This window comes from Rhizobium sp. SVR5-2C (assembly GCF_056755115.1).
This window is the reverse complement of record NZ_JBNDHT010000038.1, coordinates 1-50,177: the sequence shown is the minus strand read 5'-3', so window position 1 is coordinate 50,177 and position 50,177 is coordinate 1. Positions and strand designations below refer to the sequence as shown.

Here is a 50,177-nt window from a genome sequence, read left to right as displayed (position 1 = left end):
ATGACACAGCAGCAGGCGATCCTCGGCGCCTTTCTTTTCATGGTGCCGGCGATGCTTCTTTCCGGCTTTGCCACACCGATCGAAAACATGCCGGACTGGCTGCAGCCGGTCACGTTGATCAACCCGCTGCGCTACTTTCTGGTGATCGTAAAGGGCATCTTCCTCAAGGACATCCCGTTCAGCGAGGTCTGGCGCCAAACATGGCCGCTCGGCCTGATCGCTGCCGGAACCCTCAGCACCGCGTCATGGCTGTTTCGAAGGAGACTGGAGTGACTCAGCTCGCAGCTCTTGCCCCCTCGATCGCCATATTGGCGGCAAACCATGCGCGCACCCATCATCGTGAAACTTGCGGGGTCCACGAACCAAGAAAACAATCGCAAACTTCGCATTGCTGGCTTCAAGGGCGGCGAGAGGCCATATCAACCCCGGCTTCTATCATTAGCGCTTTTGCGCTGGGAGATAGGTTGCGGTTGCAAATCGCTTCGATGCGGGAAATCTGGGCGCTGCGCCATCTGCGACGTCGCCGAGAGACACGGCGCCATCACGTATCTCGATGAAGTGCATGCCGTCGGCCTCTACGGTACCCATGGCGGCGGCGTTGCCGAGCAGCAGGGCGTCGCCGGGCGGCTGACGATCATCGAGGGAACGCTCGCCAAGGCCTTCGGCGTCATGGGCGGGTATATTACCGGGCCGGCGCTGCTGATGGACGTCGTGCGCAGTTTTGCCGACAGTTTCATCTTCACCACCTCCATGTGCCCGCATCTCGCCGCCGGGGCGCTTGCGGCTGTGCAGCACCTGAAGGCCCATCCCGAGGAGCGGGCGGAGCAGCAGGCGAATGTCCGGCAGCTCAAGGCGATGCTGGAGGCGGCGGACATGCCGGTCCTCGACAGCCCGAGCCACATCCTGCCCCTGATCATCGGCGATGCGCATCTGTGCCGCCAGACCAGCGAGCTGCTGCTCGCCCGTCACAACATCTATGTCCAGCCGATCAACTATCCGACGGTAGCACGGGGCCAGGAACGTCTGAGGATCACGCCGACGCCCTTCCACACGGAAGCGCACATGCGCGCCCTGGTCGAAGGCCTCATCGACGTGCGCGACCGGCTCGGCTGGCACGGCCGTCGGGCGGCAGCCTGATTTCTTACGTTGGTTTCTTGCAAAGGGAGGGACGGATATGCCCGCACACCTGATTACCGCCAACCGGCTCGCCGATGGCGTTGCCGTCTGGCTCGACGCCAGAGAGCGCTGGACCGAAGAGATCGAGAAGGCGATGCCCATCGATGAGGGAGGGCTTGCCGCATCTCTGGAGACCGCCCGCCTCAGCGAACGCGGCAATATCGTCGTCGACGTGCGCGAGATCGGCGCCGATGAAACAGGCGGGGAATGGAGGGCAAGCGCCAGGCGTGAACGCCTGCGGGGCAGCGGCCCGAGCGTGCGCCCCGACCTGGCGAAGAAGGCACCGGCCGCGCAATGGGCGGAGCCGCCCTTTCCGGAACCGCCCTCAGCCTCCTCGGTTTCGCCCTACGCCGGCATCTACCGCTATGACGAGTACGACCGGCAGTTCCTGCGCGACCGCGCCGAACAGTTCCGCCGCCAGGTGGACCGGCGGCTTGCCGGCGAACTCAGCGAGGAGGAGTTCAAGCCGCTCAGGCTGATGAACGGTCTCTATTTGCAGCTTCATGGTTATATGCTGCGGGTCGCCCTGCCCTATGGCGTGCTCAGCGCCGCGCAGATGCGCCAGCTTGCCTATGTCGCCCGGCACTACGACCGCGGCTACGGGCATTTCACGACACGCCAGAACATTCAGTTCAACTGGCCGCGACTCAAGGATGCGCCGGATATCCTGGCGATCCTGGCCGAAGCCGACCTGCATGCGATCCAGACCAGCGGCAATTGCGTGCGCAATGTCACGACCGACCATTTTTCCGGGGCTGCGGCCGAGGAAGTGGTCGATCCGCGCCTTTATGCCGAGATCCTCCGGCAATGGTCGACCGATCATCCGGAATTCACCTACCTGCCACGCAAGTTCAAGATCGCCATCACCGGCAGCCCTAAGGACCGGGCGGCCGTGCGGGTACACGACATCGGCATCCTGGCAAGCCGCAATGCCGCTGGCGAACCGGGCTTCACCATCTATGCCGGCGGCGGTCTCGGCCGCACGCCGGTCGTCGGCACCAAGGTGCGCGACTGGCTGCCGGTTCGCGACCTGTTGCGCTATGTCGAGGCGATCCTGCGCGTCTACAATGCGCTTGGCCGACGCGACAACATCTACAAAGCCCGCATCAAGATCCTGTTGCGCGAGATGAAGCCGGAGAATTTCATCCGGATGATAGAGGAAGAATTCGCTGGCCTGCCGGCCGATCACTGCGTGCTGGAAAACGAGATCGTCGAAGCCGTCGCCGCTCGCTTCGTTCCGCCGCCTTTCGAGAACCTGCTGCGCCATTCGGCAGAGCTTGAGCGGGCGCTTGCCGCGGATCGCGCCTTTCGCGCCTGGGTGAAAACCAATACGCATCCGCACCGGCAGGCGGGCTATATCTCAGCCGTCGTTTCGCTGAAGCCCGTCGGCGGCATCCCGGGCGACGTCAGTGCCGAAGAGATGGAGGCTGTCGCCGATCTTGCCGACCGGCATTCCTTCGGCGAGATCCGCGTCTCCCACGAACAGAACCTCGTGCTGCCGCATGTACGCAAGGACGATCTGCATACCCTCTGGAAGGGCTTGGTTGCAGCCGGGCTTGCGAGCGGCAATGTCGGGCTGATCACCGATATCATCGCCTGCCCGGGCATGGACTATTGCAGTCTTGCCACCGCACGCTCCATTCCCGTCGCGCAGCGCATCGCCGAGCGTTTTGCCGATCCCGAACGCCAGCAGGAGATAGGGGCGATTGATCTCAACATCTCCGGCTGCATCAATGCCTGCGGCCATCACCATGTCGGCCATATTGGCCTTCTCGGCGTCGACAAGAACGGCGAGGAGGTCTACCAGATCACCCTCGGCGGCTCGGCCGACGACAGGGCGTCGATCGGCAGCATCATCGGCCCGTCCGTCGCCTCCGAAAATGTCGTCGATGCCATCGAGGCTATCGTCGATGCCTATCTCGGCAACCGCATCGGGGGCGAGGCGTTCATCGACACTTACCGGCGGCTCGGCGCAACCCCCTTCAAGGAGGCCGTCTATGGCGCTGATTAATCAAGTGGGTAACGAGATTCCCGATCGCTGGATCTATCCGGAAGCAGGTGAACAAGGTTCGCTCGGGCCGTACCGGATCGCATCGTTCGATGTGTTGCAGGAACTCGGTGCGGTATCCCTTGAGGCACGACCGGCCGGCATTCTGCTGTCGCCGGAGACCTCGCCGGACCTTGTGGCGCCGTTTCTCGATCAGATTGATCTGGTGGTCATTCCATTTCCGAAGTTCCGCGACGGACGCGGCTTTACCGCGGCCCGTTCGCTGCGGCAGCGCCATGGCTTCATGGGCGATGTCCGAGCCATTGGCCACATCCTCCCGGATCAGCTTCCGTTGCTGGCGCAATGTGGTTTCACGTCTATCGTAACCCCCGCCGAGCATCCACCTGCACAATGGCAGCAGGCAAGTTCTGCCAGCGCGGCGGAAGGCGAACGTCCCCAGCCGCTGTTGCAGCGGCTCGTGAAACGCGGGAATTGAACCCATTCCGGAGGCCGCGATGAGCCGCCTCCATTCGCACCCGCGGGCATCGGGCGGCTACACAGTCAATCCGGCAAAGCCCATTATCAGCCTGAATAGCATGGCAACGACCGCAAGCGCGACGACGCTCGCGGTCCAGATCAGCACGAGCCAGCCAAACCGGCGCAACCAGTCTTTGCGGGTGGTCGCGTCCGGCATCAGTGATAGCCCTCGCCCGGCCTCACCTTGCCGCGGAAGACGTAGTAGGACCAGGCGGTATAGGCGAGGATGAAGGGGATAATGAAAAGCGCGCCGACCAGCGTGAAGCCCATGCTCTGCGGCGGCGCGGCGGCATCCCAGATCGAGATCGAAGGCGGGATGATATTCGGCCACAGGCTGATCCCCAGGCCGCTATAGCCGAGAAACAGCATGACGAGCGCCAGCAAGAAGGGTCCTGCGTGGGAGTCGCGCTGCAAGGCTCTGAGGGTCGCGAGCGTCGCAAGCAGCACGAGGACCGGCACCGGCGCAAAGAAGATCATGTTCGGCAGCGAGAACCAGCGGTCGGCAACCGGAGCATGGGCAAGCGGCGTCCAAACGCTGACGACGATGACGACGGCAAGCAGGCCGAGCGTCACCGGCCGAGCAAGGTCCTTCATGCGCTGCTGCAGTGGCCCTTCCGTCTTCATGACGAGCCAGGTTGAGCCGAGCAGCGCATAGGCGACGAGAAGGCCGAGACCGGTGAACAGGCTGAACGGCGTCAGCCAGTCGAGCAGCCCGCCGGAATAGGCGCCGTTGGTAACCTCGAAACCGTTGATGAAGGCGCCGAGCGACACGCCCTGCGAGAAGGTCGCGATATAGGAGCCCCAGGCAAAGGCCTTGTCCCAGAAGGGTTTGTGGGCCTCATCTGCCTTGAAGCGGAATTCGAAGGCGACGCCGCGCCAGATCAGCCCCGCCAGCATCAGGACGAGGGGCAGGTAGAGCGCGCTAAGGATGACCGAATAGGCGAGCGGAAAGGCGGCAAGCAGGGCCGCGCCACCAAGGACGAGCCAGGTTTCGTTGCCGTCCCAGACCGGCGCCACGGTATTGACCATCGTATCCCGGTCCTCGCGGCTCGCGACGAATGGAAACAGGATGCCGATGCCGAGATCAAAACCGTCCATGATGACGTACATCATAAGACCGAAGCCGATGATGATGGCCCAGATGAGGGGAAGATCGATGCCCATAGCCGTCAAGCCTCCTTCCGTCCGGCGTCAGCCGCCGAATCGACGTTGTCCGGTGCCGCAGAAAGCGGCCGCGCCGGCCGCTGCGATTGTACCTTGTCGTGCGGCGGATGTTCGTCGAAGGGCTGCGGTCCCTTGACGACCAGTTTCAGCATGTAGCTGACGCCGGTGCCGAAGACAGCACAGTACATGATGACGAACATGATCAGCGTCGTCGAGAGCGCCAGTGCCGAATGGTTCGAGACCGCATCCTTCGTCCGCATCACGCCGTAGACCACCCATGGCTGCCGCCCGATCTCCGTGGTGAGCCAGCCGGCAAGGATGGCGATCACGCCGGCTGGGCCCATGAGCGTCGCGAAACGCAGAAACGGTCTTGAGTAATAAAGTCCGCCCCGCCAGCGCAGATAGAGACTCCAGAGGCCAAGCAGCAGCATCAGCACGCCGAGACCAACCATCAGCCGGAAAGTCCAGAAGACGACCGCCGAGTTCGGCCGGTCCTCCGGCGCGAACTCCTTAAGGCCCGGAATGTGGCCGTTGATATCATGGGCGAGGATCAAGCTGCCGAGATAGGGGATCTCGATCGCAAAGCGCGTCGTTTCCGCCGCCATGTCGGGCAGTCCGAAGAGGATGAGCGGCACGCTCTCGCCAGGTATGTTCTCCCAGTGACCCTCGATAGCGGCGATCTTGGCCGGCTGGTGCTCCAGAGTGTTGAGGCCATGTTGGTCGCCGACCAGGATTTGGATCGGCGCCACGACGAGCACCATCCACATCGCCATCGAGAGCATGGTGCGCACCGCCGGCGTAGCGTTCGCCCGCAGCAGATGCCAGGCGCCAGAGGCGCCGACGAAAAGTGCGGTCGTGAGATAGGCGGCGATCGTCATGTGCGCCAGACGGTAGGGAAAGGAGGGATTGAAGATCACCTTCAGCCAGTCGACCGGCACGACGCGACCGTTAATGACCTCGAAGCCCTGCGGCGTCTGCATCCAGCTGTTGGAGGCCAGAATCCAGGTGGCCGAGATCAGCGTGCCGAGCGCCACCATGATCGTCGCGAAGAAATGCAGCCCGGGACCGACCTTGTTCCAGCCGAACAACATGACACCGAGAAAGCCGGCCTCGAGAAAGAAGGCCGTCAGCACCTCGTAAGTGAGAAGTGGTCCGGTGACGCTGCCGGCGAAAGACGAGAAATAGCTCCAGTTGGTGCCGAACTGGTAGGCCATGACCAGGCCGGAGACGACGCCCATCGCAAAGTTGACAGCGAAGATCTTCGACCAGAAATGATAGAGGTCGCGGTAGACCGCCTCCTGCCGCCACAGCCAGAGACCTTCGAGCACGGCTAAATAGCTGGCGAGCCCGATGGTGATGGCGGGGAAGACGATGTGGAAGGAAATCGTAAAGCCAAACTGGATGCGCGCCAGTTCCAGTGCCGTCAATCCGAACATAACGTATCCTCCTTCGGCTCGACAGGGATGGCAGGTCCCAGATCGGAGCCCTTGTTCGATTGCGGCTCGAACGCCACCGCCGACTTCGGCCGCGTGTCGACTGACAGCCGGAAGACATCGGGACGGGCGTAGTGCCCCACGACGTCGAGGTCATACTTGCCGCGCGCAATCACCCGCCGGTCGATCTCGGCAAGTTTGATGGTCTCTCCCGTGAAGTCGGGTTCGACGAGGATATTTCCGAGTGGGTCGATGATGCAGGAGCCGCCGCGAATGAGCACTGTCCGAGGATCATCTCCTTGAATGGGCGCGTAGTCCAGCGGCGCGTTGTCGCGCCTGAAATACTGGCAGGCCGAGATGACGAAGCATCGCCCTTCCAGTGCGATCGTCCGCATCGTCGGCAGCCATGTATCGCGGTCATCCACCGTCGGCGCGCAATAGAGCTCGACCCCTTGTGCGTACATCGCCATGCGCAGCTGCGGCATGTAGTTTTCCCAGCAGATGACGCTGCCGATACGGCCGAGCGGCGTATCGGCGACACCGATCGTCGAGCCGTCGCCAAAGCCCCACACGAGGCGTTCGAGCGCCGTCGGCATCAGCTTGCGATGCTTTCCGAGAAGCCGGCCCGATGGTCCGTAGGTGAGAGACGTGCAGTAAAGCGTTCCGCCGTCCCGCTCGATCACGCCGACGACCAGATGAACACAGTTGTCACGGGCGATCTCGCCAAGCCGTGCCGCCTCGGTGCCGGGCACGTCGATTGCGCTCTCGTGATAGCGCCGGAAGTCCTCGCGGCCTTCGGGGCTGCGCATGCCGAGCCGCGCCCCGAAGTCAATGCCTTTCGGATAGCCACCGACGAACGCCTCGGGAAACACGACCAGCCGAGCCCCCTTCCCTGCGGCATCGCGGGTGAGATCGGCAAGCTTCGCGATCGTCCTCGGCGTGTCGAATAGCACGGGTGCGGCCTGGATGACGGCGGCTTTGAAAATATCGGACATGACGATGATCCCCCAAAACCTAAACGACGGCCCTGGATGCCAGCGACGGCTGTGCAATCAGGCCGGAAAGCAAGGTGAGCGCGTCTTCCAGCGCGCCGCGATCCGGAGCGACGCCGAGCGATATTCTGACAGCCTCGATCGGATGCGCGCTCGTCGCGAAGGCAGAGCTTGCTACGATCGAGACCCCGGCGCGATCGGCATGTTCGGCAAAATCCGCTGCACGCCAATGATCGGGCAAACGCAGCCAGAGGTGATGCCCATGCGGATCGGCGGCAAAAGGAATGTCCCTGAAGATAGATGACGCCAGCTTCTGGCGCTCGACGTTCTCTGCCCGGATGGCATCCGCAATCCCCTCGAGGGTCCCGTCCGAGATCCAACGGCTTGCCAGCGCGGACATCAGGGGCGGAGCCATAAGGATCGTCGCACGCAGCACGCCGGCGAGCCTGAGTGCCTGGCTGGCATTCGGTGCCACCACATAGGCAACCCGCAGTGCGGGCGTTGCGCATTTCGAGAGCGTGGCGATGTGCCAGGTGATGTCGCTCGCCAGTTCCGCCACGGCGACGAGACGCTCCGGACGCAACGGCGCATAGGGATCGTCCTCGATGATCGCAACGCCATGCCTGCGCGCGAGCGCGGCAAGCGCCCGCCGCCGCTCTTCTGGCAACGTGGCCGTCGTCGGATTGTCGATCGTCGGGATTAGATAGAGGACTTTCGGCCCCTTCTCGCGGCAGACCTTTTCGAAGGCATCAGGAATGATGCCTTGATCGTCCATGGCCAGCGGCTCCAGGAGAATTCCTTTCTGCATGGCGACCGCCTTCAGGCCGGGATAGGTGACCGCGCCGGCAGCAATGACATCACCGCGGCTGAGCAGCAGATCGCAAATTGCGAACAGGGCGCTCTGCGCGCCTCCGGCAACGACGATGCGATCAGCAGTCGCGCCATCTATCCTCTGCCCGAGCCAATTGGCTCCCGCCTGCCTGTCCAGATCCGCGCCATTGCTCTCCTGATAGTGGAGGTTCAGCAAGCCTCGCGAGCCGGCCAATATATCGGAAATCCCCTGCGGAAAGATCTTCCGAAGGTTCGCGGCCTGCGGCTGAGGCGGGATATTCATGCTGAGATCGATCAAGGGCGACGAGCCCTCGGACGAACTGTTCGCCTCCAGAGTTTCGCTGATGAAGCTCCCCCTTCCGGCCTGCGCTTCGACCAACCCCCTCCTCCGGGCCTCGTTGAAAGCCCGTGTGACGGTGGTCAGATCGACATTCAGCACCTCGGCAATTGCCCGCTGCGGCGGCAGGCGCTCGCCGCGCGCGACGCGGCCTGACCGAATATCGGCCTCAAGCGCCTCGACGATCCCGAGATATTTCATGCGGGCGCCTTCAACCAACCGCGGTCGCCACATCTGGCTCACTCCATATGTATGGCTTATTGACATACATTATGTCTACCATGTATGGGGCGTAGATGAAAGCAATAAATTTAAGATCGCTTCTCGGCAACGCGCGGAGATGAGGATGCACGACCTCCATATAGATGCTCAAGGGCGATGGACCGCCAAGCGTCCTCTTTATACGCTGGAGATAACCGGCAAAGACATTGCCCAAATCAAGTCGGCCAGAGAGAGTATCCCGGCAGGAACGCCGATCAACATCGCCTTCCTCGGAAACGAAACGCATCAGCAGCGCATCGAGGCCGCCCGGATCATTCGCGACTGCGGTTTCGAGCCGGTCCCGATCATCTCATCCAGGAGGATCCGATCCCGCGAGGACCTGGATGATCTGGTCGCCGGGTTGATCGGAGCCGCACACCCACGACGGTTTATGTTCGTGGGAGGAGACCCGGCGGTGCCGGCCGGCCCATACGTGGATTCCCTCTTCCTTCTTGGAAGCCACGTGCTCGAGCGTCACGCGATCCGGCATGCGGGGATCGTTGGCTACCCGGAAGGGCATCCGAAGATCGAAAACGACAGACTGTGGGATGCGCTCCGGTGGAAGATCACCTTTCTGAAAGAGGCCGGCTGCTCGATCGAGATCACCACGCAATTCGGATTCGACGCGAGTGCCATCGTAGATTGGATCGCAAAGCTTCGCGGTTTCGGCATCGACGTTCCCGTGAGGGTCGGTGTGCCGGGACCGGCCGACGTCGGCAAGCTGACCCGCTTTGCCCGGCAATTCGGTGTCGCCACATCGGCGGCAGTTCTTCGTCAATACGGTCTCTCATTGACGAACCTGCTTCATCGAGCCGGTCCGGAGCGCTTTGCCGACCGGCTTCTTGACGGTCTTGAAGGTCGCCAATTCGGTCCAGTTCTTTTCCATCTCTATCCCTTCGGGGGTATCCTCGACAGCGTGCGGTGGATGACGGGCTTCCTGACGCAACGCCATGCCGCCATTGATGCCCTTACGGACGGCGACGTTGACGGCCCTCCCTCTATCGCAGCGCCGTCGATTGGGTAGGCCCTGGTCGATCGCGCGGCGATCGTCACCTCAGATCTTCGTCGGCCAAGCAGCCCACGGGCGAAGCACTCGATCGCAGCCATGCAGGCTTATGTATGGCTAACATAAAAAGGACCGTACAAAATGACTACCGCCTTGCAACCGCCATCAATCGTCGGCAGCGCACTACGCGAAGCGCTGCAGGCCTGCCCTCTCATCGCGGTCTTGCGCTGGATCACGCCGCAAGAGGTTGAGAGCGTGACGGAAACCCTCATCCAGGCCGGCTTTCGGCTGATCGAGGTGCCATTGAACTCGCCGGACCCCTATGTCAGCATCGAACGGCTCGCCCGCCGCTTCGGCAGCGAAGTGCTGGTCGGTGCCGGCACGGTCATGTCGCCGGACAGCGTTTCTCGTGTCGGCGATGCCGGCGGCCGGCTGATTGTGATGCCGCATGCGGATACGGCCGTCGTCCGCGCAGCGCGCAAGCATGGCTTCGCCTGCTTTCCCGGCGTCTCCACGCCAACCGAGGGTTTTGCGGCGCTCGATGCCGGCGCCGATGGTCTCAAGATTTTTCCGGCCGAGTCTATGTCGCCGTCTGTTCTCAAGGCTTGGCGCGCCGTCTTCGCCAACGACATTCCGCTCCTGCCGACAGGAGGGATCACGCCGGAGGCGATGGCTTCCTGGGTTGAGGCCGGCGCAAGCGGCTTCGGTGTTGGCGGCAATCTCTACCGCCCCGGGAAATCGCTGAAGGAAATAGCCGACAGCGCCGTCGCCTTCGTCAGCACCTGGCGTGAGATCTCCCACCACCAGACACGCGCATAAGAAAGAGTAGCGCCCGACGATACCGAATACCGGCTACAGCGATTGTAAGCGTCGGTTACGCACTCTGGATGAGGTCCAAAGAGCAGTCACAGGCGATCCAAGGCTGGCCGCGATCAGCGACCGCCTTTGTCTGGACTGCTCTGACGGAAACGAACTCCGAAAGTACTTGATACGCGAAAGCACCTGGCGGGATAACCGCGATCGTATCTCTTACACGCGATGCGGCCATTGCCCGCTGCGGTAGGCAGGATCTCGTCTGACCCGGAAAATTTGTGATCCGGCGGAATAATCCCGCTCCCGCGTTGTCTACCTCCCTGAACCCGCTCTTCAGCCCTCAGGGAGACCCGCATGATTGCACGACATACGAGACGGATCACCGCCACCGCGCTTGTGGTCTCGCTTGCGTTCCCCGCTTTTGCCCATGACCCGGCAGAGCATGCTCGGCGCACAGCATCGTCCACCACCAGCGACGAGGCCCCGTTCATCAGCGAAAACGATGCGGCGATGACCAAGATGATGAACGGCATGGTGGTCAAGCCGACCGGTGACGCCAATCGCGATTTCGTCGAGATGATGATCCCGCATCACCAGGGCGCGATCGATATGGCGCAGGCCTACCTGCGTTACGGCAGCAATGAGCAGCTGAAGCGGATCGCTCAGGAAATTATCGTCGACCAGCAGCAGGAAATCGCCGCCATGCGGCTGGCCCTCGGCGATCCGCTCCCTCCGTCGGAGCCCGCGCCGACGCAGGTCTCCCCGCAGGCCCCCGCCTCCTCCTCCATGCCCGGCATGGACCCCGACATGAAAATGGGCAATTGAAAAGGACCCCGTCATGAAGCCTACCCTTCTCGCTCTCAGCCTTCTCGCCGGCACGATGCTGGCGCCCCTGACGAGCTTCGCCGGCCAGGCGCCGGGTGCTGCCTCCGATCCGGATATTCCGGTCAGCAGCAAGGATCGTGTCTATGCGGCCGAGCAGTTCTCCAACACGGTTTCCGTCACCGATCCCGCCACCAACAAGCTTCTCGGCGTCATCAAGCTCGGCGATCCGCAGCCGGGCAATCTGAGCCCGCTTTATCGGGGGCAGGTCCTCGTCCATGGGATGGGGTTCTCGCCAGACCACAAGACCCTTGCTGTCGTTTCCATCGGCTCCAATTCGGTGACCTTCATCGATACGGCAACCAACACCGTCAAGCGCACCACCTATGTCGGCCGCTCGCCGCACGAGGCCTTCTTCACACCTGATGGCAATGAGGTCTGGGTCACGGTTCGCGGCGAGGACTATATCTCCGTCATCGATGCGCATACCTACGAGGAAAAGCTGCAGATCAAGGTTCCGGCCGGTCCCGGCATGCAGATCTTTTCGCCGAACGGCAAATACGGCTACATCTGCTCCTCGTTCAATCCGGAGACCGTCGTCATTTCCGTCGCCGACCATCAGATTGTCGGCCATATCAAGCAGGAAAGCCCCTTCTGCCCCAACATTGCGGCGACACCTGATGGCAAGCAGGTCTGGTTCACGCTGAAGGATGTCGGCAAGGCGCAGGTTTTCAATGCCGAGGCGCCTTTCGATCTCATCAAGACGATCGATACCGGACCGATCACCAACCACGTCAACATCGTTCACAACGCCAATGGCGAGTTCGCCTATATCACCGTCGGCGGCCTCAACCAGGTGAAGGTCTATCGCACCGACACTTTCGAGCAGGTTGCTACAATTCCGGTCGGTAACCTTCCGCATGGCGTCTGGCCGTCCGGCGACGGCACCCGCGTCTATGTCGGTCTCGAAAATGCCGATGCACTTGCCGCCATCGACACGCTGACGAACAAGGTGATCGCCACCATTCCGATCGGACAGGCACCGCAGGCGGTGAACTACGTCCCGAACGCAGTGCCCGAGGGCGATGGCATGCAGAATCTGCAGCCGCTCGGTGTTGCCGGACAGGCGGTTCACCTGACCTTGCGGGCTCCGAAGACGAAGGAAGCTGTCGCACCTACCAGCGTCTCCCTCTTCGATCAGGGCCTGTCGCAGGTGCTGCAGGCGTCGGTAACCGGTCTACAACCCAAGAAACCCTACATTCTTGCGCTCTCGACGCGGTCCGACGGCACCGGTGACCTTCAGCCGCTGGCTTCGTTCATCACGAATCCGGCCGGCTCGGCGATCGTCAACGCCGTCGGACCAATCCGTCAGATCGTCCAGAGCACCCGGAAGGCGGAGCGCCGCTATCTCGTCGTCGCGGCGGCTGGTGAAAAAGGGCCTGGCGACGTCGTTCAGGTCGAGGCGAAGTAGATCCCTTCCGCCCGCCGCCCGTGGTAGGGGTGGCGGGTGAAAGCTCCTGAAGGCGAAACTCTCATGAGTGACATTCTGCAGCTTGTCGAGCCGATGATACCGGCACTGCGCCGCTATGCGCGAGGCCTGCTGCGGGATACGGCTGCGGCCGACGATCTCGTCCAGGATTGCCTGGAGCGGGTCATAGCCCATTGGCATCGCCGCCGCAGCGACGATCCGCGCACCTGGGTTTTCGCCATTCTTCATAACCTCGCCGTTAACCGCCTGAGGCAGACGGTCCGTCGCGGCGAGCACGTGCCATTTGAAAAGGTGGATGAGAGCGCCTTCGCCCGGCAGCCGACGCAGGAGGACAGCCTGATGCGCCGGGATATCCTCCAGGCGCTCGATAAACTTCCGGATGAGCAGCGCAGCGTGCTTCTGCTGGTATCCGTCGAGGATCTGTCCTATTCGCAAACGGCCGCGGTGCTGGCGATCCCCGTCGGCACTGTGATGTCACGGCTGTCGCGGGCGCGAGAGCGGCTGCGGCAGATACTGGAAAATCCGGGACAGGCAGCACGAGGGCCTGCCGCACACCTTCGGAGAGTGAAATGAGCGTGAAACCGATCTCCGAGGACGATCTTCACGGCTTTGTCGACGGTGCGCTCGACGAGGTGCGTGAAGCCGAGGTTTCGGCCTATCTGGATGCGCATCCGGAAATTGCCGCGCGGATCGAAAGCTACGGCAGGCAGCGTCTCGATTTGCGGGCAGCACTCGATCCCGTTCTGGAAGAGCCGGTACCGAGCCGCCTCAACCTGAGCCGCATGATGGAGACGCGCACCCGAGGCCGGGCTCCGTTTTGGCGCGTGGCCGCCGCTGCGACCGTGCTTCTCGTGGCGGGCGGTTCCGGCGGCTGGCTATTGCACGATTTCTACCAGCCGCCGAGCGAGGGCGTTCTGGCGCTCGCACGCGAAGCATCCGACAGCTTTGCGACCTATGCCTCCGACAGGGTAAGGCCGGTCGAGCTGCGCGCCGACAACATGGCCGAACTGGTCGACTGGGCGACGCAGCGCATGGGCCGCAAGCCGGTGCTGCCGGACCTTTCGAAGTCCGGCTATCGCCTTATGGGCGGCCGTCTCATCGCCACGCCGCACGGCGCCGGGCTGATGCTGATGTACGACAACGACCGTGGCTCTCGCCTCGTCATGCTGACCCGTCCGATGGTAGTCGACCAGAACAAGACGATGACGGCACTTTCCAAGGGCGAGGTCGGCGGATGGAGCTGGGCGGCGAACGGAATGGGTTATAGCCTTGTCGGCGCATTACCACCCGATCTATTGCACCCGCTCGCAGACGACATTCGTCGCCAGGCCGAGCTGGGTGCTTGATCGGCGACTTCTTACCCGTGAGAAGGCCCACTGGGCATGATCCATTCAAGTACGCCGCATCTCCAGCGCTCTCGACGTGCGCTCCACCAATGCCGGCTCTCCACAGACAAAGGTAAACGGCCCCTGCGGCAGACCGGCAGACCAGTCGAGCGAATGAGCACAGCCGGCCTCCGCCGCTATGATCGCCGCGCCCGCCACGTCCCAGATATGTTCCCCGAAGCCGATATAGAGATCGGCCTCGCCGAGGATGACAGGGATCAGACCGGTCACCGCCGATCCCGTCCGCCGATCGGCCAGCCCCAGTTCGTCGCGCACGAAACCTGACAGCCAGCGATCGTTGTCCGTCGACATCCAGGTCGAAACGCCGGTGTAGGCGATACTGAGCTCGGCGGGTGTCCGGCGTGCCGGCAGCTTTTCCCCGTTTCGCCAGACGCCCTTTCCCGCTTCGGCCACGAGCATGGTTCGCTCGACTGGGGCATTCAGGGCTGCGGCGACCGGGCGATCCGACGCCAGGCCGATGGACACGGCCCAGGAGGAACCACCCCGAACGAAGTTATGCGTTCCGTCGATCGGGTCGATGATCCAGGTACGGCCGGATATGCCCGACAGGCTTCGTCCTTCCTCTCCCAGGATGCCATCATCAGGAAAGAGTCGACCGATCCCGGCCGCAATCATCTCCTCCACCGCACGATCCACATCGGTGACGAAATCAAGGTGGCCCTTGGCCGTTACGGATAGTTCTGACAGCGTCTTTTGACGCGACAGTGCCAAGTTTCCTGCTTGAGCAGCCAACTCGCTGATTTCGTGGACTAGCATCGGGTATCTCGCTTTAAATTGAAGCAGTGACGTAAATACAAAAGCCATGCTCATACGTATGCATGAATGTCGTAGGGGCGCGAATGGCGCCTAAAGCAGGCGGCTTGTCAAATGACAGTTTGATGAAAGTCTTACTTTTGAAGGGCTCGGCTTACCCTGCATTATTCATCAAATTGTCACCGAACCTTCAACGGTAATTCGTATTACCACCTTATTCGTTGCCGTCATCAAAACGTGCCAACAGCGCAAAAGGTGGACGCAATGAAACTTCGCACTGTACTCATGACAGCAACGCTTCTCTGTGCGGCTTATGCACAGGCGGGCGCAACCGAACCCGTGGGCGGACCCGACTTCAACATCAAGACCAATGTGGATCTGAAGGCACTGACACCCGCAAATTTCTACGACGTGCTTGTCCCGGCCGCCAAGGCGGAAGGCCAGATCAGCTTCTATGATTTCGGCGAATCGGAAAACGTCATCTTTGCCGAGATCATTCGCCGCTTCGAAGCGAAATACGGCGTCAAGGTCGAATATCATCAGGTCGACGGCGAACAGGCCGTACAGCAGCTGATCGCCGCCAAGCAGGCCGGCCAGCCTTCGCCCGTTGATGTCTTCTGGATGCCCAACGGCTCGGTCCGCGTCGCCGATCAGGCCGGCATAATCGCCAATCTGCCGCTTAACACCATGCTGCCGAGCGCCCCGGACCTTGAAGAGAATGCGGCGACCGTTTCGCGCGGCTACGTCCACGGCGGCAAGGTCGCGCCCTACCACCGCAACGTCACTGCAATCGGCTACGATACGCGAGCCTTCCCCAATGGCACCGAACCGAAGAACTTTGCCGAACTGCTCGCCTTCGCCAAGGCAAACCCGCAGAAGATGGTCGTCACCGACCCGACGCGTGGCGGTTCCGGTATCGGCTTCCTCGAAAGCGCCATCCTGGCGATGACGACCAAGGACTGTCAGGCTCGCCTCTATGACTACACCGTCACGGAAGCCGACGCGGCTGCCTGGGCCAACGGCCCCTGCCTGGACCCGGTCCTTGCCTATTTCAAGGAGCTGCGCCCCAACGTCGAGTTCACCAACGGCAATACGGACTCGCTCAATCTGATGGCAAACGGCCAGGCTGAAGTGGCGACTGTATGGGAAGACGAGGTCTATGACTTCACCGGCCGCGGTCTGCTGCCGCCGACCGTCAAGGCCCGCCTCCTCACCGATGGCGAAGTCGGCGACGGCGATGGCGCCATGATGCCGTCTGGCGCAACCCACGTCGCCGGCGGCCTTCTCTTCCTCGACTTCCTGATGTCGGACGAGATCCAGCTCTACAAGCTCACCGTCAACGGATCACGCTCGGCCCGTACGAAGCTCGATATCGACAAGGCCCTGACGTCGGACGTGACCAACCGCCTCGTGCCGCAGGAACAGTATCTGAACTATGCGCGCCCGCGCATCGTCGGCACGATCTCCGACGCCGCCGCCAAGCGTTTTGTCGAGACCATCCTGCAGGGCAGCTGATTCTCTTCGAAACCTCAGGGAAGGGCCGCCGACCGCGGCCCTTCCATCCTTCTTCATCCTTGGAGCTGCAGATCATGGCGCATGTTGTCCTCGCCAACCTCCATAAGAGATTCAACGCCACGCTGGCGGTCGACAATTTCTCCCTCGATGTCGCCGAGGGCGAATTCGTTGCCCTTCTCGGGCCTTCGGGGTGCGGCAAAACGACAGTGATGCGGATGATTGCCGGCATCGCGGAACCTGACAGCGGCGAGATCGCGATAGGGAACCGGCGCGTCGATGGCCTGCCGCCCGAACATCGCAATATCGGCCTGGTTTTCCAGTCCTACGCACTCTTTCCGCATATGACAGTCGAAGCCAATATCGCCTTCGGACTCCAGATGCGCCGCGTTCCGCGCGACGAGATGCGCCGGCGCGTCGCGACCGTTCTCGACATGGTCGATCTTGCAAAACTCGCCAAGCGTCATCCGCGCCAGCTTTCCGGCGGTCAGCAGCAGCGCGTCGCCCTAGCTCGGGCACTGGTTACCGAACCGGATGTCCTGCTCCTCGACGAGCCCCTTTCCAACCTCGACGCCAAATTGCGCGAGCACCTGCGTGAGGATATCCGAAATCTGCAGCGTCGCCTTGGCATCACGACGATCTATGTCACGCATGACCAATCCGAGGCGCTCGCCCTTGCCGATCGCGTCGTCGTCATGAACGGCGGGCGCATTGTCGAGGAAGGTGGGCCACGCGACCTCTACCAGACGCCCAGGCGGCGTTTCACCGCCGAATTTCTCGGCCAGACAAATATTCTCGCCGCTACGGCCTCGGACGGCACCATCCATTTCCCGTGGGGCGAGGAGCAGGCCGGATGGAACGGCCAGACCGGCCGGCTCGACCTCTCGATCCGACCGGAAGACATCTCCATCCAAGCGGCGGGCATAGGCCCCGCGGTCGTGACCGACGTAACCTTCCTCGGCGCGGATATCGAACACAAGCTCGATGTCGGCGGGTTAACGATGCGGGCACGGGCGAGCGGGCGCGGCGCGAAAATCCTTCCGGTCGGGACGCGCGTCGCCATCGGCCTCCCCGACGATCTGCACGTGCTCTCGTGACGGAGGTGAAGGAATGAACCGCATGGCTGCCCTTCTGCTGCTGCTTTTGCCCGGTGTCGGATTTCTTGTTCTTTTCTTTGGGCTGCCACTTGCCCTCGCGTTTCTGGCAAGCGTCGGTCTCGGCGCCCTCGGGGACAGCAACGGCTTCACACTGGAGCACTACCGGTCGCTATTCACCGACAGCGTCTATCGAGACGGTTTGCTGTTCTCGATCTATATTTCTGTCGCACCGACGCTGGTCAGCCTCGTCATCTCCGTGCCGCTCGCCGTCCTCCTGCAGGAGAGTTTTCCAGGCAAGCGGCTGTTCCAGACGCTTTACAAGATACCGCTCGTCGTACCGGCAATCGTGGCCGCTTTCATCGTCATGACGCTGTTCGACCGCGGCGGGGAGATCCCGCGGCTGCTGCAGCCCCTTAACCTGCAGCTGCCGAAGCTGGTGCGCGACCCCTGGGCGCTGGGGGTGATCATCGCCACGGCCTGGAAATCGATCCCCTTCATGACGCTGATCATCGGCGGCTCGGTTGCCGCGATCCCACACGATCTGAAACATGCCGTGCGCACGCTCGGCGGCAATCGCTTCACCGTCTTCTGCCGCGTCGAGCTGCCGCTCGCGCTGCCGGGGATCACAGCTGCCACGCTGCTTGTCTTCGTTGGAACGACCGGGGCTTTCGCCGTGCCTTCCCTGCTCGGGCCGATATATCCCAAGCCCCTGTCGATCTGGATGTACCAGAACGCATTGGAGAAGAACGACTGGGCGAGTGCATCGGCGATGGGCATCATGCTCTCGATCGTCGCATGCCTCGTGCTGGTCATCTATTATCGCATCACGTCCGGTATGCGCACCGGCATCAGCGGAGAGACCCGATGACGATTGCCGTTTCACTTCCGTCACGCCTGGATCGGGCAGCTATCAGGCGCAGTCGAGTCCCAGAGGGATGGTGGTTGTCTGTCGGCCTCTATACCGCTCTCGCCCTGACGCTGCTGGCACCGCTGGTCGTCGCACTCCTGTGGTCGCTGGTCGATCCGAAGGGCGGATGGTTTGCGCCCGATATCCTGCCGCGCGGTCTGTCCCTCGTGCATTGGCAGGCGATCACTCAGGACCGCAGCCTGATTGCGAGCATCCTCACGAGCCTTTCGATATCGGCCGTGGTCATGATCCTCTCGGCCATCCTTGCCCTCCCGACCGCCTTCGCGCTCGCGAAGATCCCCTTCAAGGCGAAGCGCGCGGTCGAGATGTTCGTGCTGGCGCCGCTGATCGTTCCCGGCCTGGTCGTCGGGATCGGCATCGGCTTTGTCTTCTTCCGCATCGGCCTCGCCTATACCATCCCCGGCGTCATCCTTGCGCAAACCATCGGCACGCTTCCCTTCATGATCCGAATCCTGGCGGCGACCCTGGAGAACCTGCCGATGGATCTCATACATGCTGCCCGTACACTGGGCGCGAGCCCGCTCAAGGTTGCGCTTCGAATCGTCGTGCCGCTCACCTGGCCGGGCTTCGTCGCCGGCGGCCTTCTATCCTTCATTTCGAGCTTTGAGGAGTTCGAGAAGACCTTCATCGTCGGCGCCCCGCAGGTCGAGACATTGACCGTAAAGCTCTGGGCGGTCCTCGGCGGCAAGGTGCTGATCTTTCCGAACGCGGCCGTGGTGACCTTCATCCTGCTCGCCCCCACCGTCGTCATTTTTATGCTTGCCGAACGTGCATTGCGCAACGAAAGCGCGCTCGCCGCCGGCATGGGCAAACTCTGATCCCTTCACATACAGGAGAATTCAATGTTCAAACTTCTCGCGCAGAACGCTGCCGACGTTCATGTCTGCGGCCATCGCGGCCACTCGATCGGCGCGCCGGAAAACACGATCGCCGCTTTCGTCGCCACCCGCGAGCACGGTGGCGATTCAGCAGAGATCGACTGCGTGCTGACGGAAGATGGCGAGATTGTTCTGATGCACGACCAGACGCTCGACCGCACCACCAACGGTACCGGTCTGGTCTCCGCCAAAAGCCTCACCGACATCCGGAAGCTGGACGCCGGCAGCTGGTTGGACGGCCGCTTTTCCGGCGAACGTATCCCGACGCTTGCCGAAGCGATTGAATTTGCGAAGACTTATGATTTCGGTCTCGTAGTCGAGGTCAAGGAAGCCCGCCAGACGGACCGGTTCGTCCGGCGCCTCGGCGCGGTTCTCGCCGAGACTGCTGGCTCCGACCATCTCGTCATGATCTCCTTCGACCACGCTTTCCTGCGGGATATGAAGGATGCCCTGCCCGGCGTTCGCACCGAAGGCATCACCCATGCCCGCCATGCCGACTTCGTCGGCGTCGCGAAAGCAGCGCGTCTCGACTCCCTTTCGATCGAGCATCAGATGTTCAGGCCGGAGGACGGGGTCGCCCTGCACAAGGCCGGCGTCGCCGTGCGGTTCCACCTGCAGCGGCCGGCCTACTACGACCGCTACAAGGCGCTCGGCGTCGATCTGCTTGCACCGATTCCGTCCTATGTCGCAGACGGCGTGGTCGATACCATTTCCGGTGACGATGTCGGTTTCCTGGCAAAGCTCAAGGCGGCAGGTGTCGCGAAATGAGCGAATGGATCGCCTTTCCTGCGGGCGAACAGGTGTCCGAGCTGGCTGTGGTTCCTCTCGATGAGCGCGAGCGCCTCCGCGATGGCCCCACCGATGCCGCAACCTTTGCCGCCGCTTTCGATTCCATTCCGGCATTGCGCCAGATCGAAATCGGCGGGAATGCGCCGCAGCGCACGGGTGCGCGCGGCTCGCTCAGGGTGGCAAGCTGGAACGTGGAGCGGCTGCGCCATCTTCAAGCAATCGGCGATACCCTGGCGCAGCTCGCTCCGGACGTCATGCTGCTGACCGAAATCGACAAGGGCATGGCGCGATCAGGCAACAGCCATCGGATCGCGGAGCTCGCGGGTCGATTTGGTCATGGCTACGCTTACGGCATCGAATTCATCGAGCTCGATCGCGGCGACCCGGAAGAACGGGTCACGCACGCGCATGAGACCAACCTTCTCGGCTTTCACGGCAACGGCATCGTCACCGATCTGACCCTGAGCCGGCCGTTCCTGGTCAGGCTGGAGGCCGAAGGGAAATGGTTCGGCTGGGAGCGGGAGGAACCGCGTGTCGGGGGCCGGATGGCGATCGGCGGGCAGATCGAACTCGACGGCACCAAAGTGACTCTGGTTGCGGCGCATTTCGAAAGCCATTCCGACCCGGAGCATCGAGCCGCTCAGGCTGGACATCTTCTTGATGTCATCGACCGCTATGACCCGGGTGCCCCGGTTCTGATCGGCGGCGATTTCAACACGTCGGCGTTCTCCCGGCGGGAGACCGCATTGGAGCTTGCGGCAGCGCTTGCCGCCGATCCCCGGCGGCGCGTGGATGTCGAGCCGTACGAGCCGCTGTTCGCGCTGATGGCCCAGCGAGGATATGACTGGACGCGATGCAATGTTCCGGGTGCACCGACCGAGCGGCCGGACGATCCGGCCGAACGCGTGCTCGGCAAGATCGACTGGTTCTTCAGTCGCGGTCTGAAGGCATCTCTTCCGGCCGTCATCCCGGCGCTGAAGGCGGACGGGACGCCCTCCTCGGATCACGAGTGCCTGATGGTGCAAATCGAGCTGATCTAAGTTGCTGACGGGATGTCGTGACACGGTTGTCACGACATCCCTCTACAACCATGGTACTCTACGCGTTATGAGACGATTCTCGCCCGGCGGCTTTGTCGGGAATGAGAGTTATGCGGACGACTGCCGGCAGCAATGAATGGTGACGGGAATAACTGCCGGGGTGCAAAGCAATGGTTCAGAATAAAAACAAAGAATCCAACTCTGTCACCTCTCACGACGTCGCCAGGGCGGCGAACGTGTCACAGGCTCTTGTCAGCCGGGCATTCTCCGGAAAAGGCCGCATATCGCCCGAAACGCGTGCCAGGATTCTGAAAGTAGCCGAAGACATTGGCTGGCATCCGAATGCGCTGGCCCGCAGCGTGGTCACCGGAGACGCGCCGCTTGTCGCCGTCGTCACGGCGCGATTGAATTTCGACTGGAGAGCCCAGGTCCTCTCCCATCTGCTGAAATCCATCCAGGCATGGCATCTAAAGCCGCTGCTCTTCTACGCCGAGAACGATGATGACGTCGACCGTCTGCTTGGCGAAACGATGGAATGGCGGACGCGCGGCGTCATTGTCATGGCGGGTGATATTCGGGCGCGCCGGGCCGAGGCGATTATCTCCGGTGGCCAGTTTCTGGCAACCCTCAACCGCCCCGCCAACCATCCCGATGCCTTTTCCGTGGCGACCGACAATCAGCACGGCGGCGCCATGGCAGCTTCGCTCCTGATTGAAGAAGGCCGGCGAAAATTCCTTGTTCTAAGCGGGCCGCAGAGTAACTGGGCAAGCGCGCTCCGTACGCAGGGCTTCGTCGAGGCCATCCGTTCACGTGGCGAATCCGCGGTCATCTGGCACAATGAAGCGATGACGATGGAAGCCGGCAAGGAATGCGCCGCGGCATTTCATGGGCTTCGCCATCATGAAAGGCCGGATGCCGTCTTTGCGACCGATGATGCTTTGGCCCTCGGCTTCATGGATGGCGTGCGCGGCCAGACAGGCATTCCTGCCGACCTGTCGCTCCTCGGCTTCGACAATCTCGCGGCTTCTTCCTGGCTGCCCTATCAGCTGACCACGTTCGAACAGCCGCTCAGCGAAATGGTGGGCCGGATGGTCCACTATATTAACCTGCATCAACACAGGCCGCAGGACGCTTTCTGTTCGACTAGTCCTCACCGGATCGGTGAGGACGGGGTCGTCTATTGCCTGCCAAAAATCATTCAACGTTCAACGACGAAACCGACCCCTTGACGGATTCGAACTGAGACCGCCGCGACTTCCCGGTGGTTAGCTTGGCAACCGTGGGTACGGGAAGTCCATTTCAGATTTGCCCTTCAAATGGCATGGCATTCTAGCGGCCCTTCTGGAACCGGAAGAACTTTCGTTTCATTATACGACTAAGTTGATAGAGTTTCCGCAGAAACGAAGGAGGTTCCCATGCAGTCAATTCGGATTACCCGGCTCCTCGCGGCCGCGGTCTTTGCAGGAAGCGTCGCAATCGGCGCCGCCGCCCCGGCTCTGGCCGATCAGACGCTTCTCAACGTGTCCTATGACCCTACGCGTGAACTCTACAAGGATTTCAACGCCGCGTTTGCCGCCAAGTGGCAGAAGGACACCGGCGAAACCCTTACGATCCAGACTTCGCATGGCGGCTCCGGCGCACAGGCCCGATCGGTCATCGATGGCCTTGAGGCCGATGTGGTGACGCTGGCGCTCGAGGGCGACATCGACGCCATCGCCAAGGCTACGGGAAAGATCCCCGCCGACTGGAAGACCAAGTTCCCAAATAACTCGACGCCGTACACCTCCACTATCGTTTTCCTCGTTCGCAAGGGCAACCCCAAGGGCATCAAAGATTGGGGCGACCTGATCAAGGATGACGTTCAGGTGATCACGCCGAACCCGAAGACCTCGGGTGGCGCACGCTGGAACTTCCTCGCTGCCTGGGCGTGGGCCAAGCAGGCAAACGGCGGTGATGACGCCAAGGCCCAGGACTACGTATCGAAACTCCTGCAGCATGTTCCGGTTCTCGACACCGGCGCTCGCGGCGCCACGACGACCTTCGTGCAGCGCGGTCTGGGCGATGTTCTACTCGCCTGGGAAAACGAAGCCTATCTCTCGCTGGAGGAACTCGGTCCGGACCAGTTCGAAATCGTCACGCCCTCCTTTTCCATCCGTGCCGATCCGCCGGTCGCAGTCGTCGACGCCAACGCCGACAAGAAGGGCACGCGCAAGGTTGCCGAAGCCTATCTCAACTATCTCTACTCGGACGAAGGGCAGAAAATCGCTGCCAAGCATTTCTATCGCCCGACCAAGCCCGAAGCAGCCGACAAGGCGGACATTGCCCGCTTTAAGGACCTGAAGCTTGCAACCATCGATGACTTCGGCGGCTGGAAAGAAGCGCAGCCGAAATTCTTCGCGGATGGCGGCGTGTTTGACCAAATCTACAAGCCGGCCCAATAATATCGCATGAGAGCACATAGCCCCACGTGGTGGCGGTTCAGAAAGCCGAGCGTCATTCCAGGCTTTGGAATAACGCTCGGCCTTAGCTTGACCTGGCTCACCCTTCTGATCCTCATCCCGCTCTCGGGCCTCGCCTGGCGTTCGAGCGAACTGGGCTGGGAAAAGTTCCTGTCGATCGCTTTTGACCCGCGCACGCTGAACGCACTTCGCATCAGCTTCGGCGCCGCCTTTGTCGCGGCCTGCATCAATGCAGTTTTCGGCGTCATCCTTGCCTGGGTACTCGTGCGCTATCGCTTTCCCGGCAAGCGCCTGATCGATGCAATGGTCGACCTGCCTTTCGCCCTTCCGACCGCCGTCGCCGGCATTGCTTTGACGACGCTCTATGCCCCGAACGGCTGGGTCGGCCAGTTTCTGACGCCGCTCGGCGTCAAGATTGCCTTTACACCGGCTGGTATCGTCGTCGCTCTTGTCTTTGTCGGGTTGCCCTTTGTCGTGCGCACCGTGCAGCCGGTGATGGAAGAGATCGACAAGGAGGTGGAAGAAGCCGCCGCGACCCTCGGAGCCAACCGCTTCCAGACGATCTTTCGCGTCCTGCTTCCCGGTCTCGCGCCTGCCGCGCTGACGGGTTTCTCGCTGGCTTTCGCCCGCGGCGTCGGCGAATACGGCTCGGTTATTTTCATCGCCGGCAACCTGCCGTTCAAATCGGAAATCGCGCCGCTGCTGATCGTCATTAAGCTGGAGGAATACAATTATGCAGCAGCGACCGGCATCGCAGCGGTGATGCTGATCATCTCGTTCAGCATGCTGCTTGTCATCAATCTCATCCAGAGCTGGAGCCGGCGGAGGTATGGTCATGGCATTTGACACAATCGCTCGCTCGGCCAAGGTGCGCTCGGTTATCACCGAAACCAGGCTCGCCCGCTGGATGCTCATCGCCCTGTCCCTGGTCTTCCTGCTGCTCATGCTGTTGCTGCCGCTGGCTGCTGTCTTCGTCGAGGCCTTCCGTAAGGGCGGGAGTGCGTTCTTCGAGGCGCTGCAAGATGCCGAAACACTCTCCGCCATCTGGCTGACACTCATCGTCGCCGGGATCAGCGTGCCGTTGAACCTCATCTTCGGGGTGACTGCAGCCTGGGCGATTGCCAAGTTCGAGTTCAAGGGCAAAGCCTTCTTGACGACGTTGATTGACCTGCCCTTTTCCGTTTCACCGGTTATTTCGGGCCTCGTCTTCGTGCTGCTTTTCGGCGCCAACGCCTATCTCGGAAAGTGGCTCGATGCCAACGGAATCAAGATCCTTTTCGCTGTGCCGGGGCTGGTCCTTGCCACCATGTTCGTCACATTCCCGTTCGTCGCACGAGAGCTGATCCCGCTGATGCAGGAACAGGGTACGGCGGATGAGGAGGCGGCCCTTTCGCTGGGTGCCAGCGGCTGGCAGACCTTCTGGCATGTCACGCTGCCGAATATCAAATGGGGGCTGCTCTACGGCGTTCTGCTCTGCAACGCCCGCGCCATGGGCGAATTCGGTGCCGTTTCCGTTGTATCCGGGCATATCCGCGGCCAGACGAATACCATGCCGCTGCAAGTGGAAATTCTCTACAACGAGTATAATTTCACCGGCGCCTTTGCCGTTGCGGCTTTGCTTACCTTGCTTGCCCTTGTGACCCTTGTTTTGAAGACGCTGCTCGAACTGCGATACAGCGCGGAAATCTCCGCCAGCCGGCGGCACTGAAGGAAATAGAATGGAAGTTCGCGTCCAAAACTTGCGCAAGGAATTCGACCGCTTTCCGGCGTTGCATGATGTTTCATTGAATATCCGCTCCGGCGAACTGATCGCACTGCTCGGGCCATCCGGTTCCGGCAAGACGACATTGCTGCGCCTGATCGCCGGCCTCGAAAGCCCGACCGAAGGTCTGATCTACTTCGGCGACGAAGATGCTTCGAAGAAGACCGTGCAGCAGCGCAATATCGGCTTCGTGTTCCAGCACTACGCCCTCTTCCGCTACATGACGGTTCTCGACAACATTGGTTTCGGACTTAAGGTGCGCGATGCCGCACGCCGCCCATCGAAGGCCGAGATCCGCAGCCGCGCGCTGGAACTGCTCGACCTCGTGCAGCTTTCCGGCCTCGAGAAACGCTACCCGGCCCAGCTCTCAGGCGGCCAGCGCCAGCGCGTCGCGCTCGCTCGCGCCCTGGCGGTCGAGCCCAACGTGCTGCTTCTCGACGAACCCTTCGGGGCGCTGGATGCCCAAGTCCGCAAGGATCTCCGTAAGTGGCTTCGCGAAATCCATGACCGCACCGGCCATACAACGGTCTTCGTCACGCACGACCAGGACGAGGCGATGGAGCTTGCCGACCGTGTCGTCGTCATGAGCCAGGGCGCGATCGAACAGGTCGGCACGCCGGACCAGGTCTACGACAATCCGAATTCGCCCTTCGTCTTCGGTTTCGTCGGTCAGTCGAACTGTCTGAAAGTGCGCGTCGCCGGGGGCGATATCTGGTTTGAAGATCGCCCGCTTGGCCTGAAGACTGGAAACGAGCCGGAGGGCGATGCGCAACTCTATTTCCGCCCGCACGATATCGAACTGCGCGACGGCTGCGGCGGCTGCATTGCCGGCCTGCTGGTCTCCAGCCGCCGCGTGGCCGGAACCCGGCATATCGAGGTCGACATCGGCAAGGGACATCCTTCGATCGAGCTGGAACTGCCGCCCGCGCAGGTCGACAGTCTCGACCGCAACCGGATCGCGTTCCGTCCGACCCGCTGGAAGCTGTTCAGGAGCGCGTGACGCACGCCTGAAGGGTAACTGGCTGGAAGTGCAAGCATCATTGAGGAAGCGTTCGGGAGCGGAGCTTGCGCCATTGATTTCGCGTTGCCTAAATTAGTAAAATGTAGAATAAACGTACAAGGCAACGTTTTGGCAACCAGATGCCAGGTGGGAGGGGGCTATGTCTCTCGCAATCAACGATACCGCACCCGATTTTGAGGCAGCAACGACGGAAGGCAGGATCCGGTTTCACGACTGGATCGGCAATTCCTGGGCAGTCCTGTTTTCGCACCCCAAGGATTTCACGCCGGTGTGCACCACAGAGCTGGGCTACATGGCGAAGATCAAGCCCGAATTCGACAGGCGTGGGGTAAAGATCATCGGCCTGTCGGTTGATCCTCTCGACCGTCATTCCGGCTGGGCTGACGACATCAAGGAGACACAGGGCATCGCCCCGAACTTCCCGATGATCGCCGACACAGATTATAATGTGTCGAAGCTCTATGGCATGCTGCCTGCAGCGGTCTCTGGCGATCCAACCCAGCGCACCCCGGCCGACAATCAGACCGTGCGCAACGTCTTAGTCGTTGGCCCGGACAAGAAGATCAAGTTGATCCTCGTCTATCCGATGACGACCGGCCGTAATTTCGATGAAGTCCTGCGTGTGATCGACTCGCTGCAGCTGACCGCCAAGCACCGGGTCGCGACTCCGGTGAACTGGAAGCAGGGCGAGGACGTGATCATCGCCGGTTCGGTGAGCGACGACGAAGCCAGAACGATATATCCTAACGGATGGAACGCGCCGAAGCCCTATATCCGGATCGTTCCGCAGCCGGAAAGCTGATAAGGACATCCGGGAACCCGCGAAACAATTTGTGAAAGGGAGGTGCCGATGATCTTCCGCCAGCTCTTCGACAGCGTGTCCGGCACCTACACCTACCTCATCGCCAGCCGGCAGGGCGGTGAGGCGCTCATCATCGATCCCGTACTCGAGAAGGTCGACCGTTACCTCAAGCTCGTCGAGGAGCTTGATCTCAAACTGGTCAAAGCCGTGGACACCCATTTGCACGCCGACCATATTACCGGGTTGGGTGCGCTGCGTGACCGCACCCACTGCATCACCGTGATGGGCGAGCAGACGGCTGCCGATGTCGTTTCCATGCGCGTGGCCGAGGGCGACAGAGTCGCGATCGAGGGACTGAGCCTCGATGTGCTCTATACGCCAGGCCATACGGACGATTCCTATTCTTTTCTCATGAATGGCCGCGTGTTCACAGGCGACACGCTGCTCATTCGCGGAACGGGCCGCACGGATTTCCAGAATGGCAACCCGCGCCAGCAATATGACTCCATCTTCAACAAGCTCCTCAAATTGCCGGACGAAACGCTCGTCTATCCGGCGCACGACTACAAGGGCGACACCGTTTCCACCATCGGCGAGGAGAAGCTCTTCAATCCGCGCCTGCGGGTCAGCTCCGTGGACGAGTATGTCAACCTCATGAACAACCTGCACCTTCCCAACCCGAAGATGATGGATGTGGCTGTGCCGGCCAACGTTCATATCGGCCTTCATCAGGACGAGATCGCGCGAAGAGGCTGGGCGGTTTCCGCAACCGAGGCGCTGGCACTACACGGCCGCTCCGACATTGCAATCATCGACCTCCGCGAGAGGGCAGAACGGGAAAAACACGGAACTATCCCCGGCTCGATTCACGCCCCCTATCCGGATTTACAGGAAAACATCAGCCTCGGCGGCATGCTGCACGAACTGGCAGCCGCGACCGGCAAGCGGATCGTCTTTTACTGCGCCTTCGGCGAGCGCTCGGCGATGGCCGTGCAGGCCGCCCAGGACGCCGGCTTGACGGGCGCCTGTCACATCGAAGGCGGCATCGACGCCTGGAAAAAGGCGGACGGACCGCTGATCCGGTAAGCGGCGGTCTTGACCCTGGCCCTACGCAAGCAAGTCCGCGTTAGCAACCTTCTCGAACGTGCTGAACTGAAACTTCTGCACCGCCCCCCATGGGGTTATGTGTTCGTGCTGCTGCGTCCTGATGAGCTTGAACTGTCTGCCGAGGACCGCCTGAAGGCTTTCGGCATCGTGACGGGCAACCGGCAAGCCGCTGCACTTCTCCGGGCCGTCGAGCGCAAAGGTGCCAATCACGGCCTTGCCGCCTTCTTTGAGGGCCTGAGACAGCACACGAACATAGGCGCGCTGATCCGGCTGCGACGTCAGGAAGTGAAAGGCGGCGCGGTCATGCCAGAAATCATACTGGCGGTCGGGCGTCCAGGCGGTCACATCCGAGACGATCCACTGCACCCGTTCGGCGTCCGCCAGCCGCGACTTTGCCGTTTCGAGGGCTGCGGCGGAGAGGTCGAGGACGCTCACGTGAGCCTGCCCGACGGCCTCCAGAGCATCAACCAGCCGCGACGCGCCGCCGCCGATGTCGATGACCGACATTTCCGGCGTCAGCCCGGCCTCGCGCATCAGGGCGAGCGACAGCTCGGGGGTGGCCTCATACCAACTCACCTCGGTCGCTGCCTTGGTGGTGTAAACATTTTCCCAATGCGCCTGGCGGTCGGTCGCGGTCATGAAATCACCTCGGCTCAGCAAGCAAGTTTAGCACGGGCGAACTGCGGATCACCGACGCTTCCTGATGAAATCACCCGGCCCTGTTCCCTTCGCCATCGAACACATGCAGGTTCTGGGCCGGGAAGGAAACACTGACTTGCGGCCCGGCGGTCAGTGCCTCGCGGTTCAGCGTGAAGACCTTGAACGGCAGACCATGCAACGAAAGATGCAGGATGATGCCGAAGCCTGTTGGTTCGACGAGTTCGACATCGGCGCTCATGCCAGTGCCATTCGAAGACATGACCACATGTTCCGGCCGGATGCCGAGCGTCACCTTTGATCCATTGGCGACAGACAAGGGCGCGGTAAGCGGGACCACCGTGCCGTCCTTCAGCTTCACGCCGCCGTTCTCATAGGTCGCGTCGAGGAAGTTCATGCCCGGGGAACCGATAAAGCCGGCGACGAACAGATTGGCGGGGCGATCATAAAGCTCCAGAGGGCTGCCGACCTGCTGGACCACGCCGCCATGCATCGCGACAATCCGGTCTGCCAGCGTCATCGCTTCGATCTGGTCGTGGGTGACGTAAATCGAAGTCGCTTTCAGGTCGCCGTGCAGTTTTTTGATTTCCGCGCGCATCTGTTCGCGCAGGCGGGCATCGAGGTTCGAGAGCGGTTCGTCGAAAAGGAACGCCTTCGGCTGGCGCACAATCGCTCGGCCCATCGCGACACGCTGGCGCTGGCCGCCCGATAGCGCTTTCGGCCGGCGTTCGAGCAATGGATCGAGACCGAGCTTCGAGGCCGCATTCGCGACGGCGCTTGCGATCTTTTCCTTCGCCGTCTTCCGAAGCTTCAGGCTGTAGCTCATGTTGCCGGCGACATTCATATGCGGATAGAGCGCGTAGGACTGGAACACCATGGCGATGTCGCGATCCTTCGGGTGCAACTCGTTGACCCGGTTGCCGGCAATGCGGATTTCACCACCGGTGACGTCCTCCAGTCCCGCAATCATGCGCAGCAACGTCGATTTCCCGCAGCCCGATGGGCCGACGAGAACCACGAACTCGCCGTCCTTGATGCGCAGGTCGACATCATGCAGCACCTGCACATGGCCGTAAGCTTTCTTGATGTTCCTGATATCGATCGATGCCATGTGATTACCCTTTGACCGCGCCGGCCGTCAGGCCCTGGACGAGATACCGTTGGATGAGCAGGAAGAAGAGGCCGGCGGGAATGAGCGCCAAGCAGCCAGCTGCCATCATCTGCCCGAAATCCACGGAGAATTTCGAAACGAAGGTGAGCAGCCCCACCGGGAAGGTTGCTGCGTCATTTCCGTTGATCAGCATGAGCGCGAAGAGCAGTTCGCTCCATGCCGCCGTGAAAACGAAACCGAGTGTCGCCGCAATCCCGGGCAGCGTCAGCGGCAGGATGATCTGCCGGAAGGCAGTGAATTGTGTCGCTCCGTCGATCATCGCCGCCTCTTCCAGATCCTTCGGAATGCCGTCGAAGAAGGACTGCATCAGAAAGGTCGCGAAGGGCACGTTGAAGGCCGTATAAACGACGACGAGGCCGGTCAGGCTGTTCGTCAGGTGCAGGGGCGAGAGGATCTTGAAGATCGGGGCAACGAGCATGACCAGCGGAAACATCTGCGTCAGCAGCATCAGTGCCACGATCCAGTATTTCGCCCGGAAATTGAAGCGCGACAGCGCGTAACCGGAAAGCGAGGCGCAGAACGTCACCGCGATCGCGGTCGAGGCCGACACGATCAGGCTGTTCTTGAAGAAGGTCGGGAATGCGCTGTGCTGAAGCACGAAAGCATAATGGTCCCATGTCGTACGCGAGGGCCACATGCGCACACCTTCGGTGTAGAGCAGATCGTTCGGCGTCACCGAGACTTTCAGCAGCCAGAAGAGTGGAAAGAGCGCGAAGGCGATGTAGCAGAGGAGCGCCAGCCGATGCGCAATGGTCGGAATGATGGATCGTCTCATGGCCTCAATCCTTCAGCAGGGTCTGCCGCAGCAGGATGATCAGCATTGAATAGGCGAGCAGCAGCGCGAGCAGCACCAGAGCGATAGCCGAGGCGTAACCGAAATCGAGCGCTCTGAACGCCTGGGTGAAGATGTAGCTGGCGACGATCTGCGTCCTGTCCGCCGGTCCGCCGCCTGTCATGACGACGATCAGGTCGGCGAAATTTGAAACCCAGACGGTGCGCAGCAACACGGTGATGGCAATCGTTGGCGCCAGAAACGGGAGCGTGATCGAGCTGAAGCGCTGGAACCAGCCGGCTCCATCGATCGAGGCGGCCTCGTAGAGATCGCGCGGGATCGCCTGAAGGGCGGCGAGCAGCGTGATCGCGAAGAACGGGATGCCCCACCAGACATTGGCGATGATCGGGCCCCACATTGCATACTGCGGATCGGAGAGGATATTGCCCGGCTCGCTCATCAGGCCAAGGCCGAAGAGCCAGTGCGGGATCGGCCCGATCACCGGATTAAAGAGCCACGCCCAGTTGAGGCCGGCAAGGAAGGAGGGGACCGCCCAGGGCAGGAAAACCAGCGCCTGCACGATGCCCCTGCCCCAGAACGGCTTGTCAAGCAGCAGCGCCAGGATGAGTCCGAAGACGAACTGCAGGATGACCGAGGCCCCGGTCCACCAGAGCGTATTCCTGAGAGCGCCGTAAAAGGCCGCGTCCTTCGAAAGCACGCGGAAATGCTCAAGCCCGATGAACCCGCCGGAAAACGGGTTCAGGAGCTGGATATCGCGAAACGCATAGGAAATCCCCACCACCAACGGCACAAGCATCACCGCGATGATCAGGATCAGCGAGGGGGCGCTGTAGAGATAGGGTTCCGAGGCATCGGCAAGGCGCTTCAGCCACGGCCTGCGGTCGTGACGCCCATCCAGCGTTTCGGCGGTCATAGTCATCGGTGAGCGGCTTTCGTGTTTAGTTCTAGATTGCTCGGCGCAGTGCAACCCCCTCATCCGACCCTTCGGGCCACCTTCTCCCCGCTGGGGAGAAGAGGGAAATTGCCGTAGTCACCGCGAGTCCCTTCTCCCCAGCGGGGAGAAGGTGTAGGCAGGTCAGGTGCAACAAGTTGCACCGGGGATGAGGGGGCTGCAGTCTCTGAAGCCCCCGTTTCCGCCTACTTCTTGGCCAGGAACTTCTGCTGCGCCTTCGTCAGGTAATCGGCCCACTGGTCGGCAAGATCCTTCGGCAAGATGTCGCCGAGCAGCGCCTGCTGCGAGGTCTTGATCGCCAGCGAATCCTTGAAGAAGGCGAATTCTTCGAGGTAGGTCGGCATCACCGTCGGAACTGTGTTCTTGTCGGCGAGTTCCTGGAACCAGCCCTTAAACTGATCCCCTGCATAGAAGGGATCCTTCTCCGCAGCCGTATAGGCGGGCAGAGCGCCAATTTTCTTGTTCCACTCGAGGTTGCCTTCCGGGCCTTCGAGCGTGGCGATCAGCTTCCAGGAAAGGTCCTTGTTCTGGCTCGTCGTGAACATCGACCAGCCGCCGTAACCGATGGTCGGGAAGGACTTGCCGTCCGGTCCCTTCGGCAGCGGTGCTACGCCGAAGTCTTCCTTCTTCATGCGGTCGGCAATGGCGATCAGCGCATCCGGATCCTGATCAAGGAAGGCGCAGGTGCCGGAATAGAAGCCGGCAACCACTTCGTTGAAGCCCCAGTTGACGCTGTCCTTCGGCGCATAACCCTTCTTGTAGAGGTCGACCATCCACTCGATGCCCTTCGCCCAGCCTTCGCTGTTCATGGTCGAGGTGCCGTCATCCTTGAAGTACTTGTTGTCGCCAGCCATCGACGCGGCGAAAATCATCCAGCCGTTCAGACCGCCCGGGCCGCCGCGCAGGCAGTAGCCGTATTTGCCAGGGATCTTGGAGACAGCCTCGGAAGCCTTGGTGAATTCTTCCAGCGTCTTCGGCGGTTCGGCAACGCCAGCCTCCTGCAGAAGCTTCTTGTTGTAGAACATGGCGCGCAGATAGAAGCCGTACGGCAGCATGTAGGCGGTGTTCTTCACGTCACGGCCGAGTTCAAGCGCCCGCGGCGTCAGTTCCTTCGTGTGCTCCCACTTTTCCAGATAAGGCTCGAGACTCTCGAGCATGCCGTTGTTGCCGTAGAGCGACAACCAGGTGTCGGGCATTTCCATCACGTCCGGCACGTCGCCGGCCGAAACCATCGTCGCGAATTTCTGAAAAGCTTCGTTCCACGGCAGTGAAATGATCTCGACCTTCGTACCGGGATTTGCCGCCTCGAACTTGCCGACGATCGACTTCAGCGTCTCGGTTCGCTCCGGGCTGGTGATCACCTCGACGAGCTTGAGTGTCGTATCGGCAAAGGCGGTGCCCGCCATCATCGTGGCGAAGAGGGTTGCGGTTATCAGTCTTTTCATGCTCGGTTCCCCTTTTTGGTGTTCCTCTCGGTTGAAGATTATGAAGCGGCGGCAATCGCCTCTTCGATGTCCCTCCACAGCGCCTCGGTTCCTTCGAGGCCCACATGGAGGCGTACGGACCGCGGATTGATGCCGAAGGCATGCGCGGAATTCGGCTGCGCTTTCTGCTGAAGCACAACCTCGCCCGGTACGATCAGGCTTTCATGTCCACCCCAGCTCACGCCCAGTTTGAAGAGCTTGAGGTGATCGGCGAAGGTGCGTACGTCAACGCCTTCGCGGAATATGAAGGAGAAAAGGCCCGACGTGCCGTTGAGACCTGCGGGCAGACGGTTGGTTAGGCCCGGATGGCAGACCTGCTCCACCACATCCAGCGCCTGCAGGCGCTGAGCAATCGTCATCGCCGCTGCCTCATGCGCCTTCATGCGGATCGGAAGGGTACGCAGCCCGCGGATCAGAAGCCATGCATCGAAAGGCGAAAGCTTGCCGCCGAGATAAGGATAGGCCTCCGCCTTGACCCGGGCGATCATCTCTTTCGAGCCCGCAACCACTCCGGCGACGACGTCGCTGTGACCGCCGAGATATTTCGATGCCGAATGAATGACGAGATCGACGCCCAGCGTGACGGGGCGCTGGAAGAAGGGGCTCGCCCAACTGTTGTCGATCATGGTAACGACACCATGCCGCTTCGCAAGCGCCGCAAGCGCGCCGACATCATGGGCTTCCATCACCCAGCTCGTCGGGCTCTCCATATAGAAGACCTTGGCACCCGGCAGCGCTCTGGCCACCGCCTCCTCGTCACGGCCGTCGACATAGGTCACCTCGACCTTCATCCGCTTCAGGATCGTGCCGAACAGGCGGAAGGCATCGGGATAGACGTGCTTGACCGCGACGATCCGGTCGCCCGGCTCGACGAAGCTCAAGACGGCGGACGAGATCGCGGCCATGCCGCTTGCAAAGCCGAGCGCGTCTTCCGCACCTTCGAGCTTTGCCAGCATCTCCTCGAACATGCGCACCGTCGGATTGAGCCCGCGCGTATAGATCGGCCGTACCTTTTCGCCGCGATAGGAGGCGATCATGTCGTCGTAATCGGAGAAGGTGAAAAGCGATGTCTGAAAAATTGGCGGAACCACCGCTTCGGCGAAGTTGCCTTCGTCATGCGCGGTGATCAGCGAAGCGAGTTCGAACGGTTCGAGGCCGTCAGTCATCTGGACATTTCCTTGATGTCTTCCTCGACAACGTCGAGGATCTTTAATGTTTCGCGCCGCGCCGCTTCAGTGTCCTGGGCAGCGATGGCGTTGAAAAGCGTGCGGTGAAACGGGAAGGACCGGCGGGCAAAATCCTGCCGGTCGAACGGGTGGCTCCAGAAGCGCATGAAGGTTTCACGCATCTGTTCCAGTAGCTGTCCGAACAGCGGGTTATGCGTGGCGTCATATACGGCCATGTGGAAAGCAAGATCTTCCGGACCAGAGGCGCCTTTCGCGTGATGAACGCGCTCCATCTCCCCGAGTTTTTCCTCGATAACGATGAGGTCTCTCGCCGTCCGCTTGCGGGCCGCGACCATGGCGGCCTCGCATTCGATCCCGCGCCGAACCTCCAGCGTCTGCAGCAAGGCATCGCGCAGATTGGCACCCTCGAAGGAAAGCGGCACGTGGATGGTTGCCGCCGAAACGGGCTTCAGCAAATAGGTGCCGCTTCCTTTGCGGGTCTCGATGACGCCAAGCGCCTGAAAGTGGCGGATTGCTTCGCGAATGGTCGAGCGCCCGACAGCAAGGGCGGCCATCAGCTCGCGCTCCGCCGGCAGCTTGTCGCCGGCCTGCAATTTCGCGTCCTCGACATAGTGGGCGAGCGCGTCGGTGACCTGGCGCGCGCGATCTATCGCCGGAAGCGGCCTGATCAACGGCCTGTCGCTGACATTTGCCTTCATACTCCCCCATTCTCCTCCGGCAGACCCAGAATTGGTCTGACATCTTAGCATTTCGGAAAGATTGGAAACCGTCAAGGCCAGTTGCCAGTCAGTAGCGGCGCACTTTAAAATCTTCCTGACTGCCCCCTGATCGAACCAATGCGGTTCTTCATCGACGGCGGCATGAGCAACCTCTAAGATCGATGCATCGATCGCGACAAGAAGGGATCATCCAAATGAACCCCACCGGGGATAGCAAGAACATCGAGAGATCTTCTGATGCGGTGATGACCGCATATACCGTGCACGAGTTCGGGCCGCCGAAGATCATCCGCGCGGAGGTGCTCGAGAAACCCTTACCGGGTCAAAACGAGATTCTCATCAAGGTCTTCGCGGCCGGTGTCGGCCCTTGGGACGGCTGGATCCGATCGGGCAAGAGCGCATTGCCGCAGCCCCTGCCCCTCACCTTAGGATCGGATCTTTCCGGCGTGGTCGAAGCCATCGGGCCTAACGTCACCAGCGTAAAACCGGGCGACGATGTCTACGGCGTCACCAATCCGCGTTTCATTGGTGCCTACGCCGAATATGCCATTGCGGCGGCAGGAATGGTTGCGCGGAAACCGACGACAATCGACCATGTCGAGGCTGCATCCGTTCCAGTGATTGCCGTCACGGCACGCCAGGCTTTGTTCCAGCATGGTAAGCTCAAGGCAGGCGATAGCGTGTTGATCCACGGCGCAGCAGGCAGCGTCGGTGCCTACGCCGTGCAGTTCGCCCGGAAGGCCAATCTGAATGTCATAGCGACAGCGGCCAGCGACGATGTGGACCGTGTGAAGGAGCTAGGCGCCGATAAGGTCGTCGATTACAAGCGGGAACGCTTCGAGGACAGCGTCAACAATGTGGACGCCGTCATCGATCTGGTTGGGGGCGACACTCAAACCAGATCCTTTGGTGTGCTGAAGCGCGGCGGCAAGCTGGTTTCGGCCGTTTCTCAACCTGATCAGGAACTTGCAAAGTCTGCCGGCGTCGAGGCGTTCTTCTTCCTTGTCGCCGTCAACACTGCGGACCTCGTCGACATCGCGGCTGCGATCGATAACGGAGAACTCCGTCAGAACGTCGGCTTGGTCCTTCGCCTCTCGGAGGCCGTTGCAGCGCATGAGATGCTCGAGGGCCAACGCCCGCGCCCAAAGGGAAAGATCATTCTCAAGGTTCGCGACTGAATTAAACGCCGGGCGGCTAAATACCCGCATGGATCCTTCGGACGAGTACGATAGCGGCGACGGCGATCGATGGAAGTTGTCTCCCTCTCGAAATGGGCTTCGACCGGGGTCAGGACGACATCCGACCGTTGCCGCCGGCGGCCAGCGAAGCAGTATCTGCGGCATCAGCCTGCGGAACAACATAACAATGGCCGCTGGAGGGGCCCTTTGAATTGCGTGATATTCCCGCGGCCGAAGTGTCCGATCTAGCTACAAATCGCAATCACCTTATTTTCCGGGAACGACGCGCGCACCCTGTCACCGCGGTTCAGGCTGATCGAGGGATGCGTGCGGGCGATCATATTGAGACCGCCGCTGATATCGATCGAATATTCAGCGACCTCCCCGAGGAAGACCTTGTTGCGCACGAAACCGTCGATGCAGTTGGGCACGGCATCTGCGGGCGCTCCTTCGGCTGTATGGAGCTGAACGTTTTCCGGACGGATGACGAAGGAGATCTGGTTGCCAGCCGGCATGCCTGAAGAAAACATGCACCTTATCGAACCGATCGACGTATCGACGGGCGCGATATCGCCTGCCCTCACCCGGCTCGCGAGCCGGCCTCTGAGGAGGTTGGTCCTGCCAATGAAATTTGCGACAAATTCCGATCGTGGCCTGTCATAGATGTCGAACGGCGTACCCATCTGTGCGATCATGCCGTTGTTGAGCACCGCGACGCGGTCGGACAGCGCCATCGCCTCGCTCTGGTCGTGGGTCACGTAGATTGTCGTCACGCCCCATTCACTCTGTAGCCGCTTGATTTCCGCGCGCATCTGTTCGCGAAGCAGCGCATCGAGATTGCTGAGCGGTTCGTCGAGCAGGAGGAGCTTCGGCTCGCGGACCAGTGCGCGGGCAAGTGCCAGACGCTGCTGCTGGCCACCGGACAGCTTCGTCGCCGATCGGTTGCGATATTCCGCCAGGCCGACCATTTCGAGCGACCGCATGACCCGAGTTTCGATGTCCTCGCGCGAAACATGGCCATTGCGACGCGTCCGCAGAGGATAGGCCGCATTTTCGAAGACGTTCATATGCGGCCAGATCGCATAGGACTGGAAGACCATGCCGATATCGCGTTCATACATCGGCAGCTGTATGTCCGAACGGCTGTCGAAGAGGTCGCGGCCGTCGAGCTGGATCTGCCCGCTTTCCGGATGTTCGAGGCCGGCGATCGAGCGAAGCGTCGTCGTCTTGCCGCAGCCGGACGGGCCAAGAAGGGTGAATAGCTCGCCTTCCTTGACGTCGAAGCTGACATTCGACACGCCGCCTTTTCGTTCCCCAGTTTCGTTGATGTATTGCTTTACGAGATTGGCAACTCTGAGCATGATTCCACCTCCCTGGAATTGGCTTAAGCGGCGACGATGCGATAGCGGCGCGCCACCAGATAGAAACATCCGCTGACGCAGGTCATCAGAGCGACCCAGACGGTGCCCATGGCGGCGAGCTCCGTCACTTGGCCGTTCTGCCAGAGATCGAACAGGCTGACGGAGACGAGCGAGCTTCCCGGCCCGACCAGCAGCAACGGCAGGGACATCGCCCGTACGGCCAGCAGGAAAACGAACAGCCAGCAGCTGATCATCGAGGCGGACAGCAGCGGGAAGACGATCTTGATGAAGGTCCGCATCTGCGGCGCGCCGGAGGCCGTCGAGGCTTCCTCAAGGTCCGAATGGATCTGCAATACGCCTGCATAGGCATAACGCATTCCATAAGGCAGGTAAGCGACGGTGGATGCCAGGATGACCGAGGTTAGCGTGCCGTAGAACGGAAAGGGAAGGTTGACGAACACTTGCAGGAAGGCGACGCCCATGACGATCGAGGGAAAGGTCAGCGGCGCGGTGGCAAGCTGGTCGAGAACCCAGGCGGCTGGCTTGCGCCGGGCCGCCAGCCAGGCGCAGAGAGCTGTAAAGGGAACGACGATGCTTGCGGTGACGACTCCAAGGCTCAGCGTATTGATAAGGGTCGAGCGCACAAGTCCCGGGCCGACGACGGTCGTGTAGTTTTTCAGCGTCCAATGCGAAAAGCTCGCCAGCGTGAAGGCGCCAAAGAAGGGCTTGAACGAGGCGAAGACGATGATGGCAAGCGGCAGGCCGATGACGAGGAGCAGGATGGCGACGAGCAAAAGTGTGCTGATATACCGGCTGCGACCGAGATGAATGACGCGCGGCCGATAGCCCTTGCCCGTAATCGTCTGGTAGCGGTGCGCATGCCGGGACAGCCGTCCATAGAAATAGAGAAGGCAGGCGAGGAAGGCGAAGAGACAGACTGAATAAGCGCCTGCCTGTCCGAAATTCGGCGGCGTCGTTGCCCGCGAGCTCTGGTAGATGCTCGTGGTCAAAACTTCGATGTTGCCTGCCAGGCCGACGATCGCCGGCACTTCGAAGGATTCGAAGGCGCGGATGAAGCTCAGCAGCAATAGGGCCAGTACGCCTGGCATGCCCATTCTGAGCGTGATCTTCCAGAAAGTCGCGACCGGCCCGGCGCCGCTCATCATCGATGCTTCCTCGAAGGCGGCATCCGTGGAGCGCAGGATCGCCGACATCATCAGGAATGTCAGCGGCACGAAGCCGACGCCTTCGATGAGGATCATGCCCGGCAGGGAATAGACGTCGAAGACCGGTGCGGAGGCGCCAAAAATTGCCTTCAGGATCTGGTTGAAGGGACCCGACTTGCCGAGGATCAGCAGCCAGGCGACCGTATAGAGCACATGCGGAATGGCAAGCGAGATGACGGCGCCGAGAAAGGCATATTTGCGGCCGGGCGTATCGGTCCGCTCCACGATGATCGCAAGAACGGTACCAAGCACGATACCGACGACCGCCGAGCCGAGTGAATAGATCGCCGTATGCAGCAGGCTACGCAGGAAATACGGGTTCTGGACGAGGTCGGCAAAGAACTGGAACGTGAACTGATCAAATGAAGCGTCGAAATTCGTCGTATAGAAACTGGAGGCGACCAGATAGGCGGCCGGCGGAACGATGACGATGAGCAGAATGGCAGCGAGGATCAATACAATGGGCGAGAAGGTGATCTTCTTCATTGTCGGCATCGTTGCTGCAGTGAGTTGGAGCGTTTTCATATCGCCTTGAACTTTCTCGATTATTGCCGGTCACGGAGGCCGCCACACAGGTGGCGGCCTCCTCGGATTATCGGAAATATTTCTGATAGAGTTCGTCGGATCGAATGCCGTCGTTGACGAGCGTTTCCGGGCGGACGAGGTTTTCGTCAAAGCCGGCCGCATGGGGCACGATCGCCTGCAGCATCTTGGACGGCAGCACCTTCGGATGGGCCGGGAAATAATCCGCACCGAGTAGGATCTTCTGGCCGTCTTCCGATAGCAGGAAATCGGTGAAGAGCGCCGCGCCATAGGGGTGGCGGATATTCTTCGGTATCAAAAGAGTTGCCGTCGTCGAGGCAACCGGGCTCATCAACTGCGATGCCACCGGTGCGCCGTCGGCGGCACTGATCAGCGGATGGTGACAGAAGATGTTGAGCGCCATCGCATATTCGCCGGCAATCACGCGATCGACCAGCGTGCGGGCACTGCCGGCGCCGAAGTTGACGATCTTCTCGCCGGAAAGCTTCTTCAGATAATCTTCCGCCTTATCCTCGCCCCAGGCGGACCGAAGATTGGTGATGAAGAGCGGCGTGCCGCTTTCACTACCGATGCGCCAGGCGATCTGGCCTTTCCATTTCGGATTGAGGAGATCGTCATAGCTCTTCGGCACATCTTCGGCCTTCACCATGTCGGTGTTGTAGGCCATGCAGTAGTAGCTGACACGCGTTGCGGCCCAGAGGTGATCGGGATCGCGGTAGGATTCCGGATATTGCTCCAGCATGGGCGAGCTGAAGGTCTGAACGACATTCGCCTTGATGAGATTTTCACTGACGCTCGTGCCTTCGACCACGTCGACCACCACGTTCTTGGCCCGCTCTTCGGCAAGGACGCGTTGCGCGATGTCTTCCGAGTCACCGCGCCAATAAGTGAGCGTCACAGACGGATATTTCTTCATGAAGGCATCGGCAAGCGGCTGCAGCGCCTGATCGACGATCATCGCCGAATAGACGACGAGCTCGCCTTCCTTTGCGGCACCGTCGGCCAGGATTTTTTCGCGGTCAGCTCCGGTATAGTGCAGAATTTCCTCCTGCGTTTGCGCCCATACCGGCGTTGCCAATCCCGCCGCGAGCGGGAGAATTGCAAGGACACTAACTAAATGCGTAATGCGACTCCGTCTGTTCATTATATTCCTCCCACGGACCTCTAGTGATGATGAGGGCGTCCGCTATCTTCACGCCCTTCCCCCGGCTGCGAACGAAAACGGGATTGAGATCGATCGCCTCGAACTGGCCGTCGGTTGCGGCCACGAAGTTCGAGAATGCGACGAGACAATCGATCAGGGCATCTCTGTCGAGCGGGGGAGCACCGCGGAAACCGTCAAGCTGGACGGCAACCTTGAGCCTGGCAACCATTTCCGTTGCCTGGTGGCGTGTAAGCGGAGCTAGACCGACGCTCGCATCCTTGAACACCTCGACCATCACACCGCCGCCTCCTACGACGACAAGAGGGCCGAACTGCTCGTCATACGTCATCCCGATAATGAACTCCGCGCCTTCATCAACCATTTCCTGCACGAGGATACCGTCGATGGCAGCTTCCGGACAGGCGGTTCTGGCACTCTTCAAGATCTTGGCTGACATAATTTCTGCATCCTCGGCGGTGGCGCCGAGATGGACGCCGCCGACATCCGATTTATGCGGGATGTCGCGCGACTGAACCTTGAGCGCGACCGGACCGCCAATCTTCTCGGCCAGCGTCTTTGCTTCCGCGATCGTGGCTGCGAGATATTCGCGCGTGACCGGAAGGCCGGCTTTGCCAAGGATCTCCTTGCTGTCGGCTTCGCTCAAAACGCCACGTGTGCTTGTCTTGCCGACTACGCTGGCGATTTTCGGCGGGCTCTCGGTAATGGGCATGCTGCCGCGGAAGGTAGCGTAGTCCGTGAGGTGGCGGATGGCACGCAGGCCGAGTTCGACGTCTTCCACCAGCGGCAGACCTTGTGCGCTCGCATAGCCGCGCCAATGCCCGGTCAGGCTGTTCGAGATGAAGGAGAGCACGAGCAGCGGCTTGCCGGCCGTCCTGGCCATATCGGCCATCCGGCCAACGAGCTTGTCATGATTTTCGGCGCCTTCCATTCGCATGCCGAGCACAAGGCCGATGACGTCGATCTCCGTATTGTCGAGCAGCGCGCCGACAACGCCTTCGATCGCGCCGTCGCGGCGCAGCCGCGGCATGCCGACCGTATCGAGAGGATTTCCGAAATGGCGCGATACGCCGAGTGCCTCGCCGACGCGCCGGTTCGTCTCATCGTCGATCCGGCCGAAATTCACGCCTGCGCGCTCCGCAAGATCGCTGATCAGCGAGGTGGCGCCACCGGAGACGGTGAGCAAGCAGACACGATCTCCCTTCGGCAAAGGTGCCGTTGCTAGAAGCGCAGCTGTCTCCACCAGCTCATCGAGGCTCATCACCGACGCGACGCCGTTTGCGCAAAACAGGGCTTCATAGGCTTCATGCTTGCCAGCAAGCGTGCCGGTATGCGCGAAGGTTGCCGCCTGCCCGGCAGCACTCTTTCCGAGCTTCAGGATGACCAGGGGCTTGATCCTGGAGGCCCGTTCGACAGCTGCACGGAAGCGCCGTCCATCCTTGGCGCCTTCCATGATGCAGGCGATCACGCTGGTCTTCGGATCATCGGCCAGGAAGTCGATATAATCCGCAAGATCGAGCACGGCCTGGTTGCCAATCGAAATCAGATAGTTCATTCCGACGCCGCGATTGGCGCTGAGCTCGGCGACGGCGTTGAGCAGGCCGCCGCTCTGGGAGACGAGCGATATGCCGCCGGCCCCCAGCTTTTCGGGGATATCAGCCATCGTCGTCGCAAAGCCATGGCCGAGGCTTGCAATTCCCATGCAGTTCGGCCCGGCAATCGCCATGCCCGAGGCCTTGGCGATCGCGACGAGGCGTTCCTGCCGCGCCTTGCCTTCAGCAGTGCCGTCATCGGCAAAGCCTTCGGAAACGATGAGAGCCGCGCGGATGCCGATCGATGCGGCTTCCTCCACGACCGCGAGCACGCTCTCCGCCGGGATGGAAATGACGATGCAGTCGGGGATACCGGGCAGCGCGTCGAGATTCGGCACGCACGGAACACCCGCAATTTCGGCGGCATTGGCGTTGACCGGCCAGATCTTGCCCCCGAACCCGGAGCGAAGCAGCGAATTCAGCATCTTGGTGCCGGCGCCGCCTTTCGCGGACACGCCGACAAAAGCGACGGAGCGAGGCGCAAGCAGGCTGCTGGTCGGAAGGGAATGGCTCTGGCCGATCATCGTCGCTCTTTCCTATTCACTCACGATACGGAATTTCGGGAGCGTAAAGCCCTGCGCCGGATGATCTTCATAGACGACCTCCACCGTCTGGCCGACATTGTGGATGTCGGTCGGCAGATTGTCGCCCAGGAGCTGGGAGCTGATCAGCGGCCCTTCGTCGAGTTCGATCAGAGCATAGGTATAGGGAATTTCCTCTTTGAAGCCCGGGTGGAACGCCCAGTGATGGATGTTGAAGGCAAAGATCTTGCCGCGCCCGGACGCCTCAGTCCATTCACAGTTTGCGGCGAAGGGCTCGTTATCGTGGTTTTGGCAGTAAGCCTTCGGCCAGTAAACCGCGCTGCACTGCTTGCACTTCCAGACGAGCAGTTTGTGCTCTTTCAGGCCATCCCAGAAGGGTTCATTGTCGTGGTCGATGCTCGGATAGGGCTTCTTCCATTCCAGATCGACGGTAAAGGATTCCAGCTTGACGTTCATGCGTGCCTCCCGAGCAGCGTGCAGGTGTGGATTGAGCACATGCCGGGCGAAACAAGCTCGCCGCCATGTCCGGTGGTCATGACGATGTCGCAGTCGTCGATCTGGCGCTCGCCGGCTTCGCCGCGAAGCTGCCGGACGGCCTCGGCAAGGCCTGTCAGATCGCCGAGATGGTAGCAGGAGAGCAGGCCGCCGCTCGTATTGACAGGGATCGAGCCGCCCGGCGCCATATGGCCGTCAGCGACGAACGCTCCGCCCTCGCCCTTCTTGCACCAGCCGTAATCTTCCAGCTGGAAGAGCACCTCTGCCGTGAAGCAGTCATAGAGCTGGGCGCAATCGATATCCGCGAGCGTGATGTCGGCCTGGCTAAAGGCCTGCTTCTTTGCCGGTTCGACAGCCATATGGGTGAAGTTCTTCTTCTCCCACCACAGGTCGGCGGAGACTTCGCCGAAGCCCTGGCCAAGCACATAGACAGGAGCCTTGGCGCAATCCTTGGCGCGGTCGGCGGTCGTCAGAATGAAGGAGATGCCGCCGTCCGAAACCTGGCTCAAGTCGAGCAGGTGATAGGGTTCCGCGACCAGCGGGGAGTTCTGGTGATCCTCGATCGTGATCGGACGGCCATGCATCTTGGCTTCCGGATTCATGCAGGCCCATTGGCGTTCGGCGACGGAAATAGCACCGAGCTGGGCGCTTGTCGTTCCGTAGACGGCCATGTGGCGGGCGGCCATCCAGCTATGATGGCTGACGGCGCGGGAATCGCCGAGCGGCTTGCCCCAGTAGCCACGCTTTTCGGTATGTGCCATGCCGCGGAACCCCTTCTTGCGGGTCTCTTGCGATTGCGACCAGTCGGTCACCGCGCCTGTCAGCACGACATAATCGGCAATGCCGCGGTCGAGATAGGACATGGCCGCCGCCATGCCGAGACCGGCCAGCGCACCGCCGCGTCCGCAGGTGAAATAGAAGTTGTTCTTGATACCGAGCACGCGGGTGAAGGCATCGGAGTAGCTAGCCCGGTCGCCGCCGCCGCCCGTGCGCCTCAGATCGATCGCGCCGCCGATATCGGTCCTCGTCAGCCCTGCGTCGGCGATCGCCAGCCTCGTCGCTTCGGCCGCGATCATGCGCTCGGAATGATCCGGCTGCTGGCCGGCAACGACGCCGAGACCGACGATCGCGTATTTCCCGGAAGATGCGTGTTTTCCCACCTCAGTCATCCTTTCGTCATCATCAATGCTTCGGAATCTTCTCTCGCCGCGTCTTCGGCGCGACCAGTATTGATCTTGCGGACGCCGCTTCCCGGACCGGGCGGGAGCCGCAATACGCCTTTCTCGACGGAGAGGCCGGTGAAGGGATCGCCAAGCAACCTCTCGAACTCGCCGAGCTCGCAGGCATAGTCTGCGCCGGGCATGGCGCAGGCGAGATGAATGGCGAAGGAGGAAAGCAGCCTGCTGCCCACCGCCGCTCCCATGCGGTAGCGGATACCGGCCTGCTCGCAGAGTGCGGCTGCCGCCAGCGTATTGCGGATGCCGCCGAGCTTCGGGATCTTCAGACTGACGGCATCAACGCGCCGGTTGCTGACCAGCTCGTAGATTTCGGCGAGAGAGCCTGCCGCTTCGTCGGCCTCGACGGCAATGGGAACCATCTTGGTCACGAGCGACAGGCCCTCGACATCCCCGGCAGGAACTGGCTGTTCGACGAGTTCGATCCCGTGATCGACCATCTGGAGGATGGCGCGTACCGCATCCTTCGGGGAATAGGATTGATTGGCATCGATGGTCAGATGCACGGTAGGCCCAACCTCGGCCCGGATCGCGGCGACACGCGCGACATCTTCCTCGACCTCTCCGTGCACCTTGATCTTCAGGTAGTGATAGCCTTCGTCGACCAGGCGCCGCGCCTGGACGGCCATCTGCTCCGGCGTCTTGATGGCGAGGATGCGCAAAATCGGCACCTCGTTTCTGATCTTGCCGCCAAGCAGGGTGATGAGCGGGATGCCGAGACTGCGTGCAAGAAGGTCATGCAAGGCGCAATCGACAGCCGCCTTGGCCTGTGGCGCACCGCGCAGCCGCCTGTCGAGGTGCTGCATGATCGCGCCGATCTCGTCGGCGCGGTTGCCGATCACCAAAGATCGAAAATGGTCGAGTTCGGCGACCAGCGTCGACTGAATCGATCCCATATGGGCCGTCGCCGAGGCATAACCGAAACCCTCTGCATCAGCCGTGGCGATGCGCAGGACGACCCCTTCCGTATTCGGATTGGCGCCGAGTGCGAATTTCCACTCCGGATCCTCCTTCTTCAGGATCACCGGCTCGATATCGAATGCTGTGATTTCCATGGAGAATGCTCTCGCTGCAGGTGGTTTCGGCAGAGCGGAATGTCAGACTGCCCCGGCCTGGCGGTTGATGGGAGCCACGCGTCGCCCGAGATAACTTGCCTCTGCCCCGTAGAGCAGGTCGCGCACGTCCGTTGCGGAAAGCAGCTTGATCAGTTGGTCCGTCTGACCGCTGAGCGGCAACACCAGCCCGCCGGCCTGAGCAAGGTCGAGGACAACGTCCATGTCCTTCTCCTGCCAGGTGAAGCGGGTTCCGTCCCAGCGCTCCAGGGTATTGTTATAACCAGGGCTCTTCAGCAGGACTTCGCGCATACGCTGGGCATCGACGCCATAGCGCTTGGCAAGCAGCAGGGCTTCGTAATTTCCGATGCAATGGATCCAGTGCAGCAGGTTGTTGCAGGCCTTAGCGAGCTGGCCGGAGCCAAGCTCGCCGACATGCAGCACATCGCGGCTGTAGCTCATCAGCACCGGGCGGGCCATCTCGACGTCCTCATCGCGGCCGCCGCAAAGCGACAGAAGCGTACCCTCGCGGGCGCCGTCGAGACCGTAGACAACAGGAGCGTCAATGAGGCGGACGCCATATCCGTCGCAATACTTGCCGAGTTCATGCATGGTGCCCGGATTGTTGGTCGCCGCAATCGCAATCACCGATCCCTTCTTGACGAGCGGGGCAAGCTCCTTCGTGACGCTGCTTGACTGGTTGTCGGTCGCAACGACTGCAACGAAGACATCGGCCATCGTCGCAAGATCGCCAAGATTCCTGGCCGACGTTATGCCCGCGGACGAAGCCGCGTCGAGACATTCCGCATTGAGATCGTAGGCCGCAACGGCAAAACCTGTCTTCAATACATGCGAGGCCATGGAGAGCCCCATCGCACCGACGCCTACGAATCCAACCCTGACCGACATCGCAATCCTCCCATCGCCCGCAACAGGCCAGCCGATATCGTCGGAGGCAGCGCAAGCGCCTCCTATGGCCGACCATGATCCGGCAAATAAAAAATGAAACCGGATCCTCTCCGGGAAAGCTCCTCCTTGACCGAGGCTGAGATCCCTTAACGCCGTCTCCTCACGGCATTGAAGAATGCTCGTCCCAAAAGGGCCTTTGCTTCGGCCTTCCCTTGCGGAACCTACTCCTTGACCGCCGGGAATGATGAAAGACTGCGATCCCGAAGTTCTAAAATCAAGAAGAATGATTTGATAGCGTTCAAGCTAAAAGTTATAACTCGGCGGCTGTCAAATCCAGTTTCTCAGGGAGGTGAAATATGGATCTGCGTTCGGTCAGCCGTTTTCTCGCAGTCGCGGAACTGGGCAGCCTCAACAAGGCTGCACAACGCCTGAACCTGTCCCAGCCGGCACTGTCGAAAAGCATCCAGATGCTGGAATATGCGCTTGGTGTGCCTCTGCTCGACCGCGGCCCCCGCGGGATCACCCTCACCTCATTCGGAGAGACGGTCTTCGACCATGCGCGGCGCATTGCAGCGGAAACCCGCAAGATGGAGAGCGATATCGAGGCGATCCGAACGCTCGGATCCGGAGAGATCAATGTCGGAGCGCCGCTTGGCCCCGATAGCCGCACGCTTGCCTTCGCCATTCTGCGCCTTGTGACCGAAGCGCGGTGCATCACCGTCAACATTGCCAACGGTACCCGCAGCGACTTGATTCGCCCCCTTTTGCTCGGCGATCTCGATTTCCTGATCGCGACGCTCTTCGATGCGGAAGACCTGCCGCGCGACATCGAGCAGCGCGAGCTTTATCTCGATTCGATGATCCTCGCGGTCCGCGCCGGCCATCCCCTGCTCGACGGCCATTCGGTCGAAGTCAGCGAATTGGCCAAGTATCCCTGGGTGGTCCTTACCGGCAATCGCGACCTCGAAGGCGCCTTGCGTAACCTCGTCGGTACCGACTTCAACCGGTCGCTGCTTAGGAGCGGTTCGCCGATGTTCGTCAAGAATGTGCTGCAGAGAAGCGAGTTTATCGGCTTGGTGCGCCAGGACGCAATTCGCCTGGAATTGAAGACCGGCTCGCTTGTCGAAGTGGATCTGTCGAACCATCTCGACATTCACAAGCTCGTTCCACCGCAAAAGGTGGGCCTGATCTTCAGATCGGACGTATCCATCCCCGTGGCAAGCCAGGCTCTGATCAAGGAGATCATTGCGGCCACACGCAGCGGCACTGATGATTTTGCGCCGACGTCGTCGGTTTGGTCAGTGGCCGAAAGCTGATCTCTCAAGCGTCCGGCTGTACTAATCCCGATGCCGGGCTGGAGTTGATACTTGCGGCAGTCAACGAATTCTCTGAGGACGCACCACAGCCAGTGCTTACGGCCGCCGATGGAAATCACCACTTCGCCGAGATGCCAGATGTCCGTCGCGAGGGCTTCTTGCGGCGCAGTTGCTTTGCGTAGCCCGGGCCGAATTTGCAGCCCCATCGGCGGATCGTTCATACGAGACGACAACCCACGCTCCAACAGTATTTCCTCGACAAGTCGCAGGCTGAGCGGAAATCGAAAATTGGTGTTCTTTGCCGCCTGATCATCCAGCGTCTCTCGGCTGTACCCCGTCAGCCGACAGATTATTTCATTACCTCCACCTTCGTGCGCCCGTTCTTCTCCGCTTTAGCGATATAGTGGGGATAGACGATCGCGACGCCGACTGAATATATGCGATGCATTGTCATGCAATCTCCTAGACGTTGAAGATATCCCCCGACCTAGGACAGCTCAGATCAAGGTCCAACGTATGCCGCTCTTTAAGGGATGCGAACCGACGGCTGCAAGACTGACCAAAGTAGCTCCGCGCTGTGCTTGGAGAAACGCAACTGAGTCACTCCTTCCTGGACGCGATGCGACCTGATCCATGAGCGGCTTTCTCAGAGAGATCGGCGCGGTTCGCTCTCCGGTTTGGATGAAGGCCTCGACCGGTATTCCCGGTACCGGCATCACGTTGATCTCGCCGGACGGCAGCACCGGGACCTGGCGCAACGGATTGACCATCTCGACCCGCTTGCGCGCCGCTTCGTCCTCCCACGTGACCGCCTCGATCACCTCGTGGGGAATTGCGAGAAGCGTCAGCATGGCCTCGATCGGAATTGAGCCCGATCCGACCGCGCCGAATATCTTGAGCATGGGCGCCTCCCAGCTAATCCTTCCCTCAAGCTCGCATCCGTCTGTGGCTGCGCGCTTTACGGGTCCAAGCCCTAGTCAGCTATCGTGCTAAGACTTGGCCTTGAGAATAACGTCTGACAATCTGATCTCGGAGTCTAGTCTGGATGGGAGATACCCAGTGCGGAGGCTATCATCGCTGCGGTTACCAGCATCAACAAATATTCATCAGCGGCCCGAATTGAGTGCTCGCTTCCACCCGCAACTCCCACTTCGTTCCAACGTCCCTGCGCGCTATCGGGATGAACGACTATCGCTACCAGACGATCGTCCCGCCCCCTTCGGACTGAAGTCAAAGCGTGGAACCGTTTCCTCTTCTCCTTCGTTGATCCTCCAACTAAAACGTGCGGAAAGAACAATGAAAAGCTTCTGATTGTCCACTGTGGTAGCCGCGCTGATGCCGGAGGCAACCCGTCTAAAACAAATCGGATCTTTGGAGATGAACATGAGAAAGCTCGTAATCGCAGCCGTCATTACTGCATTGACCGGTACCGCAGCTCCAACGCTCGCTGAGACCGTTTTTCGGGTTGGACCAAGCGGGGGTCTATGTCGGTCCCGGCTATCACGGCTACTCGCGGTACCACCCTCGTTATTATAGCGACCGTGACCGGGCGCAGAAGGCATCCTGCCGCACCAAGAGAGAGCAATATTATAGCGAACGCCAGGATAGATGGGTCACCAGGTCGACCCGCGTTTGCGACCGGTAGAACTGCTCGCCCGTTGCAGCGCGGTTGAAGGATCCGCCGCTGCGACGAATAGAATTGCGCTGTCGCCCTGTGACGACCGGGACGATGCGCTTTCCGGCATAAATGATGCCGAGGGCCCTACCTCCAATGCCGATCACCGTGCGCGCCGATGCCTTCCTCTTCCAACGCGTCACGTCTTCGGTCACCGGATGCCCCCTTAAGAGGGACGCCGTAAAGAGATGAACCGGCGCCCATCAGTTTTCCGACATTTCTGCAACGCTCGCTCTTGAAGGGACACGAACCGCAAGCCTATGAATTCGATTCCGGTGCATAACGAACAATTATGAACGAACGAGCCATTTGTTTTTGTTGCCGTTTCGGCGCTCAACCCTTTGGGTAACGCCCTCGTAACCCCGGACGACCGCAAATCGATGTTATGTTTATCGATTAATTTTGGCGCGCGAGGTCGCTTTAAAATAGCATCTTCGATGGTCGTGCACGGTCTAAAGAGCCGGAATCCAGTAAACTTGTCGGCGACGCCCATGCCTTACACGGTCCATATGATCGTCCCTCCCAC

Annotated in this window: 49 protein-coding genes and 1 pseudogene; 25 read left to right on the top strand and 25 right to left on the bottom strand. The window is 61.0% G+C overall.

Annotated features, from left to right (window positions below):
- The 4 genes from ACPYOI_RS13540 to ACPYOI_RS13525 form a co-directional block, all read left to right on the top strand.
- A partial coding sequence (locus tag ACPYOI_RS13540; protein ID WP_481422946.1) for an ABC transporter permease occupies positions 1–273 on the top strand: 273 nt, incomplete at its 5' end.
- Between the two features lie 48 nt (positions 274–321).
- Entirely contained in the window at positions 322–1,137 is an 816-nt protein-coding gene (locus ACPYOI_RS13535; protein WP_481422945.1) for an aminotransferase class I/II-fold pyridoxal phosphate-dependent enzyme, read from the top strand.
- A 37-nt stretch (positions 1,138–1,174) separates the two neighbouring features.
- Complete coding sequence (locus ACPYOI_RS13530) at positions 1,175–3,187, top strand: DUF2849 domain-containing protein (protein WP_481422944.1); 2,013 nt, start codon at positions 1,175–1,177, stop codon at positions 3,185–3,187.
- Entirely contained in the window at positions 3,174–3,659 is a 486-nt protein-coding gene (locus ACPYOI_RS13525; protein WP_481417785.1) for a DUF934 domain-containing protein, read from the top strand. Before ACPYOI_RS13530 ends, ACPYOI_RS13525 begins: the two co-directional genes overlap by 14 nt.
- A 57-nt stretch (positions 3,660–3,716) precedes the next feature.
- Here the strand turns inward: ACPYOI_RS13525 and ACPYOI_RS13520 are convergent, their stop codons facing one another.
- The 5 genes from ACPYOI_RS13520 to ACPYOI_RS13500 are packed head-to-tail and all read right to left on the bottom strand — an operon-like array spanning position 3,717 to position 8,691.
- On the bottom strand, positions 3,717–3,857 hold the full coding sequence (locus tag ACPYOI_RS13520; RefSeq protein ID WP_481417786.1) for a DUF2474 domain-containing protein: 141 nt from the start codon (positions 3,855–3,857) through the stop codon (positions 3,717–3,719).
- Positions 3,857–4,864, bottom strand: a complete 1,008-nt coding sequence (cydB, locus tag ACPYOI_RS13515; RefSeq protein WP_481417787.1) for a cytochrome d ubiquinol oxidase subunit II — start codon at positions 4,862–4,864, stop codon at positions 3,857–3,859. The genes ACPYOI_RS13520 and cydB overlap by 1 nt, the downstream gene beginning before the upstream one ends.
- A 5-nt stretch (positions 4,865–4,869) precedes the next feature.
- Entirely contained in the window at positions 4,870–6,300 is a 1,431-nt protein-coding gene (locus ACPYOI_RS13510; RefSeq protein ID WP_481417788.1) for a cytochrome ubiquinol oxidase subunit I, read from the bottom strand.
- Positions 6,288–7,292: a carbon-nitrogen hydrolase family protein gene (locus ACPYOI_RS13505; RefSeq protein WP_481417789.1), complete on the bottom strand. Its 1,005-nt coding sequence runs from the start codon at positions 7,290–7,292 to the stop codon at positions 6,288–6,290. Before ACPYOI_RS13505 ends, ACPYOI_RS13510 begins: the two co-directional genes overlap by 13 nt.
- A gap of 19 nt (positions 7,293–7,311) precedes the next feature.
- Positions 7,312–8,691 carry an aminotransferase-like domain-containing protein gene (locus ACPYOI_RS13500; protein ID WP_481422943.1) on the bottom strand — a complete coding sequence of 460 codons (1,380 nt, stop codon included), beginning with the start codon at positions 8,689–8,691 and terminating at the stop codon, positions 7,312–7,314.
- A 112-nt stretch (positions 8,692–8,803) separates the two neighbouring features.
- On the opposite strand from ACPYOI_RS13500, the gene ACPYOI_RS13495 reads away from it, so the two are divergent.
- The 6 genes from ACPYOI_RS13495 (at position 8,804) to ACPYOI_RS13470 (ending at position 14,194) form a co-directional block, all read left to right on the top strand.
- Positions 8,804–9,742, top strand: a complete 939-nt coding sequence (locus ACPYOI_RS13495) for a methylenetetrahydrofolate reductase (protein WP_481420035.1) — start codon at positions 8,804–8,806, stop codon at positions 9,740–9,742.
- Positions 9,743–9,865: 123 nt separating this feature from the next.
- Positions 9,866–10,543 carry a 2-dehydro-3-deoxy-6-phosphogalactonate aldolase gene (locus ACPYOI_RS13490; protein ID WP_481422942.1) on the top strand — a complete coding sequence of 226 codons (678 nt, stop codon included), beginning with the start codon at positions 9,866–9,868 and terminating at the stop codon, positions 10,541–10,543.
- A 348-nt stretch (positions 10,544–10,891) separates the two neighbouring features.
- Positions 10,892–11,362: a DUF305 domain-containing protein gene (locus tag ACPYOI_RS13485; protein ID WP_481420033.1), complete on the top strand. Its 471-nt coding sequence runs from the start codon at positions 10,892–10,894 to the stop codon at positions 11,360–11,362.
- Positions 11,363–11,375: 13 nt separating this feature from the next.
- A complete protein-coding gene (locus ACPYOI_RS13480) occupies positions 11,376–12,830 on the top strand; it encodes a YncE family protein (protein WP_481420032.1) in 1,455 nt (484 codons plus the stop codon).
- A gap of 63 nt (positions 12,831–12,893) precedes the next feature.
- Positions 12,894–13,421: an RNA polymerase sigma factor gene (locus tag ACPYOI_RS13475; protein WP_481420031.1), complete on the top strand. Its 528-nt coding sequence runs from the start codon at positions 12,894–12,896 to the stop codon at positions 13,419–13,421.
- Entirely contained in the window at positions 13,418–14,194 is a 777-nt protein-coding gene (locus tag ACPYOI_RS13470; RefSeq protein WP_481420030.1) for an anti-sigma factor family protein, read from the top strand. The genes ACPYOI_RS13475 and ACPYOI_RS13470 overlap by 4 nt, the downstream gene beginning before the upstream one ends.
- A 45-nt stretch (positions 14,195–14,239) precedes the next feature.
- Here the strand turns inward: ACPYOI_RS13470 and ACPYOI_RS13465 are convergent, their stop codons facing one another.
- Positions 14,240–15,010: an inositol monophosphatase family protein gene (locus ACPYOI_RS13465; protein WP_481422941.1), complete on the bottom strand. Its 771-nt coding sequence runs from the start codon at positions 15,008–15,010 to the stop codon at positions 14,240–14,242.
- A 261-nt stretch (positions 15,011–15,271) separates the two neighbouring features.
- Here ACPYOI_RS13465 and ACPYOI_RS13460 point away from each other — a divergent pair, with 261 nt between their 5' ends.
- From ACPYOI_RS13460 to ACPYOI_RS13400, 13 genes are all read left to right on the top strand, one after another.
- Positions 15,272–16,522, top strand: coding sequence for an extracellular solute-binding protein (locus ACPYOI_RS13460; protein ID WP_481422940.1), 1,251 nt, complete (start codon positions 15,272–15,274; stop codon positions 16,520–16,522).
- A 74-nt stretch (positions 16,523–16,596) separates the two neighbouring features.
- A complete protein-coding gene (locus ACPYOI_RS13455; protein WP_481416838.1) occupies positions 16,597–17,616 on the top strand; it encodes an ABC transporter ATP-binding protein in 1,020 nt (339 codons plus the stop codon).
- A 13-nt stretch (positions 17,617–17,629) separates the two neighbouring features.
- A complete protein-coding gene (locus ACPYOI_RS13450; protein WP_481416837.1) occupies positions 17,630–18,484 on the top strand; it encodes an ABC transporter permease in 855 nt (284 codons plus the stop codon).
- A 74-nt stretch (positions 18,485–18,558) separates the two neighbouring features.
- Positions 18,559–19,362, top strand: a complete 804-nt coding sequence (locus ACPYOI_RS13445; RefSeq protein ID WP_481416836.1) for an ABC transporter permease — start codon at positions 18,559–18,561, stop codon at positions 19,360–19,362.
- A gap of 24 nt (positions 19,363–19,386) precedes the next feature.
- Complete coding sequence (locus ACPYOI_RS13440) at positions 19,387–20,190, top strand: glycerophosphodiester phosphodiesterase (RefSeq protein ID WP_481416835.1); 804 nt, start codon at positions 19,387–19,389, stop codon at positions 20,188–20,190.
- Positions 20,187–21,251 carry an endonuclease/exonuclease/phosphatase family protein gene (locus ACPYOI_RS13435; protein ID WP_481416834.1) on the top strand — a complete coding sequence of 355 codons (1,065 nt, stop codon included), beginning with the start codon at positions 20,187–20,189 and terminating at the stop codon, positions 21,249–21,251. The genes ACPYOI_RS13440 and ACPYOI_RS13435 overlap by 4 nt, the downstream gene beginning before the upstream one ends.
- Positions 21,252–21,421: 170 nt before the next feature.
- A complete protein-coding gene (locus tag ACPYOI_RS13430) occupies positions 21,422–22,480 on the top strand; it encodes a LacI family DNA-binding transcriptional regulator (protein ID WP_481416833.1) in 1,059 nt (352 codons plus the stop codon).
- A 186-nt stretch (positions 22,481–22,666) separates the two neighbouring features.
- On the top strand, positions 22,667–23,692 hold the full coding sequence (locus tag ACPYOI_RS13425; protein WP_481416832.1) for a sulfate ABC transporter substrate-binding protein: 1,026 nt from the start codon (positions 22,667–22,669) through the stop codon (positions 23,690–23,692).
- Positions 23,693–23,698: 6 nt separating this feature from the next.
- Positions 23,699–24,556, top strand: coding sequence for a sulfate ABC transporter permease subunit CysT (gene cysT / locus ACPYOI_RS13420; RefSeq protein WP_481416831.1), 858 nt, complete (start codon positions 23,699–23,701; stop codon positions 24,554–24,556).
- Complete coding sequence (gene cysW, locus ACPYOI_RS13415) at positions 24,546–25,418, top strand: sulfate ABC transporter permease subunit CysW (protein WP_481416830.1); 873 nt, start codon at positions 24,546–24,548, stop codon at positions 25,416–25,418. The genes cysT and cysW overlap by 11 nt, the downstream gene beginning before the upstream one ends.
- 10 nt (positions 25,419–25,428) lie before the next feature.
- Positions 25,429–26,472 (top strand): sulfate/molybdate ABC transporter ATP-binding protein, encoded by a 1,044-nt coding sequence (locus ACPYOI_RS13410; RefSeq protein WP_481416829.1) that lies wholly within the window; start codon positions 25,429–25,431, stop codon positions 26,470–26,472.
- A 160-nt stretch (positions 26,473–26,632) separates the two neighbouring features.
- On the top strand, positions 26,633–27,295 hold the full coding sequence (locus tag ACPYOI_RS13405) for a peroxiredoxin (protein ID WP_481416828.1): 663 nt from the start codon (positions 26,633–26,635) through the stop codon (positions 27,293–27,295).
- 48 nt (positions 27,296–27,343) lie between these two features.
- Positions 27,344–28,381: an MBL fold metallo-hydrolase gene (locus ACPYOI_RS13400; protein ID WP_481416827.1), complete on the top strand. Its 1,038-nt coding sequence runs from the start codon at positions 27,344–27,346 to the stop codon at positions 28,379–28,381.
- A 21-nt stretch (positions 28,382–28,402) separates the two neighbouring features.
- Here the strand turns inward: ACPYOI_RS13400 and ACPYOI_RS13395 are convergent, their stop codons facing one another.
- The 7 genes from ACPYOI_RS13395 to ACPYOI_RS13365 form a co-directional block, all read right to left on the bottom strand.
- Positions 28,403–29,041 carry a class I SAM-dependent methyltransferase gene (locus ACPYOI_RS13395; RefSeq protein ID WP_481416826.1) on the bottom strand — a complete coding sequence of 213 codons (639 nt, stop codon included), beginning with the start codon at positions 29,039–29,041 and terminating at the stop codon, positions 28,403–28,405.
- A 70-nt stretch (positions 29,042–29,111) separates the two neighbouring features.
- On the bottom strand, positions 29,112–30,170 hold the full coding sequence (locus ACPYOI_RS13390) for an ABC transporter ATP-binding protein (RefSeq protein WP_481416825.1): 1,059 nt from the start codon (positions 30,168–30,170) through the stop codon (positions 29,112–29,114).
- Between the two features lie 4 nt (positions 30,171–30,174).
- Complete coding sequence (locus tag ACPYOI_RS13385) at positions 30,175–31,005, bottom strand: carbohydrate ABC transporter permease (RefSeq protein WP_168832149.1); 831 nt, start codon at positions 31,003–31,005, stop codon at positions 30,175–30,177.
- 4 nt (positions 31,006–31,009) lie between these two features.
- Positions 31,010–31,942 carry a carbohydrate ABC transporter permease gene (locus ACPYOI_RS13380; RefSeq protein WP_481416824.1) on the bottom strand — a complete coding sequence of 311 codons (933 nt, stop codon included), beginning with the start codon at positions 31,940–31,942 and terminating at the stop codon, positions 31,010–31,012.
- Positions 31,943–32,160: 218 nt separating this feature from the next.
- Positions 32,161–33,420, bottom strand: coding sequence for an ABC transporter substrate-binding protein (locus ACPYOI_RS13375; protein ID WP_481422939.1), 1,260 nt, complete (start codon positions 33,418–33,420; stop codon positions 32,161–32,163).
- A gap of 38 nt (positions 33,421–33,458) precedes the next feature.
- Entirely contained in the window at positions 33,459–34,625 is a 1,167-nt protein-coding gene (locus ACPYOI_RS13370) for a PLP-dependent transferase (protein WP_481416822.1), read from the bottom strand.
- Entirely contained in the window at positions 34,622–35,344 is a 723-nt protein-coding gene (locus tag ACPYOI_RS13365; RefSeq protein ID WP_481416821.1) for a FadR/GntR family transcriptional regulator, read from the bottom strand. Before ACPYOI_RS13365 ends, ACPYOI_RS13370 begins: the two co-directional genes overlap by 4 nt.
- Positions 35,345–35,610: 266 nt before the next feature.
- On the opposite strand from ACPYOI_RS13365, the gene ACPYOI_RS13360 reads away from it, so the two are divergent.
- Positions 35,611–36,543: an NADP-dependent oxidoreductase gene (locus tag ACPYOI_RS13360; protein ID WP_481416820.1), complete on the top strand. Its 933-nt coding sequence runs from the start codon at positions 35,611–35,613 to the stop codon at positions 36,541–36,543.
- 245 nt (positions 36,544–36,788) lie between these two features.
- On the opposite strand, the gene ACPYOI_RS13355 is transcribed toward ACPYOI_RS13360, so the two are convergent.
- The 8 genes from ACPYOI_RS13355 to ACPYOI_RS13320 form a co-directional block, all read right to left on the bottom strand.
- A complete protein-coding gene (locus ACPYOI_RS13355; protein ID WP_481416819.1) occupies positions 36,789–37,904 on the bottom strand; it encodes an ABC transporter ATP-binding protein in 1,116 nt (371 codons plus the stop codon).
- Between the two features lie 23 nt (positions 37,905–37,927).
- Positions 37,928–39,616: an ABC transporter permease gene (locus tag ACPYOI_RS13350; protein ID WP_481416818.1), complete on the bottom strand. Its 1,689-nt coding sequence runs from the start codon at positions 39,614–39,616 to the stop codon at positions 37,928–37,930.
- Positions 39,617–39,722: 106 nt separating this feature from the next.
- Entirely contained in the window at positions 39,723–40,817 is a 1,095-nt protein-coding gene (locus tag ACPYOI_RS13345; RefSeq protein WP_481416817.1) for an ABC transporter substrate-binding protein, read from the bottom strand.
- On the bottom strand, positions 40,783–42,951 hold the full coding sequence (locus tag ACPYOI_RS13340) for an acetate--CoA ligase family protein (protein WP_481416816.1): 2,169 nt from the start codon (positions 42,949–42,951) through the stop codon (positions 40,783–40,785). The genes ACPYOI_RS13345 and ACPYOI_RS13340 overlap by 35 nt, the downstream gene beginning before the upstream one ends.
- A 12-nt stretch (positions 42,952–42,963) precedes the next feature.
- Positions 42,964–43,425, bottom strand: a complete 462-nt coding sequence (locus ACPYOI_RS13335; RefSeq protein ID WP_481416815.1) for a Zn-ribbon domain-containing OB-fold protein — start codon at positions 43,423–43,425, stop codon at positions 42,964–42,966.
- On the bottom strand, positions 43,422–44,624 hold the full coding sequence (locus ACPYOI_RS13330; protein ID WP_481416814.1) for a thiolase family protein: 1,203 nt from the start codon (positions 44,622–44,624) through the stop codon (positions 43,422–43,424). The genes ACPYOI_RS13335 and ACPYOI_RS13330 overlap by 4 nt, the downstream gene beginning before the upstream one ends.
- Before the next feature lie 5 nt (positions 44,625–44,629).
- Complete coding sequence (locus ACPYOI_RS13325) at positions 44,630–45,754, bottom strand: mandelate racemase/muconate lactonizing enzyme family protein (protein WP_481422938.1); 1,125 nt, start codon at positions 45,752–45,754, stop codon at positions 44,630–44,632.
- A gap of 42 nt (positions 45,755–45,796) precedes the next feature.
- Positions 45,797–46,660, bottom strand: a complete 864-nt coding sequence (locus tag ACPYOI_RS13320; protein ID WP_481416812.1) for an NAD(P)-dependent oxidoreductase — start codon at positions 46,658–46,660, stop codon at positions 45,797–45,799.
- A gap of 356 nt (positions 46,661–47,016) precedes the next feature.
- Here ACPYOI_RS13320 and ACPYOI_RS13315 point away from each other — a divergent pair, with 356 nt between their 5' ends.
- On the top strand, positions 47,017–47,976 hold the full coding sequence (locus ACPYOI_RS13315; RefSeq protein WP_481416811.1) for a LysR family transcriptional regulator: 960 nt from the start codon (positions 47,017–47,019) through the stop codon (positions 47,974–47,976).
- Between the two features lie 50 nt (positions 47,977–48,026).
- On the opposite strand, the pseudogene ACPYOI_RS13310 reads toward ACPYOI_RS13315, so the two are convergent.
- From ACPYOI_RS13310 to ACPYOI_RS13295, 4 genes and pseudogenes are all read right to left on the bottom strand, one after another.
- Positions 48,027–48,317: pseudogene (locus tag ACPYOI_RS13310) on the bottom strand (hypothetical protein); the annotation flags it as partial.
- An 8-nt stretch (positions 48,318–48,325) separates the two neighbouring features.
- Positions 48,326–48,424 carry a DUF2200 family protein gene (locus tag ACPYOI_RS13305; protein WP_481416810.1) on the bottom strand — a complete coding sequence of 33 codons (99 nt, stop codon included), beginning with the start codon at positions 48,422–48,424 and terminating at the stop codon, positions 48,326–48,328.
- Positions 48,425–48,473: 49 nt separating this feature from the next.
- Positions 48,474–48,878: a hypothetical protein gene (locus tag ACPYOI_RS13300; RefSeq protein WP_481422937.1), complete on the bottom strand. Its 405-nt coding sequence runs from the start codon at positions 48,876–48,878 to the stop codon at positions 48,474–48,476.
- A 685-nt stretch (positions 48,879–49,563) separates the two neighbouring features.
- Positions 49,564–49,806: a hypothetical protein gene (locus ACPYOI_RS13295; RefSeq protein ID WP_481416808.1), complete on the bottom strand. Its 243-nt coding sequence runs from the start codon at positions 49,804–49,806 to the stop codon at positions 49,564–49,566.
- Positions 49,807–50,177: the final 371 nt, after the last annotated feature.

Excerpts from the sequence above, each read along its gene's own strand:
- ACPYOI_RS13300 (WP_481422937.1), bottom strand. The coding sequence starts at position 48,878 with ATGCTCAAGATATTCGGCGCGGTCGGATCGGGCTCAATTCCGATCGAG.
- ACPYOI_RS13435 (WP_481416834.1), top strand. The coding sequence starts at position 20,187 with ATGAGCGAATGGATCGCCTTTCCTGCGGGCGAACAGGTGTCCGAGCTG.
- ACPYOI_RS13535 (WP_481422945.1), top strand. The coding sequence starts at position 322 with ATGCGCGCACCCATCATCGTGAAACTTGCGGGGTCCACGAACCAAGAA.
- ACPYOI_RS13460 (WP_481422940.1), top strand. The coding sequence starts at position 15,272 with ATGAAACTTCGCACTGTACTCATGACAGCAACGCTTCTCTGTGCGGCT.
- ACPYOI_RS13400 (WP_481416827.1), top strand. The coding sequence starts at position 27,344 with ATGATCTTCCGCCAGCTCTTCGACAGCGTGTCCGGCACCTACACCTAC.
- ACPYOI_RS13530 (WP_481422944.1), top strand. The coding sequence starts at position 1,175 with ATGCCCGCACACCTGATTACCGCCAACCGGCTCGCCGATGGCGTTGCC.
- ACPYOI_RS13510 (WP_481417788.1), bottom strand. The coding sequence starts at position 6,300 with ATGTTCGGATTGACGGCACTGGAACTGGCGCGCATCCAGTTTGGCTTT.
- ACPYOI_RS13350 (WP_481416818.1), bottom strand. The coding sequence starts at position 39,616 with ATGAAGAAGATCACCTTCTCGCCCATTGTATTGATCCTCGCTGCCATT.
- ACPYOI_RS13425 (WP_481416832.1), top strand. The coding sequence starts at position 22,667 with ATGCAGTCAATTCGGATTACCCGGCTCCTCGCGGCCGCGGTCTTTGCA.
- ACPYOI_RS13480 (WP_481420032.1), top strand. The coding sequence starts at position 11,376 with ATGAAGCCTACCCTTCTCGCTCTCAGCCTTCTCGCCGGCACGATGCTG.
- ACPYOI_RS13450 (WP_481416837.1), top strand. The coding sequence starts at position 17,630 with ATGAACCGCATGGCTGCCCTTCTGCTGCTGCTTTTGCCCGGTGTCGGA.
- ACPYOI_RS13390 (WP_481416825.1), bottom strand. The coding sequence starts at position 30,170 with ATGGCATCGATCGATATCAGGAACATCAAGAAAGCTTACGGCCATGTG.
- ACPYOI_RS13335 (WP_481416815.1), bottom strand. The coding sequence starts at position 43,425 with ATGAACGTCAAGCTGGAATCCTTTACCGTCGATCTGGAATGGAAGAAG.
- ACPYOI_RS13395 (WP_481416826.1), bottom strand. The coding sequence starts at position 29,041 with ATGACCGCGACCGACCGCCAGGCGCATTGGGAAAATGTTTACACCACC.
- ACPYOI_RS13520 (WP_481417786.1), bottom strand. The coding sequence starts at position 3,857 with ATGCCGGACGCGACCACCCGCAAAGACTGGTTGCGCCGGTTTGGCTGG.
- ACPYOI_RS13320 (WP_481416812.1), bottom strand. The coding sequence starts at position 46,660 with ATGTCGGTCAGGGTTGGATTCGTAGGCGTCGGTGCGATGGGGCTCTCC.
- cydB (WP_481417787.1), bottom strand. The coding sequence starts at position 4,864 with ATGGGCATCGATCTTCCCCTCATCTGGGCCATCATCATCGGCTTCGGT.
- ACPYOI_RS13365 (WP_481416821.1), bottom strand. The coding sequence starts at position 35,344 with ATGAAGGCAAATGTCAGCGACAGGCCGTTGATCAGGCCGCTTCCGGCG.
- ACPYOI_RS13380 (WP_481416824.1), bottom strand. The coding sequence starts at position 31,942 with ATGACTATGACCGCCGAAACGCTGGATGGGCGTCACGACCGCAGGCCG.
- ACPYOI_RS13360 (WP_481416820.1), top strand. The coding sequence starts at position 35,611 with ATGACCGCATATACCGTGCACGAGTTCGGGCCGCCGAAGATCATCCGC.
- ACPYOI_RS13525 (WP_481417785.1), top strand. The coding sequence starts at position 3,174 with ATGGCGCTGATTAATCAAGTGGGTAACGAGATTCCCGATCGCTGGATC.
- ACPYOI_RS13505 (WP_481417789.1), bottom strand. The coding sequence starts at position 7,292 with ATGTCCGATATTTTCAAAGCCGCCGTCATCCAGGCCGCACCCGTGCTA.
- ACPYOI_RS13410 (WP_481416829.1), top strand. The coding sequence starts at position 25,429 with ATGGAAGTTCGCGTCCAAAACTTGCGCAAGGAATTCGACCGCTTTCCG.
- ACPYOI_RS13340 (WP_481416816.1), bottom strand. The coding sequence starts at position 42,951 with ATGATCGGCCAGAGCCATTCCCTTCCGACCAGCAGCCTGCTTGCGCCT.
- ACPYOI_RS13485 (WP_481420033.1), top strand. The coding sequence starts at position 10,892 with ATGATTGCACGACATACGAGACGGATCACCGCCACCGCGCTTGTGGTC.
- ACPYOI_RS13470 (WP_481420030.1), top strand. The coding sequence starts at position 13,418 with ATGAGCGTGAAACCGATCTCCGAGGACGATCTTCACGGCTTTGTCGAC.
- ACPYOI_RS13495 (WP_481420035.1), top strand. The coding sequence starts at position 8,804 with ATGCACGACCTCCATATAGATGCTCAAGGGCGATGGACCGCCAAGCGT.
- ACPYOI_RS13355 (WP_481416819.1), bottom strand. The coding sequence starts at position 37,904 with ATGCTCAGAGTTGCCAATCTCGTAAAGCAATACATCAACGAAACTGGG.
- cysT (WP_481416831.1), top strand. The coding sequence starts at position 23,699 with ATGAGAGCACATAGCCCCACGTGGTGGCGGTTCAGAAAGCCGAGCGTC.
- ACPYOI_RS13385 (WP_168832149.1), bottom strand. The coding sequence starts at position 31,005 with ATGAGACGATCCATCATTCCGACCATTGCGCATCGGCTGGCGCTCCTC.
- ACPYOI_RS13345 (WP_481416817.1), bottom strand. The coding sequence starts at position 40,817 with ATGAACAGACGGAGTCGCATTACGCATTTAGTTAGTGTCCTTGCAATT.
- ACPYOI_RS13305 (WP_481416810.1), bottom strand. The coding sequence starts at position 48,424 with ATGCATCGCATATATTCAGTCGGCGTCGCGATCGTCTATCCCCACTAT.
- ACPYOI_RS13315 (WP_481416811.1), top strand. The coding sequence starts at position 47,017 with ATGGATCTGCGTTCGGTCAGCCGTTTTCTCGCAGTCGCGGAACTGGGC.
- ACPYOI_RS13375 (WP_481422939.1), bottom strand. The coding sequence starts at position 33,420 with ATGAAAAGACTGATAACCGCAACCCTCTTCGCCACGATGATGGCGGGC.
- ACPYOI_RS13455 (WP_481416838.1), top strand. The coding sequence starts at position 16,597 with ATGGCGCATGTTGTCCTCGCCAACCTCCATAAGAGATTCAACGCCACG.
- ACPYOI_RS13475 (WP_481420031.1), top strand. The coding sequence starts at position 12,894 with ATGAGTGACATTCTGCAGCTTGTCGAGCCGATGATACCGGCACTGCGC.
- ACPYOI_RS13490 (WP_481422942.1), top strand. The coding sequence starts at position 9,866 with ATGACTACCGCCTTGCAACCGCCATCAATCGTCGGCAGCGCACTACGC.
- cysW (WP_481416830.1), top strand. The coding sequence starts at position 24,546 with ATGGCATTTGACACAATCGCTCGCTCGGCCAAGGTGCGCTCGGTTATC.
- ACPYOI_RS13465 (WP_481422941.1), bottom strand. The coding sequence starts at position 15,010 with ATGCTAGTCCACGAAATCAGCGAGTTGGCTGCTCAAGCAGGAAACTTG.
- ACPYOI_RS13430 (WP_481416833.1), top strand. The coding sequence starts at position 21,422 with ATGGTTCAGAATAAAAACAAAGAATCCAACTCTGTCACCTCTCACGAC.
- ACPYOI_RS13440 (WP_481416835.1), top strand. The coding sequence starts at position 19,387 with ATGTTCAAACTTCTCGCGCAGAACGCTGCCGACGTTCATGTCTGCGGC.
- ACPYOI_RS13325 (WP_481422938.1), bottom strand. The coding sequence starts at position 45,754 with ATGGAAATCACAGCATTCGATATCGAGCCGGTGATCCTGAAGAAGGAG.
- ACPYOI_RS13500 (WP_481422943.1), bottom strand. The coding sequence starts at position 8,691 with ATGTGGCGACCGCGGTTGGTTGAAGGCGCCCGCATGAAATATCTCGGG.
- ACPYOI_RS13405 (WP_481416828.1), top strand. The coding sequence starts at position 26,633 with ATGTCTCTCGCAATCAACGATACCGCACCCGATTTTGAGGCAGCAACG.
- ACPYOI_RS13370 (WP_481416822.1), bottom strand. The coding sequence starts at position 34,625 with ATGACTGACGGCCTCGAACCGTTCGAACTCGCTTCGCTGATCACCGCG.